Annotated in this window: 56 protein-coding genes; 30 read left to right on the top strand and 26 right to left on the bottom strand. The window is 53.6% G+C overall.

The window, feature by feature from the left end:
• Positions 1-801: 801 nt before the first annotated feature.
• The 5 genes from Q8W22_RS10645 to Q8W22_RS10630 all read left to right on the top strand — a co-directional run bounded on the left by Q8W22_RS10645 (position 802) and on the right by Q8W22_RS10630 (position 6,394).
• Complete coding sequence (locus tag Q8W22_RS10645; protein WP_303434249.1) at positions 802-2,253, top strand: DUF1566 domain-containing protein; 1,452 nt, start codon at positions 802-804, stop codon at positions 2,251-2,253.
• A 174-nt stretch (positions 2,254-2,427) separates the two neighbouring features.
• Positions 2,428-3,036 (top strand): bifunctional 2-polyprenyl-6-hydroxyphenol methylase/3-demethylubiquinol 3-O-methyltransferase UbiG, encoded by a 609-nt coding sequence (locus tag Q8W22_RS10640; protein WP_305452349.1) that lies wholly within the window; start codon positions 2,428-2,430, stop codon positions 3,034-3,036.
• A 295-nt stretch (positions 3,037-3,331) separates the two neighbouring features.
• Positions 3,332-3,514, top strand: a complete 183-nt coding sequence (locus Q8W22_RS16680; protein WP_370693687.1) for an HNH/ENDO VII family nuclease — start codon at positions 3,332-3,334, stop codon at positions 3,512-3,514.
• Positions 3,515-4,426: 912 nt separating this feature from the next.
• Positions 4,427-5,719 (top strand): ammonium transporter, encoded by a 1,293-nt coding sequence (locus Q8W22_RS10635; protein ID WP_303434251.1) that lies wholly within the window; start codon positions 4,427-4,429, stop codon positions 5,717-5,719.
• Positions 5,720-5,734: 15 nt separating this feature from the next.
• On the top strand, positions 5,735-6,394 hold the full coding sequence (locus tag Q8W22_RS10630; RefSeq protein WP_305452348.1) for a hypothetical protein: 660 nt from the start codon (positions 5,735-5,737) through the stop codon (positions 6,392-6,394).
• A gap of 971 nt (positions 6,395-7,365) precedes the next feature.
• On the opposite strand, the gene Q8W22_RS10625 is transcribed toward Q8W22_RS10630, so the two are convergent.
• The 16 genes from Q8W22_RS10625 to Q8W22_RS10550 form a co-directional block, all read right to left on the bottom strand.
• Complete coding sequence (locus Q8W22_RS10625; RefSeq protein ID WP_305452347.1) at positions 7,366-8,292, bottom strand: p-hydroxyphenylacetate 3-hydroxylase reductase component; 927 nt, start codon at positions 8,290-8,292, stop codon at positions 7,366-7,368.
• A 116-nt stretch (positions 8,293-8,408) separates the two neighbouring features.
• Positions 8,409-9,575 carry a p-hydroxyphenylacetate 3-hydroxylase oxygenase component gene (locus Q8W22_RS10620; protein WP_303432553.1) on the bottom strand — a complete coding sequence of 389 codons (1,167 nt, stop codon included), beginning with the start codon at positions 9,573-9,575 and terminating at the stop codon, positions 8,409-8,411.
• 349 nt (positions 9,576-9,924) lie between these two features.
• Entirely contained in the window at positions 9,925-10,851 is a 927-nt protein-coding gene (gene hpaD, locus Q8W22_RS10615) for a 3,4-dihydroxyphenylacetate 2,3-dioxygenase (protein WP_305452345.1), read from the bottom strand.
• Positions 10,852-10,915: 64 nt separating this feature from the next.
• Positions 10,916-12,127, bottom strand: coding sequence for a multidrug effflux MFS transporter (locus tag Q8W22_RS10610; RefSeq protein ID WP_305452344.1), 1,212 nt, complete (start codon positions 12,125-12,127; stop codon positions 10,916-10,918).
• A gap of 68 nt (positions 12,128-12,195) precedes the next feature.
• Positions 12,196-13,629, bottom strand: coding sequence for an aldehyde dehydrogenase family protein (locus Q8W22_RS10605; protein ID WP_305452343.1), 1,434 nt, complete (start codon positions 13,627-13,629; stop codon positions 12,196-12,198).
• A gap of 253 nt (positions 13,630-13,882) precedes the next feature.
• Complete coding sequence (gene hpaR / locus Q8W22_RS10600; RefSeq protein ID WP_303432549.1) at positions 13,883-14,305, bottom strand: homoprotocatechuate degradation operon regulator HpaR; 423 nt, start codon at positions 14,303-14,305, stop codon at positions 13,883-13,885.
• Positions 14,306-14,479: 174 nt separating this feature from the next.
• Entirely contained in the window at positions 14,480-15,412 is a 933-nt protein-coding gene (gene hpaA, locus Q8W22_RS10595) for a 4-hydroxyphenylacetate catabolism regulatory protein HpaA (RefSeq protein ID WP_303432548.1), read from the bottom strand.
• Between the two features lie 72 nt (positions 15,413-15,484).
• Entirely contained in the window at positions 15,485-16,294 is an 810-nt protein-coding gene (gene hpaI, locus Q8W22_RS10590; protein WP_303432547.1) for a 4-hydroxy-2-oxoheptanedioate aldolase, read from the bottom strand.
• Between the two features lie 84 nt (positions 16,295-16,378).
• Complete coding sequence (gene hpaH / locus Q8W22_RS10585; protein WP_305452342.1) at positions 16,379-17,182, bottom strand: 2-oxo-hept-4-ene-1,7-dioate hydratase; 804 nt, start codon at positions 17,180-17,182, stop codon at positions 16,379-16,381.
• 3 nt (positions 17,183-17,185) lie between these two features.
• Positions 17,186-17,959, bottom strand: coding sequence for a fumarylacetoacetate hydrolase family protein (locus Q8W22_RS10580; protein ID WP_305452341.1), 774 nt, complete (start codon positions 17,957-17,959; stop codon positions 17,186-17,188).
• A gap of 11 nt (positions 17,960-17,970) precedes the next feature.
• Positions 17,971-18,735, bottom strand: a complete 765-nt coding sequence (locus Q8W22_RS10575) for a fumarylacetoacetate hydrolase family protein (RefSeq protein WP_303432543.1) — start codon at positions 18,733-18,735, stop codon at positions 17,971-17,973.
• A gap of 269 nt (positions 18,736-19,004) precedes the next feature.
• The gene (locus Q8W22_RS10570) at positions 19,005-19,937 is read right to left on the bottom strand and encodes a hypothetical protein (RefSeq protein WP_305452340.1); all 933 of its coding nucleotides are present in this window, start codon (positions 19,935-19,937) and stop codon (positions 19,005-19,007) included.
• Positions 19,888-21,741, bottom strand: coding sequence for a hypothetical protein (locus Q8W22_RS10565; protein ID WP_305452339.1), 1,854 nt, complete (start codon positions 21,739-21,741; stop codon positions 19,888-19,890). Before Q8W22_RS10565 ends, Q8W22_RS10570 begins: the two co-directional genes overlap by 50 nt.
• 16 nt (positions 21,742-21,757) lie before the next feature.
• The gene (locus Q8W22_RS10560) at positions 21,758-24,349 is read right to left on the bottom strand and encodes a HEAT repeat domain-containing protein (RefSeq protein WP_305452338.1); all 2,592 of its coding nucleotides are present in this window, start codon (positions 24,347-24,349) and stop codon (positions 21,758-21,760) included.
• A gap of 4 nt (positions 24,350-24,353) precedes the next feature.
• The gene (locus Q8W22_RS10555) at positions 24,354-25,673 is read right to left on the bottom strand and encodes a VWA-like domain-containing protein (protein WP_305452336.1); all 1,320 of its coding nucleotides are present in this window, start codon (positions 25,671-25,673) and stop codon (positions 24,354-24,356) included.
• A gap of 28 nt (positions 25,674-25,701) precedes the next feature.
• A complete protein-coding gene (locus Q8W22_RS10550) occupies positions 25,702-26,706 on the bottom strand; it encodes an AAA family ATPase (protein WP_305452334.1) in 1,005 nt (334 codons plus the stop codon).
• A 286-nt stretch (positions 26,707-26,992) separates the two neighbouring features.
• Between Q8W22_RS10550 and hpaE the strand changes: the two genes are divergently transcribed.
• From hpaE to Q8W22_RS10515, 7 genes are all read left to right on the top strand, one after another.
• Positions 26,993-28,456 carry a 5-carboxymethyl-2-hydroxymuconate semialdehyde dehydrogenase gene (gene hpaE / locus Q8W22_RS10545; protein WP_303432535.1) on the top strand — a complete coding sequence of 488 codons (1,464 nt, stop codon included), beginning with the start codon at positions 26,993-26,995 and terminating at the stop codon, positions 28,454-28,456.
• A 2-nt stretch (positions 28,457-28,458) separates the two neighbouring features.
• Complete coding sequence (locus Q8W22_RS10540; RefSeq protein WP_305452333.1) at positions 28,459-28,839, top strand: 5-carboxymethyl-2-hydroxymuconate Delta-isomerase; 381 nt, start codon at positions 28,459-28,461, stop codon at positions 28,837-28,839.
• 236 nt (positions 28,840-29,075) lie between these two features.
• Complete coding sequence (locus Q8W22_RS10535) at positions 29,076-30,143, top strand: TRAP transporter substrate-binding protein (protein ID WP_305452332.1); 1,068 nt, start codon at positions 29,076-29,078, stop codon at positions 30,141-30,143.
• Positions 30,144-30,150: 7 nt separating this feature from the next.
• Entirely contained in the window at positions 30,151-30,669 is a 519-nt protein-coding gene (locus Q8W22_RS10530) for a TRAP transporter small permease (protein ID WP_303432532.1), read from the top strand.
• Between the two features lie 68 nt (positions 30,670-30,737).
• Complete coding sequence (locus Q8W22_RS10525; RefSeq protein ID WP_305452331.1) at positions 30,738-32,066, top strand: TRAP transporter large permease; 1,329 nt, start codon at positions 30,738-30,740, stop codon at positions 32,064-32,066.
• A 26-nt stretch (positions 32,067-32,092) separates the two neighbouring features.
• A complete protein-coding gene (locus tag Q8W22_RS10520; protein ID WP_303432530.1) occupies positions 32,093-32,578 on the top strand; it encodes a universal stress protein in 486 nt (161 codons plus the stop codon).
• 3 nt (positions 32,579-32,581) lie between these two features.
• On the top strand, positions 32,582-33,511 hold the full coding sequence (locus Q8W22_RS10515; protein ID WP_305452330.1) for a helix-turn-helix domain-containing protein: 930 nt from the start codon (positions 32,582-32,584) through the stop codon (positions 33,509-33,511).
• Between the two features lie 94 nt (positions 33,512-33,605).
• Here Q8W22_RS10515 and Q8W22_RS10510 read toward each other — a convergent pair whose 3' ends face one another.
• Positions 33,606-34,175, bottom strand: coding sequence for a hypothetical protein (locus Q8W22_RS10510; protein WP_305415189.1), 570 nt, complete (start codon positions 34,173-34,175; stop codon positions 33,606-33,608).
• 142 nt (positions 34,176-34,317) lie between these two features.
• On the opposite strand from Q8W22_RS10510, the gene dtd reads away from it, so the two are divergent.
• The 10 genes from dtd to Q8W22_RS10460 all read left to right on the top strand — a co-directional run bounded on the left by dtd (position 34,318) and on the right by Q8W22_RS10460 (position 43,318).
• A complete protein-coding gene (gene dtd / locus Q8W22_RS10505) occupies positions 34,318-34,752 on the top strand; it encodes a D-aminoacyl-tRNA deacylase (protein WP_303432525.1) in 435 nt (144 codons plus the stop codon).
• Between the two features lie 23 nt (positions 34,753-34,775).
• Positions 34,776-35,144 carry a SirB2 family protein gene (locus tag Q8W22_RS10500; protein ID WP_303432523.1) on the top strand — a complete coding sequence of 123 codons (369 nt, stop codon included), beginning with the start codon at positions 34,776-34,778 and terminating at the stop codon, positions 35,142-35,144.
• Between the two features lie 154 nt (positions 35,145-35,298).
• Entirely contained in the window at positions 35,299-37,515 is a 2,217-nt protein-coding gene (locus Q8W22_RS10495) for an FdhF/YdeP family oxidoreductase (RefSeq protein ID WP_305415192.1), read from the top strand.
• Positions 37,516-37,890: 375 nt separating this feature from the next.
• Complete coding sequence (locus Q8W22_RS10490; RefSeq protein WP_303432520.1) at positions 37,891-38,598, top strand: hypothetical protein; 708 nt, start codon at positions 37,891-37,893, stop codon at positions 38,596-38,598.
• A gap of 130 nt (positions 38,599-38,728) precedes the next feature.
• Positions 38,729-39,421 (top strand): MotA/TolQ/ExbB proton channel family protein, encoded by a 693-nt coding sequence (locus Q8W22_RS10485; protein WP_305452329.1) that lies wholly within the window; start codon positions 38,729-38,731, stop codon positions 39,419-39,421.
• Positions 39,421-40,056, top strand: coding sequence for a hypothetical protein (locus tag Q8W22_RS10480; protein WP_305452328.1), 636 nt, complete (start codon positions 39,421-39,423; stop codon positions 40,054-40,056). Before Q8W22_RS10485 ends, Q8W22_RS10480 begins: the two co-directional genes overlap by 1 nt.
• Positions 40,053-40,568, top strand: coding sequence for a hypothetical protein (locus Q8W22_RS10475; RefSeq protein WP_303432517.1), 516 nt, complete (start codon positions 40,053-40,055; stop codon positions 40,566-40,568). Before Q8W22_RS10480 ends, Q8W22_RS10475 begins: the two co-directional genes overlap by 4 nt.
• Before the next feature lie 8 nt (positions 40,569-40,576).
• The gene (locus Q8W22_RS10470) at positions 40,577-41,371 is read left to right on the top strand and encodes a hypothetical protein (RefSeq protein ID WP_305452327.1); all 795 of its coding nucleotides are present in this window, start codon (positions 40,577-40,579) and stop codon (positions 41,369-41,371) included.
• Between the two features lie 130 nt (positions 41,372-41,501).
• Positions 41,502-42,173 carry a TetR/AcrR family transcriptional regulator gene (locus Q8W22_RS10465; RefSeq protein WP_305452326.1) on the top strand — a complete coding sequence of 224 codons (672 nt, stop codon included), beginning with the start codon at positions 41,502-41,504 and terminating at the stop codon, positions 42,171-42,173.
• Positions 42,174-42,337: 164 nt separating this feature from the next.
• Positions 42,338-43,318 carry an MDR family oxidoreductase gene (locus Q8W22_RS10460; RefSeq protein WP_305415201.1) on the top strand — a complete coding sequence of 327 codons (981 nt, stop codon included), beginning with the start codon at positions 42,338-42,340 and terminating at the stop codon, positions 43,316-43,318.
• Positions 43,319-43,414: 96 nt separating this feature from the next.
• Here the strand turns inward: Q8W22_RS10460 and Q8W22_RS10455 are convergent, their stop codons facing one another.
• Positions 43,415-44,056, bottom strand: a complete 642-nt coding sequence (locus Q8W22_RS10455) for a 2OG-Fe(II) oxygenase (RefSeq protein WP_305452325.1) — start codon at positions 44,054-44,056, stop codon at positions 43,415-43,417.
• 207 nt (positions 44,057-44,263) lie between these two features.
• Here Q8W22_RS10455 and Q8W22_RS10450 point away from each other — a divergent pair, with 207 nt between their 5' ends.
• Positions 44,264-44,440 (top strand): hypothetical protein, encoded by a 177-nt coding sequence (locus Q8W22_RS10450; protein ID WP_303432510.1) that lies wholly within the window; start codon positions 44,264-44,266, stop codon positions 44,438-44,440.
• A gap of 82 nt (positions 44,441-44,522) precedes the next feature.
• Positions 44,523-45,641, top strand: a complete 1,119-nt coding sequence (locus Q8W22_RS10445) for a peptidase M42 (RefSeq protein ID WP_305452324.1) — start codon at positions 44,523-44,525, stop codon at positions 45,639-45,641.
• A 105-nt stretch (positions 45,642-45,746) separates the two neighbouring features.
• Here the strand turns inward: Q8W22_RS10445 and minE are convergent, their stop codons facing one another.
• The 4 genes from minE to Q8W22_RS10425 are packed head-to-tail and all read right to left on the bottom strand — an operon-like array spanning position 45,747 to position 47,921.
• Entirely contained in the window at positions 45,747-45,998 is a 252-nt protein-coding gene (minE, locus tag Q8W22_RS10440) for a cell division topological specificity factor MinE (protein WP_303432508.1), read from the bottom strand.
• 1 nt (position 45,999) lies between these two features.
• Positions 46,000-46,806: a septum site-determining protein MinD gene (gene minD / locus Q8W22_RS10435; RefSeq protein ID WP_303432507.1), complete on the bottom strand. Its 807-nt coding sequence runs from the start codon at positions 46,804-46,806 to the stop codon at positions 46,000-46,002.
• 22 nt (positions 46,807-46,828) lie between these two features.
• The gene (gene minC / locus Q8W22_RS10430; RefSeq protein ID WP_305415205.1) at positions 46,829-47,569 is read right to left on the bottom strand and encodes a septum site-determining protein MinC; all 741 of its coding nucleotides are present in this window, start codon (positions 47,567-47,569) and stop codon (positions 46,829-46,831) included.
• 1 nt (position 47,570) lies between these two features.
• Positions 47,571-47,921 carry a HopJ type III effector protein gene (locus Q8W22_RS10425; RefSeq protein WP_305415206.1) on the bottom strand — a complete coding sequence of 117 codons (351 nt, stop codon included), beginning with the start codon at positions 47,919-47,921 and terminating at the stop codon, positions 47,571-47,573.
• A 168-nt stretch (positions 47,922-48,089) separates the two neighbouring features.
• On the opposite strand from Q8W22_RS10425, the gene dinB reads away from it, so the two are divergent.
• Positions 48,090-49,133 (top strand): DNA polymerase IV, encoded by a 1,044-nt coding sequence (gene dinB / locus Q8W22_RS10420; protein WP_305415207.1) that lies wholly within the window; start codon positions 48,090-48,092, stop codon positions 49,131-49,133.
• A gap of 41 nt (positions 49,134-49,174) precedes the next feature.
• On the opposite strand, the gene Q8W22_RS10415 is transcribed toward dinB, so the two are convergent.
• The 4 genes from Q8W22_RS10415 to Q8W22_RS10400 all read right to left on the bottom strand — a co-directional run bounded on the left by Q8W22_RS10415 (position 49,175) and on the right by Q8W22_RS10400 (position 52,460).
• Positions 49,175-49,675, bottom strand: coding sequence for a phosphatase PAP2 family protein (locus tag Q8W22_RS10415; protein WP_303432502.1), 501 nt, complete (start codon positions 49,673-49,675; stop codon positions 49,175-49,177).
• 34 nt (positions 49,676-49,709) lie between these two features.
• Positions 49,710-50,912, bottom strand: coding sequence for a glycosyltransferase family 1 protein (locus Q8W22_RS10410; RefSeq protein WP_303432501.1), 1,203 nt, complete (start codon positions 50,910-50,912; stop codon positions 49,710-49,712).
• A gap of 166 nt (positions 50,913-51,078) precedes the next feature.
• Positions 51,079-51,279 (bottom strand): hypothetical protein, encoded by a 201-nt coding sequence (locus tag Q8W22_RS10405; protein WP_303432500.1) that lies wholly within the window; start codon positions 51,277-51,279, stop codon positions 51,079-51,081.
• Complete coding sequence (locus Q8W22_RS10400) at positions 51,276-52,460, bottom strand: NAD(P)/FAD-dependent oxidoreductase (RefSeq protein ID WP_305452323.1); 1,185 nt, start codon at positions 52,458-52,460, stop codon at positions 51,276-51,278. Before Q8W22_RS10400 ends, Q8W22_RS10405 begins: the two co-directional genes overlap by 4 nt.
• Before the next feature lie 87 nt (positions 52,461-52,547).
• Between Q8W22_RS10400 and Q8W22_RS10395 the strand changes: the two genes are divergently transcribed.
• The 5 genes from Q8W22_RS10395 (at position 52,548) to Q8W22_RS10375 (ending at position 55,858) form a co-directional block, all read left to right on the top strand.
• Complete coding sequence (locus Q8W22_RS10395) at positions 52,548-52,748, top strand: DUF2788 domain-containing protein (RefSeq protein ID WP_303432497.1); 201 nt, start codon at positions 52,548-52,550, stop codon at positions 52,746-52,748.
• Between the two features lie 266 nt (positions 52,749-53,014).
• A complete protein-coding gene (locus Q8W22_RS10390) occupies positions 53,015-53,383 on the top strand; it encodes a hypothetical protein (protein WP_303432496.1) in 369 nt (122 codons plus the stop codon).
• Between the two features lie 534 nt (positions 53,384-53,917).
• A complete protein-coding gene (locus Q8W22_RS10385; protein WP_303432495.1) occupies positions 53,918-54,166 on the top strand; it encodes a DUF4404 family protein in 249 nt (82 codons plus the stop codon).
• Positions 54,167-54,250: 84 nt separating this feature from the next.
• Positions 54,251-54,685 (top strand): CBS domain-containing protein, encoded by a 435-nt coding sequence (locus tag Q8W22_RS10380; protein WP_303432494.1) that lies wholly within the window; start codon positions 54,251-54,253, stop codon positions 54,683-54,685.
• A gap of 450 nt (positions 54,686-55,135) precedes the next feature.
• Positions 55,136-55,858 carry a helix-turn-helix domain-containing protein gene (locus Q8W22_RS10375; protein ID WP_303432493.1) on the top strand — a complete coding sequence of 241 codons (723 nt, stop codon included), beginning with the start codon at positions 55,136-55,138 and terminating at the stop codon, positions 55,856-55,858.
• Positions 55,859-56,134: the final 276 nt, after the last annotated feature.

The raw sequence follows: 56,134 nt of genomic DNA, 5'->3' as shown, positions 1-56,134 counted from the left end.
GTCGAACATGTTTATGCGGACATGAAATGCGACGGCAAAAAGTACCTGGTGCGCTGCATCGGCCAGGCCAGAGCGGAACTGAGAATCGGTTTGATGAACATGGTGTACAACGCTCGTCGCTGGAGCTTTTTATCTTGTGTGGGATAGGTGCGTCTGAATGATGCGATTTGGACTGAAAGTAGTCCAAATCTTTACTGAATTGGCCGGAAATAGGCCGGATAGAGCAGCATTAAAATATTCCGAAGTCTTTGATGTGAATAATTTGCTGCAACGGTGGCTTTACACGACTAAATAGATCTCCCCAACAGGCTATCAATGCTGCGATTAATATTTTAAATACCGCGCTTAATACAGCAATTAAAGCTCTCCAGGTAGCCATATAGAAGTTATATAAATGGGTGTGGGAAATATAAGCTTTTTAGAGATATTGAAAGAGGCTTCGAAACCTCCATTAGGCATTATTATATTTAGTAATTTTGGCAATGAAAGTTGTTAGGTTGATCCTCTGGAGACAGGTATAAATCTTGAGTGTTTTCTATTTTTATCATAGGAATAGTGAATTTTTCGTATGCATTTATTTACCTGTTTCCTACTGCTTTTCACCTTGGAATGCCCTGATTTATTATCCTGATGTATTGCCCTGCTGTATTGCCGCTTATCAGGTTGAAAATAATAATGGCAAAACCCTGATTAAAATCAGCGTTAATCGACGTTACTTTACATAGTCTTTGATATTTCTGCGGATCGGTTTTATATCATACAGTCGGTTTTCTGAATTTACAGGACATGGCAGAGCTAATTATGGAAATATCGCAACATTACATCATCACCAGTGCGGTACTGCTGAGTCTGGCGGGATCATTGGCTGGCTGTGCCACCAAACACGAGGGTACCAGCGGGCGCTCGGAGGCTGCCGCCAATTCCCAGAGTCGGGCTTTTGCCATTGTCGATACCGCCCAGGGCACCTGTTACAACAACAGTGTCGAGATCGAATGCCCAGCGCCCGGGGCGGCTTTTTATGGTCAGGATGCCCAATACACCGGCAATGTGCCCAGCTATCAGGACAATGGCAACAGCACCGTCACCGATCAGGTAACAGGGCTGGTGTGGACGCAGTCATTATCTGCAGCATCCATGGTCTGGTCCGATGCCGCCGGTTATTGCGCGGCGCTGGAGCTTGGCGGTATCGACGACTGGCGTTTGCCGAATATCAAGGAACTCTGGTCTATCCGGGACTTTTCTGCCGGTTGGCCCTGGCTGGATACCGACTACTTTTATCTGGTCGGGAATGGCAAGGAAGGTGCGCAACAGCACTCCTGGTCGAGCAATTATTATCAGGTCGATACCGAGCTGGCCCAGCGTGACGTTGCCTTTGTTGTGAATGACTGGACCGGCCATATCAAGGCGCTGAATGGTCGGCGGTTTGTACGTTGTGTGAGTGGCAGTCCATACGGCATTAACGATTTTCAGGATAACGGCGATAACACCATCAGCGATCACGCCACTGGTTTGATGTGGAGTAAAAACGACAGCGGCAAAAGCCTGAACTGGCAAGAAGCATTGGCCTACGCCGAAAACGCCACCGACGCTGGTTACGATGACTGGCGCTTGCCGAATATCAAAGAGCTGCAAAGTCTGGTGGATTATTCCGGGGTTTTCCCGGCCATAGATCGCAGCGTATTTAATATCTCTACCATTACCAATGAAGCGGACAACGTCGATTATCCCTTCTTCTGGAGCAGCACCACCAACCCTTATATCGACCCCCACGATGCCCACGGTTACTGGTTTGCCTGGTATGTTGCCTTTGGTTACGCGGTGGATCATGAGGGCCATGATATGCACGGTGCCGGTGCTGTCCGCTTTGATACCAAGGCCGAAGGGGGAGCCGATGGCCCGGATGGTGAACGGTATTACAACTATGTGCGTCTGGTGCGGGGTGGCGACGTGAGCAACACGCCGGCAGGTGATCCTGCCACGGTCAAAGCCAATCGGGTGGTCTCATTTGCCGATGGCGACACTGGCGGCATCGGTCATCGCCCAGAAGGCGGCGGCCCCGGTGGCCCTGGCCAGCGACCGGATGTTGCAGCAGCGGCGGCGACGCTGAATATCAGCGAAACCGCGTTGATCAAGGCATTGGGGAAACCGAATCAGGGGCCACCGGATTTTGCGGCGGCGGCAATTGCGCTGGGGGTTACAACCGATGAATTGATCAACGCTTTGGGAGTGCCGGGTCGGCCGCCACAGCGGTGATGGCAGTCAGCTAACGACTGATAGTCAAGCCCGGCAGCACGGTTTAACAGCAGTGAGTGGCCTGCATGGGTATACTGAAGCCAAGGTTCAAACCGGCAGTATTCAATAGTTATCCAACCGCTGAATACCCGGTTTGACCGGCACAGAATGCAGACGACAACAGGAGCATCACCCATGTGGGATCAACGTTATAACGAAGAAGGTTTTGCCTACGGCACGGTAGCCAATGATTTTTTGCAAGCCCAGTACGGCCAAATACTGGCGGGCGGCAAGGTCTTGTGCCTGGCAGAAGGCGAAGGACGGAATGCTGTTTTTTTGGCCAAACAGGGTTATGTTGTTACCGCGGTCGACCAGTCGTCGGTTGGCCTCAACAAGGCACAGCAACTGGCCGCGGATAACGGCGTGGTTATCTCGACGGTCGTCGCCAATCTGGCGGATTTCGACCTCGGCACCGAGGCGTGGGATGGCATTGTCTCGATTGCAGCCCATGTGCCGTCGGCATTACGTAAACAGCTGCACGGCAATGTGCAACCGGCCCTGAAACCCGGGGGCGTGTTTATTCTGGAAGCCTATACCGAACGGCATCTGGAGATGGAAGGCGCAGGCGGGCCACCACCGTCACAAAAAGATATGTTTATGTCGCTGGAGGCGCTGGAAGCGGAACTTCAGGGGCTGGATTTTGCAGTCGCGGCAGAAGTGGAACGCCATATGGTTGAAGGCAAATACCATCGGGGCGACAGCGCCGTGGTGCAGATCGTCGCCTGCAAAACCGCCAAGGATTAAACAAGGGCTGGCCGGGTACTCCAGTAAATCAGTAACCGGCAGTTCAGAAACAGGAAACGCCGTCACCTCGGAGCAAGCCCGGCGTGACGGCGTTTTTACGCCAGTCAGGTGGTCGCAGGGCAGTAGAGCAGAGGGCAACCCGGAGGGCAAACCTGGTCCTTCCTTTGATTATCTCAGAGGGCAAGGTAAAGCGTGGGACGACATAATTGCGAGTGCAACTAGAACTGGTGGTAAAGATCTGGGGCTGAAGCGCTGAAGCAAAAGCCAAGGCAATCGAGTCTTTCAAAGAGATGATTTGATTGGTCCAGATGGTGAGTCCATTAATCTACATCATCTAATTCAAAGGCCGGGCGGTGCTATCGCTGAAGCGACTGGAGCCATGCATTTTGATTATTATTCAACCTTTCCTATAAATCCGAATCCGATACCATCAGGTCTTGGCAGAACAGAGTTTGACGATTGGAAAATAGCATATTGAATGAGCGGGGCTAATTATTTTGATGGCTATTTTCAGTTAGGGTTATTAATAATGCGGCTATTAACGAATCGATTTCTATTCTTCAGAATAATGATGTTATGGATATTTAATGTTTCTTCGATGATTGGAATAATATGATATTAAGATCCCCTCGGGTTATCGCTTTTTTTAGGGGGGGTTGGTGCAGGTAATGTCGGAAGTTCGGGAATATATGGTTCGACGAACTCCGATTTTGAAACAGTAGGCATTCCTAATATGGTGTGGTGTATATCACAAGATAGGAATATAGATTTGGCGAGTAATTTAATACGTATTGGAGATGGAGAGTTGGGTAGTCCCTATATCATGTTGTCCGATGAATTTTTTACGTTAGACCCCAACAGTGGGTGACCAGGAAAAGAACACTGCTGTTTTTATACGCAACGGGCCAAGTGTGGGTGTCCTGGCATGCTAATTGTCCAGGATTGGCATTTTAATTGGCTGCTACTATTGAGACAGATCAATTGTGGCGGTTAATTTTTGACGTCAATTTGCAGCCTGTGTGCTGTCCCGGTGCACGCTTCTGTGGTGATGCCGGGTACGGTTGGTACCGGTTGCACCAATCTGATTTCCGCTTTTCCAAAATCTGTCACTGATTTTCTTATCAATAGGCGATGGCGCACCTTATAAGCATATTAGCGGCGTATTTAATGATGACTAAAACCATTTTTATGGAATACAAGTACCACCGTCCACTTTGGCATGTAACAGATGCACTCTGTCGGTGCGCGGGCAAGATGGCATATGGATTGCCCATTAATCCGGTGATCTGTCACACAGCACTTTGTGAGCTTGGTCATGGCTGTGTCTGGGGAGATAGCCATGGCTGTCACAAGGTTGCTTTTTATCGTTATATAACAACGAGGATAAGATATGCGCAGATTGGCCGTAGTATTCACCGGTTGCCTGATCGGGTTGCCAGCCCAAGCGGAGGAATCCGTCGTTTCTACTCTGGCAGCCGATACCATTTGGGTCGTGACTGCCGCTGCATTGGTATTTTTTATGCAGGCAGGCTTCGCCTTACTCGAAGCCGGCATGTCGCGGGCAAAAAACTCCGTCAATGTGATGATGAAAAACTACATGGATGTGTGTCTGGGAACCCTGATGTTCTGGCTGGTCGGGTATGGTCTGATGTTTGGCAATAACGTCACCGGATATTTTGGCTCCAGCCATTTCATGATGTCGGATGTGGAACCCTGGGATTACACCGTTTTGCTGTTCCAGACCATGTTTGCCGCAACCGCCGTCACGATTTGTAGTGGCTCGATGGCTGAACGTACCCGCTACGATGCTTATCTGGTGGCGTCGGCTGTGATTGCGGCCTTTATTTACCCCGTGTTTGGCAGCTGGGTCTGGGGTGGCCTGTACGGTGGCGCTGGCTGGTTGGCCAATATGGGCTTTATTGATTTTGCCGGTTCGACCGTTGTGCATTCAGTCGGTGCCTGGTGCGCTCTGGCGGGCATTATTGTGTTAGGACCCCGTACCGGTCGTTTCTCCCGCGAGACTGGCGAAGTCCGCAATATTCCGGGGCATAATCTGTCGCTGGTAGCTCTGGGTGGTTTTATTCTCTGGCTCGGCTGGTTTGGCTTTAATGGCGGCAGCACTCTGGCTGCGACGGCGGATATCGGTTTGATCGCGCTGAATACCCAGCTTGCCGCCGGTGCCGGTGCGCTCGGTGCCTTGCTGTTCAGCCGCGTATTCCGGGTTCCCATTTTGCTGACGGCAACCGTCAATGGCAGTATTGCCGGGCTGGTGGGCATTACCGCTGGATGTGCCAGCATGGAACCTCAGTGGGCCATTCTGACAGGGTTGATTGCGGGTATGATCGCCGTCGCCGGATCATTGATAATGGAACGGATGAAACTGGATGACGTTGTGGGTGCGGTACCTGTGCATGGTTTTGCTGGCGTCTGGGGGACGTTGGCCGCCGGTATGTTTGTGACCGGGGATCTGTTTAACACTCATCAGGTGATGGTGCAGTTGATTGGCATTGTGGCTGCGTTCGTATGGGCTTTCCCGCTGTCACTGCTGACGTTTGGACTGATCCGGATGACGATGGGATTACGGGTTACCACCGCTGAAGAGCAGCAGGGCCTTGATGTGTCTGAACACTATGAGGTGGCCTATCCCGAGTTCCACAAAGACATGACGTACTTTCGTCAGTAAGTATGGAGCGTACGGATGAATATCGATACCAAACGGCGTGTGGTGTATACCGTACTGAGTGAAGTACTGAATGGCGACGAACTCTGGGATGTGATGTGGCGCTGGGAAGAGGGCTACGCCCAGAAATCCCAGTATGAGTTGAACGGCTTCTTTAACGACTGTCGGGATTTGCATGCCATCGCCTCCAATCGATCACAGCTTTACCGTGATCTGATTGGCTTGCTGATGAAAGGAACATCTGGTCTGAAGGCTGACCCGATCTCGCAAATGGAAGCCTATCGGCAACGTAATGGCATACTGGACAACCCGGTTACGCTCAATACGCATGAATGGATGCCCTGTTTCAGCGTGGTGGTACAAGAATTAATGCTCCAGGTGCCAGCCGCGCAAGTGCAGCAGGTACGGATGCAGACTGAAGAACAGGCGCAACACCGCGGGGTGACACCAGACCTGGTGTATGCGTTTTCCATGCTGGCCTTAGGCAAGTCGTCCACTAATTTGCTATCGCCCGATTTTGGTGAACTAAAAACACTATTGAATCTGGTTTATGTCGCCATGTGTGAGCAACTCGGGCCAGTGGCCACCGATCGCATGCTGTCACAAGCGATTGAACGTGCCAGAAAAAAGTTCAAAGGAGTGGACGCCCGTCTGCTATTGCAGCATCACACACGTTGAGCACACAGGTTATACGGCAGTTCGTGCCGTCGATTCAGGATGGGTCTACGGTGTCGCGAAACCGTTGCATATTGGGCAAAAGACAGATATTTGTGAAAGGCGTATTCGAAATGCAAGTGAAAAGCTGGTCTGTGTTTCTCGCGTAACGATTGCCGTGTTTGAGACTCCGCCACAGTATAAGCCTCAGGATAACAATATGGCTTGTTACATATTACATAGACATTCGGATTCTTTCTGCAGGAGGCCGCAACCTTGCTCTTGTTGCTCTTGTTGCTCTTGTTGCTGTCTGTTGTTGAGAAACGGTCTGAAATAGCCGCGACGGCTGTAGAGATTGATGTAGTAGTTGTCGCTGTCTTAGTGGCAAATCACGGCCCATTTGTTGAGAAAACCCGGCTGTTCAAAAAACGATTGCGATAGTGCGGCCTCATGTTGCCACTGAGAACACCATAATCATAATGATCGGTAATCAGTTGGTCTGGTTGGCAATGGCGTAGCTTGTCGAAGTTTGAGGCGTGGCGATACTGGCGCTCGGAAATATAGACTATGGCCAGCTGGGGGCTGAGGCGTCGTGGCTGAAATCTTTATATAGCAGCGTATTGACGTGTTCGCCATCGGGGTAGAAAAAGGTCATGCATTGGTCGCTGAGTAGCTGGTGTTGTAGTCAGTTGAGGAAGTAATCGAAGAACGCCAGGGTGCCCGGCGATTCCAGTAGCGTCAGTTGTTGCTCGGTGGGTGGCGTGACTATTGGCTGATCCATAGGGATGGATGCTCGTTGTTATTGTTGTGATGCAAATCTGATTGTTGTTCAGTGTAATCAATTTTGACTGGCTGGCTGTCGTTATTTTTGGGGAACAGGCAAGGGCAGGGCAAGCAAGAGTAGGAGCCGTATTTATATCGGCGACAACCCTCCTGCGTGGATATATCCCGGTAGAAGGTGGCTTGCCGCCGATATGGGTGATGATTGGTGTTGGTTACTGTACCGCGTCCAGCACTTTGCGGAAGGTGGCAACGTCTTCGGCGCTGAACTGGCCAAAGACTTCAGTCTGACGGTCGTTAGCTACTTTCCATAAGGTTGCTGCCTGTTCGATACCGGCTCTGGTCAGGCTGAGAGTGTCGTCGCTGGCGACAATCCATTCCTTGCGCTTGAGGGTATCCAGTGCGGCTTGCAGGCCCTGATCCGGCATACCAAGACGTTGTTCCAGGTCGTTGGCGGCCAGGCTGCCGAAGTCGTTCAGGGTCATGATCATGCGCGCTTCGATCGTGCGCAGGCCGGTGGCCAGTTGCAGCGGTTGGTAGCTGGCCTGATAACGTTTTACCCCTTGAATCATCTGGTAGTAGAGGTTGTCGTGCAGGCGCTGGGCGTTTTTCTCTTCGCCTTGGCTGGAGGCGTCGGAATCTTTCGGTTTGACTCCGGCGTGGGGAATCACGGCGGAGTAGGCTCCGCCGTGGTACAGCAGGGGAGCGCGGCCAATATCGTCGAAGGCGACGACTTTACCTATCAGAATCCAGTGGTCGCCACCGTCGATACGCTGGTAGTTTTCACACTGAAAGCGGGCGGCGCAGTCGGGTAACAGGGGGGCGTTTCCCAAGCCTTGCTGATAATTCACCTCAGCGAACTTGTCGTCGGATGGACGGGCGAAGTGGTTCGACAGGTTGATCTGGTCGGCAGCCAGTACGTTGACGGCAAAGTGGCTGGCTTGCCCGAAAATCTCGACGCTGGAGGAGTTTTTCATGATGCTCCATAGCACCAGTGCGGGGTCGAGGGAGACGGAGTTGAAGCTGTTGGCGGTGACGCCGGTTTGCACGCCGTCTGGGGTGCAGGCGGTAATGACGGTAACACCTGTGGCGAAGTTACCGAGGGCGCGGCGGAAGGCTTTGGGATCGAAGGCTGTGGTCATGATGAGTATCCTGGCTGGTTGGCCTGGTGTCACAGGCTCTGGTTTTTATATGGGGGCGGATGTCGGACGCGAGTCTGGAGTCATACCTCAGATGCGCCCGACGTCAGACAAAACAATCACAGCAGCGCTGGGTCTGGCTCCATGCCTAGCAGTTCACGGCCGATAATCTGGGCGCATACGTCGTAATCGGTGTAGGCGTGGGCGGCGGTCATGTTGGACTCGCGCCACAAGCGCTGGCCTTCCCGTTCGTTGTACCAGTTGGAACCGCCCATTACTGCCCACAGGCGGTTAACGGCTTCGATACACATCTTGATGGCGTAGGCCTGGTTGGTACGCCAGTGTGCCAGGGTGTAGCGGTCTGGGTATTGGTGACGCTCGCTGTATTCCTTGTGTTCGTTCCAGGTTTTTTCCAGATAGGCGCGAGCGGCGCAGACTTGCTGGTAGGACTCGGCCATTCGCAGCACCGGGGCGATCGATCCGGCGACCTTGGCACCGGTATAGGCGCGGACGCGGTTTTTGGTGATGTCCTGATATACCTCGATCATGCGTTCGGCCACGCCCAGGCTCATGGCAGCAAAACCACAGGCAAAGTACGGTCGGTACGGGGTGTGGTAGATGTTGCTGTCGGGGTACAGCTCGCGGCCAACATGGCGGCCTTCCATCATGTCTTTGGCGGCCTGAATGCGGCGCTCGGGAACAAAGACACCTTCGATCCGGGCTGTTTTGGTACCGGAGCCACACATACCGGCGGCGTGCCAGTCGTCGATGATGGTGAATTCGGCTCTGGGAATAATGGCGAAGCTGTAGATTTTTTCGTCGTTGACCATGCGGTTGAGGCCAACCAATATCCAGTCGGCGTGGTCCACCCCGGAGCTCCATTTCATATCACCGGTAAAGATGATGCCGCCGTCGGTTTCTTCGTAACGGCCAAAAGGTGCAATCGAAGACGATGCCACGACATCGGGGTTGTCGCCCCAGATCTCGTTCTGGGTTTCTTTGCTGAACATCGCAATCTGGTGGTTGTGGGTACACAACAGGCTGTAGCCCCAGGCGGTGGAGCAGCAAGCCCCAGCCAGTGCGGCGATGCAGTCGGTGAATTCCGGCAGGCTCATTTCCAGACCACCGTAGGCTTTCGGCAGAAATGCCCGGTTCAGGCCGATGCCATGCAGCATGTCGATGTTTTCTTGGGGAATCATGCGCATTGCTTCTGCCTTGGCTGCATTGGCGCGGATGGCAGGGAGGATGGCTTGCAGCTTGTCCAACATGGGGTTGTTTGTCGTCATGATATTCAGCCTTGTGTCTGTTGTTTTTATATCAGCAAGGTGTTGTCTGATCGGATCAACACGGTGGCAGCGGTTGGTTGCTGCGCTTTGATGAATGAATTATTGCGACAAGTGCGGTGAGGGAACATGACGTTTTCTCGCTAAAAATGGTACTTTTCTGTTTTGACCGATCATGGCGATTTATTGAATGTCGGGAAGGGGTGGTTTCTGATGGCGATGATGTCCATGGCGAAGCAGTCACCGTTTTGCTGCTATAAATCAGAGTGATGGCCAGAGCTGGTCTGGTGAGAAGTTGGTGAGAAGAGTCTGATCCGGAAGTGGCAGGCCACTTCCGGTGCCGTAGTCTTGCTTATAAACGGCTTTCACCATACGCCAGCTTGGCAGCTTCAGAGGCCTGCGGAGCCGGAACGGCGTCACCGGTTTGTGGTGTTACCGGGAAGATAGCATTGATTTGCCCTGTGGCAGAGCTACCAAAATAAGGCGTCACAACCTCAACCTTGCCGTCGTAATCCGACCAGCCCAGTGCTCCCAGCAGCATGGCGGTATCGTGCATAAAGCCTTCCCCATGACCCTTGGCAGCGTATTCCGGCAGCATGTCACAGAAGGTTTTCCAGTCGCCGTTTTCCCACATCTTGATCACTTCTTTATCCAGCGTTTCCAGTAATGGGCTCCAGACTTTATCGGCAAAATCCGGGGCTTGTCCGTTCTGGGCAAAGCGGTGTGACAATGAGCCGGACGCCAATATGGCGACAGCGCCGTCGTAATATTTTTCGATCGCTTCCCGGAAGGCCCAGCCGAGGCGAGCGCTATCGTTCAGGTAGTGAACGGTGCACAAGGCAGAGACACAAATCACTTTGTAATGGTTGTCGGTGTTCATATAACGCATGGGAACCAGAGTGCCGTATTCCGGTGCCAGTGTGGTGGCATCGTGTGCCAGGGCGTCGATGCCATGTTCTTTGCAGACCTTGGCCAGCAAGTTACCCAACTCCGGGTTGCCGTTCAGGTTATAGGGCATGTTGCTGATAAAGTGCGGCAGTTCGTTGCTGGTGTAGGTGCCTTCCCAGTGCGGGGCACAGTTGATGTGATAACCGGAGTTGACCAGCCAGTGGGTGTCGAAGACGACGATGGTATCGACCCCCAGTTCCCGGCAACGACGGTCGATTTCGAGATGACCGTCAATGGCGGCCTGGCGGAACCCTTTGCGTGGGCCTTCCAGTTCCGACAGGTACATGGAAGGGACGTGGGTGATTTTTGCTGCGAGTGCGAGTGTGCCCATGGTTGTTATCCTTGTTGTGTGACAGCCACGCCATCAGTATGGCATTGGTAAAGTCGTGTTGTTATTAACGGGTTCTGGCGACAGTCCGTTGTCGCCGTAGAAACCAGGAATAGCCATGGCAAGCCATTGCCATAATGGGAGCCGTGACCATGCAGCCCATGAATACGACCAGCCCCTGATGCATAAGCCAAGGGGTGATCTGGGCCATCACGGCACCGGTGAGCAGTTGTATAAATCCCATTAGCCCCGACGCGGTACCCGCGGCGGTATTGGGAAAAGCCAGAGTGCAGCCAATGGCCCCGGATTGGGCATTGGGCTGACTGAGGCCCCGGCCAAGTGTGACTAGAGACATCGGTACAAACAGCGTCCAGAGGCTGAGTGACTGTTGCAGGGCGAACCACCACAACCATAATGCGCCCAGCAATGACAAACTGTTGCCCAGCATGACCATGTGATCGATGCTGAGTGTTTGTGCCAGCCGGGTGGATAGAAAACTGCCGGCCATAAAGGCCAGCGAAACGACCAGAAACCAGCTGCCAAACTGCGCCGAGTTGCCCCCCAGCTGGTCCACAACGATATAGGGCGAACTGCCCATAAACATATAAAACACCGTCGCGATAAAGGTCGTAGAGAGCACGTAACCAAGGTACTCCGACGAGCCGAGGACTTGTCGATACTGGGAGAATACTCGTCTTGGGGATAGACCGTTACGGGTTGTCTGGCCGGTTTCTGGCAGCCATTTCAGAGCCGCCAGGGCGACGCCGATGCCAATCACCAGCGGCAATATAAAGGTGCTGCTCCAGCCAAACCAGAGATTGAGAAAACCGCCCAGGGCCGGGGCGATGGATTGGGCAATAGCGATCGCCATGACCATATAGCCCATTTTCCCGGCTGCGCCCTGACGGCCGTGTATATCCACAATGATGGTGCGCGCCAGCGACATGGCCGCACTGCCACCCAGAGCCTGTAACACCCGTCCGGCAATCAGCAGGGTGATATCATTGGCGCTTGCGGCCAATACACTGCCAGCTACGTGCAAGGCCAGCCCCCATAACAGCACTGGTTTGCGGCCGTAATGATCCGCCAGCGGCCCGGAGAGCAGCTGGCCAATGGCCAGAGTGAGCAGGTAGGCGGTAAACGTCAGCTGAATGATGTGAATGTCGACGCCCAGATCCCGTGCAGCATCCGGCATGGCAGGCACAAACAGATTCAGTGCCAGCGGGCTTGCCAGCGCTACAGTAGAAAGCAGCGGCATGGGGACGTGGGGGTTGTTCACAGCGGTTCCTCGTATGGTTTGGTGGCCTGGCCATTAACACCGCAAGCGGGAGGCATGGGCCACTGACGCTACGTGTTCGGGTTGCGCAGGACCATCAAGCGGATTTCGGTCATGTCCTCGATGGCGTAACGCACGCCTTCGCGGCCAATGCCGGAATCCTTTACCCCGCCGTAAGGCATATGGTCGACGCGCCAGCTGGGGACATCACCAATGACTACGCCACCGACTTCCAGCTCGTCCCATGCTTTTTGGGCTTTGTAGATGTCTTTGGTGAATATGCCAGCCTGCAGGCCAAAATCAGAGTTGTTCACTTCTTTCAGTGCGTCGTCGAAGTCGGTGAATCGGCTCAGAATAGCGACCGGGCCAAAGGCTTCCTGGGTGTTGACGTTCATGTCGGCCGTGACATCGCACAGCAGCGTGGCTTGCAGCATGGCACCGTCGCGCTCGCCGCCGCACAAGACGGTGGCACCACCGGCCTGGGCTTCGGCTATCCAGGTGTGCAGCCGGATGGCTTCTTTTATGGAAATCATCGGGCCAATAAAGGTGTTTTCATCGGCCGGATCGCCATGTACCAGTGCGCCAACCGCTTCGGTCAGGCGTGCTTTGGCGTCGTCGTACAGACTGTCGTGCACCATGATGCGCTGCACTGAAATACAGCTCTGGCCAGACTGGTAATAGGCCCCGAAAACAATCCGGGTGACGGCGTCGTCGAGGTCGGTGCCTTCGTCAACGATACAGGCCGCATTGCCCCCCAGCTCCAGAACCACCGGTTTCTTGCCGGCCTTGGCTTTCAGTGCCCAGCCAACTTCCGGCGAACCGGTGAAACTTAGCAGTTTGAGGCGGTCGTCGGTGGTGAACAGATCGGCACCATCACGGTGACAGGGCAGAATCGAGAACGCCCCTTTGGGCAGGTCGGTCTCGGCCAGGATTTCACCAATAATCAGTGCGCCAACCGGGGTCAGCGAAGCGGGCTTAAGGACAAACGGACAACCCGTTGCCAGTGCCGGAGCCACTTTGTGGGCGGCCAGATTAAGGGGGAAATTGAACGGCGAAATAAACGAACAAGGGCCGATCGATACCCGTTTCCATTGGCCACTGTAGCCTTTGGCGCGGGGGGTAATGTCCATCGGGATCACTTCGCCGTAAATACGGGTGGTTTCTTCGGCGGCGATTTTGAAGGTGTCTATCAGGCGGGTGACTTCACCGCGAGCATCCTTGATCGGCTTGCCTGCTTCCAGACACAGCGCCTGGGCGATTTCTTCAAACCGTTCTTCAAACCGACGGACGCAGTGATAAATGATCGCCTGGCGTTGGTAAGCTGGCATCTTGCGCATGGCTTCGGTGGCGTCGACCGCTGCCGCAATGGCTTTATCAATGGTGTCAACGTCGGCCATGGCGACGCGGGTAGCGACTTCGCCGGTGTATTTGTTGGTTACGTCCAGATCCTGGTTTGGAGCCATTGGCTCGTTGGCCAGGTAATAGGGGTAGGATGCCTGCAACATGGTTGAGCCTTCTGTTCTGTATTGAGTGGATGAGCTTGCCGGGCATTCTGGCCCGGTGCTGGAACTTCTGGTCTTGTTTTTATTTTAATGAATATATTAAGTAAAATATAATTAACATATTATCTATTGTCAATGCGAGAACCAAACGCTCTTGCAGAAAAGGGAGAGGCAGAAGCGCCGGGAACAGGCCGTGAAAATGAGATGCAGGTGGCAGACTGCTGGCCAGCGTAGCAATGCCGCGAGCCAGGGGACGTTATCGTTCCAGTTTGATGATTTCGTCCAGCAATTCTTTTAGTTGTTGCATCTTTTCGGGTGATAGCTGGTTGGTCATGGTTTCGTAGCAGCCTTCCAGACGTGGGCTGACGTTGGCAAACATGATTTTGGCTTTTTCGCTCAGGCTTATCAGGACACGGCGCTGGTCTTCGGTCGACTTGCGGCGCTTGAGGTAGTCCTGGGCTTCCAGCCGGTTGATGATGCCGGTCAGGCTGGGGCTGAGAATGCAGCACAGTTCGGCCAGTTGTTTGGATTCCAGCTCATGATGTTCATTAAGGGCACGAATCACGCGCCACTGTTGTTCGGTCAGGCCGATTTCCTGTAACACCGGGCGGAAAAAAGCCATGGTGGATTCTCGGGCCTTGAGGAGTTTCAGGGGAATGGAGTCATCAAACTTGCGCATTGGGGGCGGTTCCGTGCTGTGGTTTTGAGAGCTGCCGTGGCCGCTGCCTTCATCTTTGTCGATGTCGGTTGCCAGCAGGAGCAATACAGGGTGTTCAGAAAAAACCATCTCATTAATATATTAAGTAGATGGGTAAAATAATAGCGCATATGAATCAAAAAGACAGCGTAAGGCTCAGGTGAAGGCCGGGCGCTGGCTGGGCTGGTTGGCCGGTTGTCTAAAGTCTCGCGGGGTCAGTCCGGTTTGTTTACGGAAAAACCGCGAGAAATACGATGGATCAAGAAAGCCGAGATCAAAGCCGATGTCATTGATCGATTTGTTCGAGTACAGCAACAGGCGTTTGCATTCTTGCAGTATGCGGTCGTGAATCAATCGCTTGGGTGGGCAGTTGGCTACTCGATGGCAGATCTGGTGCAGGTAGCTTTCGCTGACTCCCAGCGCTGCGCAGTAATGACCCAATGGCCAGCGCTGGCGGTATTCGTGCTCAACCAGCAGGGAAAAGCGGCGGAACTGGCGCAGTTCTTCGCTGTTGACTGTGTGTGAGGCCGAGGCTTCCGGTGCCAGCCGCAACAGTTGCAGCAATAGCAGCCGCACCAGCGATTCCAGCGCAAAGGTGCGATCCGGGGAAGGGGTGTCCCATTCATCCTGCAGCATCTGGAAAATATGGGTAATGCGGTGCCAAGCGTGTGTGTCCTTGTCGCTGAGTAGCCGCTGTTCAATGCCGATGGGCTGAATCCGCTCGGCTTCTATCTGGCTGTTCTGGCTGTCGCGCAGCAGCTGCCAGATCAGCGACTGATTGACGGTGAGGACATACCCGTTGGCGTCTCGCTCGGTCATGAATGAGTGAGGCACCGCAGCAGGGGTCAGGAAGCAGCAGGCCCCCTGGCAGTGATACACCTGTTCATCAATGTGAAAATGGGTGTCACCGGCTTTGATCAGATGAATTTGCAGAAACTGGGCGTGAAGGTGCACCGGCATGTCGCGGCCAAAAAAGTCGGCCATGCGACCCAATACATCGAAGTGGATGTTGGCATCCCGATAGTGTTGGTCGTAATCCTGGCCAATCACGATGTTTGGGATCCATTCGTTAAGATGGTTAATAGGCATAAGTGATTCTTTTTATTGTTGTTTTATTGTTATTGAACCATGTCGGGCGATGCGTGCCGAGGTTGGCCCGTGTTAATACACGGAGCCTTTTTCTTGCGTCGGCGCTGCAATGGTCGCCTTGAACTCAGCCGCCAGCCCGGTGGTGGATTTCACCAACAGTCCGGTATCGGTACCCACACCGACAAACAGGGTACCCAGTTCAATATAGCGCTTGGCCAGTGTCTTGTCGGCAATCAGGATGCCGGGGGCTTTGCCAGCGGCGACGATTTTGGCAATGGATGCTTCAATCACGGCCTGTACGTCGGGATGCGCCGGGTTACCAATATGGCCCATGGCGGCACTCAGGTCGGACGGACCAATAAACACGCCGTCGACACCATCAACCGCCAGAATATCATCCAGTGCAGCAACCCCGGCGGGGGTTTCAATCTGGATTAAAACACACATCTGCTGGTTGGCGGTGTGGAGATAGTCGGCCGTGCGGTTAAATTCTGATGCCCGTGCCAGGGCACTGCCAACCCCGCGAATACCTGCCGGAGGGTAACGGGTTGCCGCGACAACGTCGGCGGCCTGTTGGCCGGATTCCACCATTGGGGCCAGAATGGTCTGGGCACCGAGGTCGAGAATCTGTTTGATCCGAACGCTATCCGGCCAGGCCGGGCGGACAATGGGGGTTACCGGATACGGTGCCATCGCCTGTAATTGGCCGAGTATGGTCTGCAGGTCGTTCGGGGCGTGTTCGGCATCGATCAGCAGCCAGTCGAAACCGGCCCCGGCAATCAGCTGGGCGGTGTAGCTGTTGGCCAGCCCGAGCCACAAACCGATCTGTGCCTGTTGGCCGGTCTGGATCGCTTGCTTGAATGTATTGATGGGGGCAGACATACCGTCTCCTTGATTGGGAATCGAAGCCTGCAACCAGCCTTCGATTCTTGTGTTCCTGGCTCCCGCGCTCCTGCGCAGTCGCTATTATTTGAAGTAGCAGCTGATTTGCCCAAGCTCGCCATAATCGACTTGAAAGGTGTCCCCCTTGCGGGCGGCGACCGGACGGGTAAAGGACCCTGCCAGAATAATCTGCCCCGGCTCCAGCGTAATGCCGTACGGGTGCAGGCGGTTGGCCAGCCAGGCGACACCATTGGCCGGGTGGTTGAGTACTCCGGCTGCCACGCCGGTTTCTTCAATCACGCCGTTGCGGTACATGATGGCACTGACGCGGCGCAGATCGATATCCATCGGTTTGATCGGGCGGCCACCGAGAATGATCCCGGCATTGGCGGCGTTATCCGCAATGGTATCAAACACCTTGCGCGGGCGACCGGATTGAGGGTCGATGGACTGGCTACGGGCGTCGATCAGTTCCAGCGCCGGTATCACATAATCGGTGGCGTTGTAGACATCAAAAATGGTGCAGTTTGGCCCGTTCAACGGCGCTTTCAGGATAAACGCCAGCTCTACTTCGATGCGCGGCACAATAAAACGATCGGTAGGGATTTCCGCCGCATCCTGGAACAGCATGTCGTCCAGCAGGGTGCCGTAATCCGGCTCATCTATCTGGGAAGACATTTGCATGGCACGGGAGGTCAGGCCAATTTTATGGCCGATCACCTTGCGGCCTTCGGCCAGTTTCAGGCTCAGCCACTCACTCTGGATCCGGTAGGCATCCGGGATGGTAATGTCCGGGTGTTGCAGCGAGATCTGGCGGATTTGCTGGCGTTCTTTTTCCGCCTGATGCAGCTGTGCGGCACAGTCTTTGATGGTGTCTTCAGACAGCATGACTCAAGCCTCCGTGGTCAGGGATTTCAGGTACTGGCTTTCGTTGATGATGTAATTCACCAGACGACCCACCCCTTCGACTTCGGTCACGATTTCGTCACCCGGTTGTACGTCGGCCAAACCCTCCGGAGTGCCGGTGAAAATCATGTCTCCGGGTTCCAGTGTCATGATGGCGCTCAGGTACTCGACCAGAAACGGAATATTGAACACCATATCTTTGGTGGACCCTTCCTGCTTCAGCTCACCGTTAATGTAAGTGCGCAGGGCGAGGTTATGCGGGTCGGCAACGTCTGCTGCGTCGATGATGTAAGGGCCCAGGGGGGTGCAGGTATCGCGGCTTTTGACGCGCAGGTTGGGGCGGTAATAGTTTTCCAGATAGTCGCGGATGGCGTAGTCGTTACCCACAGTGTAGCCGCCGATGTAGTCCATGGCCTCGGCACGGGAAACGTTTTTGGCCGTTTTGCCAATCACCGCCACCAGTTCGCACTCATAGTGCATGTAGTCAACCTGGTCGGGGCGATAGGTGTTTTGGCGATGGCCCAGCAGGGTGTTGGGAGCTTTCAGGAAGACCAGGGGTTCTTCCGGTGCCTTGAATGCCAGTTCGGCAGCGTGGTCGGCGTAGTTCAGGCCCAGGACAAACATCTTGCCGGTGCAAGGTGGCTGCCAGTTGGCTTCGGTTTCTGCGATCACAGTGCCATCGGCCAATACGGCATTGTGGCTGTCATTGACGGTGACGTCGGTGAGCTGGTCGTCGACCAGAATACGTGCGCGTTTCATGTCTGTTCTCCTCAGCCTTGTGCCGCATCAATGGTTGCTTCGTTAACAACAGGGTTTTCCAGTACACCGACAGATTCGATGTTGATGGATACGGTATCGCCAGCCTTCAGATAGAGGGCATCGGTACGCTCTGGAGTACCGGCAATGATCAAGTCTCCGGCTTCCAGGGTCATAAAGCTGCTCAGATAACTCACCAGCTCGGCTACGCCAGCGCGCAGCTGGTCAGTGTTGGTGGCGTGAACCTTTTCACCATTAATAGAAGTGACGATGGACAGTGCTGCCACGTTGGCAACGTCAGCCGCATCCACAACCCAGGGGCCGATGGGACAGAAGCCATCGCGGCACTTGGCTTTCACCGCCGGGCGATAGAACGAAGTTTCGACCAGAGAGACTTCGTTGACCACGGTGTAGCCGCCGACGAATTCCAGCGCCTCGGCTTCGCTTACACGGGTGGTTTGTTTGCCAATCACGATGCCGATGGATGGGCCAGCGTAAACCGGCGTGCCATCCGCTGGGGCAGGAATCGCCGCGCCGTAACCAATGTGGGTATTGTCGGTTTTGATGTGCAGAACCGGACGCGTTGGCGGATTCACATGCGGCTTTTCGCTGAAAGACGGTTCCAGTTTGGCGTACAGGCTTTTGTCGTTCAGGGCGATACCAAAAACAGTGCCGGTCGTGGCAGGTAAAACAGTTTCGTTGGTGAGGTCCTGAGTGTCAGCGGTGGCCAAAGTCACCTCGGTGGCGACGCCATCCTTCAGGATGCGGCAATGCCTCATGGCGAGATCTCCAGATCGGGTTTTTATTAGTTGTGCTGCAGGCACCGCTACTAAAACAGAGCGGTGAGAAACACCAGAACGCGTCCATAACCGGACGAATTCTTTTTCGTTTACATATTAATTAGTTTTGCGTTTAGGGAGGAAAAAGTCAATAAGTTAATATGTTAATTATTGTGGTGGGCTACAGATTGGCTGAAACGCTAACGACACAAGCGGTGGGTAAAAATCGGATCATAAAGGGACTGACTCCTTATGATCCGATCAGAAAATCAGCAGTTAACGACTAACTCTTCAGCTTGCGCCAGTATGCTGTGCATGACGTTTTTGCGACTGGGAATACTTACAACGAAGGCTTTGAAGGGTTCCAGATCCGGGTAGGCCGCAATGGCTTTGGCAAGTTTTTCCTTGCGATCTTTTGCCCATTCGGGAGCTTCTTGGGGATGAATATATGATTGGTAATTGGCTATCAGGAAGGCCAATACTTCTTCTGCTCGGTGCAATTCTTCCCTCAGGTAACCTTCATATTGCAATTTGTCATACATCTCGTTTGCGGCTTTGGGGTAGCGGCTTAAAGTCATGTCGATTTGTTCAAAGGTCAGACTTTGCAGGCGATAGCAGGCCTTGAATTTTTCTCCGTCGAAGGGTTCTGCGTCCAGGTAATGCCGCATCAATGAAGAATGACTGTGCGGCGACAGGAATCTATCACCAGTATCGGTGAGAAATTCGGCCCGAATCGATTCGTGCTGCCAGTATTGGTCAACCAGTTGGCCGTCTTCGCAGTGTGCCAGTGCAAGGGCTCTGAGTTTTGCCGGGCATTGCTCATCTTGTAAAAGCCCCGTTAACTCGCTTTGAAACTGCTGGTGCAGTTCGCCACTGTCGTTCTTGATATCTTCATTTAGGGTATAGATCGCATATCTTTGGACATATTCATCGCTATCGGTTGCGAGTTGGAGCAGGTTCTGTAATGGCAGGATCTGTTCTCTTCTAGCTACCTCCCTGCGCACAGCTGGCAGTTTGTCGTTGCAGAGCATCTGCAGAATTTCCAGGTCATTGCTGTTCTTTGCCAAATCGATGCGGGCAGCCTTGTTACCAAGGGATTTCAGGCTGGTTTTGTCGGGGGTGAAGGATTTGATCAGTCCGCGGCGGGCAGCTTCAATGGAGGCGGACTGGCGAATGGAGCTGTCCTTGTCGTTGGTCAGCAACAGAATTAATTCGTCGGAGGCTGGTTGTTGGGGATGTTTGACCAGGGCTTTGCGCAGAGTAACAGAACCAACGGCGGCAATGATTTGATAAACAAATTCGCTGTGAAGATGCATTCCACTGTTCAGCAATGCCCTGTGCAGGTAACGATCCGCAGTTATCGCAATTTGGTTGACGTGGTTGGGGGTTGAGGTACTGGTATCCGATCGCTTCTCTTATCAGTTTGGAGTACGTTTCTGATGCCATCATGTCGTCAAAAATGATTTCCAATCTTTCTTTGAAAGCATACGGGAGCTTGTGTCTGGATGGTGATACGGCTTGGCCGGATTCCAGCAGATGCAGCGCGTAAACCGGGTTCTGTTGCAGGTCATCGGGAACGTAATACACCAATTTGCGATAAAAGGTTTTTGGACACTTGGGATTGCGGGCCATCAAGCGGTCAATCAGGGCGTAGCCCAGTGTACGTTTACGAAACGTTTCCTGCAGCGATTTGACCGTAGTGGAATGGTCTCTCAGTACGGGGAGATCCTGTTTCCAGTCATCCAGTTCGGCAATGCGATCCAGTATGTCGTTGTTGTCGATGAATTGGTTGCCTATCTGGGCGTTGACCCAGTTGTTCGGACCAATCATGCCCAGTGCCTGTTCGGGCGTCAGGTTAGGGTTAGTGGCCAGCGCAATAAGGACGTGTTCGTCCCAGGTGGTCATCAGCTGATTGATTCGCTCGGCGTTGCGGGTGTGTCTGGCGATACCGAGCTGAGCCCATTCGGGTAACTGGCGGGTTTCTGCAATGGCGATGATTTCCGCATTGGTGTTGTTGTGCAGTGTGGCAGTACAAACACTGAGCGCATCACCATTGCGGACGACATTGATCAGGTCGTCGCTGCTCAGGGCATCTGATAACAGGCTGTTGATGAAGCTGGTTTCCTGAATGCCTGTGTCTTTCGTTGATGTGTTCTTCGACGATGTGTTCTTTTTGCCTGGGGATTTCCTGGCTGGCTTTTGTTTTGGGTGATATTCCAGTGGCAGCTGGCGCAACGCCGCTTCCCGAACCGGTTTGCTTTTGTCCTGGCTCAGCTGAATCAATAATTCCAATGGACACTGCTTGTCGGACGCTGCCCTCACGCGAGCCTGACGTGCTCCTGAATTGGCGAGAAGGGTTAACTGCTGTTCAGACAATTGCGGAATAAAGTCCGCCATTGCATCGATGTCTATTTTCTTGCCGGTTGCACAGGCCCGGTTCAAAGCAAACTCGGCAAACAGAGGGTGCACCGGCGCAATCAGAAAACGGCGCTCTTCCACGGTTGAGCCCGGATACCAGGTGCGTAATGTCCAACGCAGACTTAATAGGCCTGAATACATGCTTTCCGAGAGCAGTGTGATGGCGGCTATTTGGCGGGTGTCTTCTTCAATTTGAAGGCGCAGGTCTTTCAGTTCGGCTCCGCACAGGGCCTTTACTTGCTCGGTCATTCGTCCTTTGCTTTCGAGCTGCTGGAACCATTGAGGGATCATAAACCCCAATTGTTGTATGAAGTGCTCATCGCTATTGGGATGTAACACAATCAGCTCTAACTGAGCATCGCTGCAGTGGCTGCGAAGCAGCAGACTCCATTTCAGAAACCAGCACTGGCAATCTGGCAAGTTCAGGCATTCGTCGATCAGTGAATCGCTGGCTTCACTAATGGCTCGTGCGACTTTCAGCATGAATGTGGGGGACGGGCTGCCTTTTCTCACTTCCATTGGACTGCTTGCCCAGAAGTACTGGCTGGAAATGTATTGTTGGGCTTCGTGTTTCAGGTCTATTTCCATGTCATTAACTCCTTGTTTATATCGTTTCGGTTTGTTCTGCCTGATTGATCAGTTGCTGCAATAACTGTTGGTCTTTTGCGTTTTGAAGTTGTGCCCGAAAATCCTTGAACGGCTGCAGAGATGGTTCCGACTTCAGAGCATCAGCAAAGTCCATGTGGCTGTTTCGGTTGGCATGATCGATGGCTTTCTGCAGTGGGCAGTGAGCAAGCATATTGGGGTGCTGCTTGATCAGGTAAATCAGGGAGCTGACGGAGGTACCATGACTTTCACCGATATGTTTTTTGAGCATGCTGGCCGGATCCTGTGTTTGAGTCGCTAGCCGCTCGATGATCTCAGCCGGTACTTCTTCTATCTGCAGTAGCCAAAACGATTTGTCCGCGCTCTGGATGTCCAGATAGGTGTTGAATAGCAGCAAATGGCTACCACTTTTGGGGCCGGCAAATCTTCGAATTTCTCTTTGCTCTAACATGTCTTCAAGCAATGGGGCTTTGTCGCAATACACTAACACCCTGGATTTCAAGCTTGGAGAAAAGTCGTTGTTTTCAAGAATTTGGGAAATAGCTGCTTGTAGCTGATCCCTGGATGGTGGCGTTGCCGATCCCATCATTCGATCCAGTATCCAAACAGCACTGCTGACGACTTGGTTGTCGCTATCGGTCAGTAGCTTTTCCAGACAAGTCAAAGGTAATACCTGCTGATGTTCGGCCAGCGCCCGACGAACATCCCGAACCTTGTCTTCACACAGCATGTGCAGAATGTCAGGGTCGCTGCTGCTTTTGGCCAGGTCGATGCGTGCGGCCTTATTGCCCAGGGTACGGAGGCTGGTTTTATCGGGTTTTTGGGCAGAGGCCAGTCCTCTCTTCGTTGCTTGGTTACCTGCGGCCTGCCGTACCGAGCTGTCCTTGTCGCTGGTTAATTGCCGCAATAGCTGTGGATACTCCCGCTTCAATTTCAGTGACGCTAGTTGTTTACGTTGTAGTGGCGTACCGGTTGTTGCTATCAGGCGATAGACAAATTCGCTGCAGTGGGGCGTGCCTTCCCTCAGGATGCGATTGTGAATATGGCGGTCGTCAGTGATGGCCAGTCGGTTAGCCTCATTGGGGTTTAGCGCTGTTGAACCGGCAACCCGGCGGAGCAGGGCGTCGTCATTTGCGTAACGATTCAAGGCATCAGTGATTGCCATTTCATAACTATCGGAGGCATTGTCCAAGTCGGCATAAATTGAGTCTGGCTGAAGCGGTTGGGGAGCTACCGCTTTGCCACTTTCAAGCATCGACAGGGCGTAGGCTGGATTTTGCTTTAGATCCTTGGGGCAGTACGCCGCCAGACGTTTGTAGTAAACCTTGGGGCAGTTCGGATGTCGCGCCATCAATCGGCCTACGACTTCGAAGCGAAAGCCTTTTTTATTAAAGAGTGTTTGTAGCTGTTTGGCTTTAGTGTCGGGATTACGCAAGGTTGCCAGAATATCTGGCCACTTTTCTGGTTCGGTAATTGAGTCCAGAACCTCTGGGTCGTCGATAAACCGGTTGGCGATGATGGCATTGCACCAGTCGTCACCGAGCAGCTGTAAAGCCTGTTGCCTGGTCAGTGCGGAGTTGGCTGCCAGCGCTATCTTGATGAACTTGCTGGCGCCCTTCAGTAGTGAAATGATGCGCTTCTCTGAGTCTGTGTATCTGGCGATGCCGAGTTGAGCCCATTCAGGTAAATCACGACTTTCGGCGGCACGAATAACATCGATGGTGCTGTTGCTATGCAAGGTGGCAGCACAGACGGACAGGGGGGAGCCAGCTTGGGCAATTTCCCGTAACTGCTCTACCGGTACGGCTTTCTGCATTAATCGAAGGTCAAAATCCGGTGTGATTGCTTTCTGGCTGTTTGTCTTTTGTGCTGCGGACTGTTTTGCTGCCAATTGAGCGCGAACCGATGCGGCTTCCCGAACCTTTTTGCTGCTGTCTTTGGCAAGTTTTTTGAATAGTTCATCGGAAGTGCTTGAGGATTGCGCCGCAGCCAGTCGTAATTGCCAGTGCTTCGAGCTGGCCATTCGCTCAAGGTGGTGTGGTTGAAACTCGGTCGCCAACCGCAGGAAAATCTTCAGGTCTTCGGCGCTACATTTTTCATCAAGGCTGGCCAGCATGTAGTTCAGCAGAATTTCCGGGGGGTAAGTCTTTATCGGGTTTGATGAGTCTTTGAAAAGCTTTCTCAATCCTAGTAATCCATTGCTATCAAGTAACGCGTATTCGATGTCTGTAAACTGTCTCGGACGGACTACGTTTAAGCGCTTGAAGGTCTCATCGAGTATGATCAGATAGCTTGGGGCATTGGTATGGCTTAGAAGCTGGGAGCATTGATCGGTGGTGAGGCCCTTGCGCAAAATGAATACCCAGGCAATGAACCATTCCTGGCATTGCGGCGATTGAAGGCACTGCTCAATTACACAAAAATCAACGCTGTTAATGGCCTTGATCGTTGCCAGCGCCTCTTTCAGTTGCTGTTGATTTTCTTCTTGCCGCCAGAATCCATAGGCTGGGTATTTATCTCCCCAACCTTCATCGTATCGAAGCTCTTCGTCTGGGGCTTGTAGTGATTGCTTGATCAAATCAATCGTCATTTTCTTAATCCTTCAAATCGACTTTGCCCCCAAATGGAAACAGGGGGCTTTTGGGATTTCTTTGGGCTAACCAGGACAGATACTCTTGCTGGTTGGCTGAGCGAGGTGGTACCACCCATAACACGTCAATACCGGGTGGCTCGGCGGGAAATTCTCCAAAGCCGTCGGTGAAGTAAATGGCCACTGAAGGGCGCTCCAGCAGGCTGTGCTCGGTTGCCAGAAAATTGAAGTAGGGCACAAAGCTGGTGCCACCGTCACCGACCGGTTGCGGCAGGGGCTGATTGCGTTGCAACAGATGTGGGCCGTTGAGTTCGATATCAATGTAGAACAGCCGGGCAATGATATCCGGGTGGCTATTCAGAATGGCTTCTACCTCGTTCAGAAAGCTCGATAGCTGATCGCGTTCAATGGAGGTGCTGGTGTCAATAATGATGTCGACGCGCAACTGCTCGGATTGCAGGTATTCCAGATACAAGCCTTGATGCAGCAATCTGGGGTCAAACTCGACGTAATCGTTTCGTGAGGGAATCATGTAGTGGCGCAGCATGGCGCGCCAGTCGAGGCTGTCCTCGCGCAGAATTTCAAGCTCAATGGCTAACGACGAAGTGGTATCTCCGGGTAGCAATCCGGCAGGTAAGTGGCTGGCATTTTGTTCCGCCTGGCCGATGGCAATGTGGCCATTTGCCAGCTGTTGTACAGTTGCCAGCGCGCCTCGCCAGTAGTTTTGGCTATTTGTGCTTTGCTGCTGCAAGTCGACGGAAGGCTGGCGCAACAGGTCGTGATGGGGTGTTCCATTCATGTTTTTCGAGCTTGGCTTGCCGGTATCAGAGTCTCCTTCAGTGCCCGCATTTGAGGAAGTGCATTGCTGGGGGGCTGAAGGCTGTTGGCTGGCTGCTGATTCGTCCATATTAACCGGCGGCAGTAATTGATAAACCTCTTCAACCGAATACCCGGCAAAGCCTGTCTTTGAGCATGTTCGGGGGGCTGCCGGAAAGCGGGTAGTCTCACGGATAATCTGGTTTACGACAATATCGGCGGCTTCATTCCAGCGGGATTGCTCTCGTTCTCCCATTCGTTGCTGGTGGTTCAACGCCAGATGAAGTAACTGGTGCAGAAGGTAGCTGGTTTGTTCTGGTTGGGGCAGAGAGCTTAAAAATCCGGGTTCCACTTGTAACGTCTGACCTGCCGTTTCGGCAATGTGAACCTGATTGTCTGGCTGGAAGCGGGCAAACATGGCCAGACTGGCCAGGAAAGGATGCTGCCTGCGTAACGTCAGTACAAAGCGGGTCCAGAGGTCATCCAGATTGTCTTGAAAAGGGAACATGTGGCTGGTCCTTGTTGTTCTGGCGAACTCAATCAAGTTCCATCATTAACCCTGCAAATTGCGTCAGATACTGTCGCGCTTTTTCGTTGCCAATAATTTTTTGGGTGAAAGCAGAGTATTGCTTACGCTGTTTCAGAACAGGCACCAATTCAGAGACAAACATCTGAATCCATTCTGAGCTTGCTTGCTCAATCAGCCACTCAAAACAATGCACGGCTTGTTGGTTTTTTTCCGCTCGGCTGATCAGGTGACAGATCAATGCATAGCGTAAAGAGGGTTCTTGCGGAAACTCTGCTGTGGATGTGCCTTTGAGGATGGCTTCCATGCCCGGCAAATCGTGTTGCAAACGGCAGAAGGCATGAAACTCCAGTGCACAGGCATCGCCGACAGCGGACTCAATCGATAAACCGATCTGGTGGAGACGGGCAGCCATTTCCCAGCTGCGTGGTGATGGCCAGGCCGGATTGGTCGGGTGCATCTTGTGCAGCAGGTCACTGCGGAAACTTACAAAGCCGATCACGTCTGGATGCAATCCGGTTGCCAGAGCATAGGCGCGGAAGTCATTGATCGATTCGTTCAGCGTTAGGTGGATAAATCGGTTGGCAAGCGGCGCAGGCATATCGTAAACCGCAGCGCGGTCGGTGCTGTGGTTCCCCGCTGCCCAGACCAGCCAGCCATCAGGCAGGCAATAGTCCCCAACTTGCCTGTCCAGCACTAGCTGTTGGGCCACACCCTGCAGTGCGGGGGGAGCCATATTGATTTCATCCATAAACAGGATGCCTTCGCCTTCCTGAGGCAGAAATGCAGGGGGATACCAGTGGGTCATGTTCTGATCCGGTACTGGAATCCCACGTAGATCACTGGGCATCAACTGGCTTAAGCGCACGTCGATAAACTGCAGTTTGTTTTGTTCACAGAGGCTGCGCACGATGGAGGATTTACCAATTCCCGGTTTACCCCACACCATTACGGCCTGGTGCAGGCGGTTCTGGATAAGGAGTTGCAGGTAGTTTTGCAGTTCAGTGACATTCATACGACGAAACATTTCCTTGTTGAATATTCTGGATAGTGCCAAAAACAGACACTTGTTGACAGGCTTTGATGCCTTGTCAGTGAGCCTTCCGTTGCCATTTATCTCCCCAAAACTCCGCCAAAGTCGGTGGCTCTAACGTGCTGTTTGACATTTGTCAGTTGACATTATTTAACATGTTAAATAGATTGATTAATATATTAACTGGTTTGCGGCTCATCTGAGAGCGCCAACTGTGAGAACACAGAGTCGCCAGCGGCTCGTTGAAAACAAGAAAAGGCAGACACTGATGATCAAGAATCTGATTGACGGCAAATGGGTTGAGAGCAAGGAAACCTTTGAAACGGTGAATCCTGCTACGGGTGAAGTTCTGGCTGAGGTGGCTCATGCCTCGCCAGAACAAGTGGCAGCGGCGTGTCAGGCGGCGAAAAATGCCTTTCCGGCCTGGGCCAACATGCCGGTCGCCAAGCGTTCCAAAATCATCGAGAAGCTGGGGGATCTGATTGCCGATAACGTCGATGAGCTGTCGGCGATGGAAACTGCAGATACCGGTTTGCCGCTGTATCAGACGCGTAACGCCTTGATTCCACGGGCGTCCAGCAATTTCTATTTTTTTGCTGAAAAAGCCAAACAAATGAACGGTCATACCTACCCGATGGATGACCAGATGCTGAATTACACCCTGTATCAGCCAACCGGTGTCTGTGCGCTGATTTCGCCCTGGAACGTGCCGTTTATGACCGGTACCTGGAAGACTGCTCCAGCCCTGGCACTGGGTAACACGGCAGTAATGAAACAGTCCGAGTTGTCGCCACTGACTACGGATTTTCTGGCTCGGCTGTCGCTGGAAGCCGGTATTCCAGCGGGTGTGTTTAACGTGGTGCACGGTTTTGGCGGCACCACAGGCAATGCGTTGATTACGAACCCTGATGTCAATGCCATTTCGTTTACTGGCGGTACTTCGACCGGTAAACACATTATTGCCAATGCGGGCCTGAAGAAGTTTTCGATGGAACTGGGCGGTAAATCGCCGGTGATGATTTTTGATGATTGTGATTACGAGCGGGCGTTAGACGCGGCGGTGTTTGGCATTTTCTCGATCAACGGTGAACGCTGCACCGCTGGTTCTCGCATTTTTGTGCAAGAGGGTATTTACGATCGCTTCTGCGAAGAGTTCGCTGCCCGTGCCAACAAGATTACTGTCGGTGATCCGATGAATATGGATACCAAGGTAGGCTCTCTGATCAGTCAGGGCCATTGGGACAAGGTCACCGGCTATATCAAGATTGGTATTGAAGAAGGCGCCACGCTGATTGCCGGTGGTCCGGAGAAACCGGTCAATGAGTTGCCGGATCATCTGAAAGGCGGCCACTTTGTGCGCCCAACCGTATTCCGTGACGTCACCAATAATATGCGTATTGCCCGTGAAGAAATTTTCGGCCCGGTCGCGGTGTTGATTCCGTTCAAGGATGAAGCCGATGTGGTAGCGATGGCGAACGATAATGACTACGGTCTGGCGTCCTACTTGTGGACTCAGGACGTGGGCAAGGTGCATCGCATTGCCCGTTCGGTAGAAGCCGGGATGATGTTTGTGAACAGTCAGAACGTCCGTGACCTGCGTACTCCGTTTGGTGGTGTGAAGGGGTCCGGTACTGGCCGCGAGGGGGGGGATTACAGCTTTGAGGTGTTCTGCGAACCGAAGAATGTCTGTGTCAGCATGGGGTCGCACCATATTCCGAAGTGGGGTGTGTAGCCATGCCGCATTTTGTTGTCGACTACTCCGATAACTTGCATGAGTCGCTGGATTTTCAGCCGCTGTTCAAGGCCTTGCATGACTATGTGGTATCGACCGGTGCATTCCCGATCGGGGGCGTGCGCAGCCGTGCGATTCGTTGTTATGACTACCGGGTAGCCGATGGCCGTGAGGGTTTTGGCTACCTGAACCTGAGCCTGAAGATTGGTCATGGCCGGGATATGGCGCTTAAACAGGCTGTTGCGGAACGGGTGTTCGAGATTCTGTGTGACTGGATGCAACCGGTCACGGCTGAGCGCTATGTGCAGATTTCATTTGAAATGACCGAGCTGGATCCGGTGCTCAAGTTTAATAAAAATAATATCCATCCACTGTTTGCCTGAAGGGTTTTACTGAGCAAATTGCCGGTGCTCTGGGCCTGCTCACTTGGTCAGGCTCTGCAAGGGATGGTTTTGCGGTGTTATTGGCTGCGGTGTGCGGCAGCTGATGCTTTATCTATCGTCTGAAGCGGGAGATAGATAACAATTGATGACAATAAAAAATACCCCGGCAGCAAGACAGAAAAGCCTGCACTCACGGCTTTGCCTGTTCGGGAAATAAAAATATTACGAGGCCGAAAATGATAACAATTACACATCGTCTGAAATCTGCCATGTCGGTACTGGTTCTGGCTGCGGGTACTGCCATGGCAGCGCCGGCATTTTCCGAAACCATTTTGCGGGTCGGTACCTGGTTGCCACCAACCAATGCCCAGAATGCGGTGGTGTGGCCAACCTGGGCAAAGTGGGTGGAAGAAGCGACGGAAGGTCGCGTCAAGGTCAAGGTGGAGAACAGTTCGGGCCATCCCAAAACCTTGTTCCAACTGGTTGAAGATGGTGTTTACGATGCCAGCTTCAGCTACCACGGTTATGTTCCTGGTCGTTTCAAGCTGCCTCAGATTGTTGAGCAACCCGGTCTGGGTGTCGGTGCCGAGGCGGCATCGGTGGCTTTGTGGCAGGTGTACGAAAAATATCTGAAAGATGAGGGTGAATTTGAAGGTCTGGAGGTGATCGGTATGTTCACCCACGGCCCTGGCCATATTCATACCAAGAAGCCGATTAATTCCTTTTCTGATCTGGAAGGCATGAAGATCCGGGTGGGGGGTGGCGTCCAGAGCGTGCTGGCAGAACGTATGCACGTGACGGCGGTGGGTGCTCCTGCTCCGAAGGTCTACGAAATGCTGCAGCAGGGTGTGATCGACGGGGCATTTCTGCCGATGATGGAGCAGAAAGTGCTGCGCCTGAACGAAGTAACCACCAGTGTGACTGTCTTGCCTGAAGGTCTGTACATGGGCAGTTTCTCGATTTTTGTTAATCCTGAGTTTATGGAAAGCCTGGAGCCTCGTGACCGCAAAGCGATTTTGGCGGTGTCAGGTGAAAAACTGTCGGCCATGGCCGGTCGTGCCTGGGACGCGGGTGATGCAGAAGGTTACCAGGCAGCCAAGGCGGCCGGAGTGAAGATCGTCCATGTCTCGGCCAAGGATTTGATGTCGCGCCAGTTTGAAACCCTGACCCAGGGTATGGATGAAGAATGGCTTGAGTCGGTGTCAGATCGTAGTGGTGATGCCCGTCAGGCGCTGAAGGAGTTGCGTCGTATTGCTCGCGGCTATGTGCCGGTCGACGCCACCGTTGTTCCTGCGGCAGAGTGAGGTGATTATGAGTGCTTTTAGCCATTGGCTTGCCGAGCACTACGAAGAAAAAGGGCCTGTCGTCTGGCTGGCCTTTTTTCTCGAAGCCTGTGCGGCTGCGGTGCTGATGTTATTGATGCTGCTGACCTGCTCCGACGTGATTGGCCGCTACTTTTTTAATAACGCCGTCGATGGTGCGGTGGAATTGACGGAGTTGGGCCTGGCGATTCTGGTGTTTGCCGAAATGCCGGTGATCACCTGGCGTGGTGGTCACGTGGTGGTGGATATTCTGGATAACGTGTTGGGTTCGGCGTTGGTGAAGGTGCTGGGTATGGTGTCGGCACTGGCGATGTCGGGCGCAATGTACTTTTTGGCAGAACGGATGTTCTATCTGGCCAACCGGTCATTACGGCGCGAAGTCGTCACCGAGTATCTGGAAATCCCCACGGGTTATATCGTTCACTACATTGCCGCCATGAGTTACGTCACGGCAGCTTTGCTGGTCAGCTATGGCATTTACCGAATCCTTACTGAACCCCGACACTAGGCCTTGTACCGAACGACGGTATGACGTTGTCAAGCGGGGTCGATCCATCTTCATCGCGGATATTCATTATGATCGAAGCATTAATCGGATTTGCCATTTTATTGGCATTGATTGTTTTGGTTCGCATCCCTATTGCGTTTGCAATGGGCATTGTGGGCTTCTTCGGCTTTGCTGTTTTGCAGGGCCTGACGATAGATAACTTTATGGATTTTCGTTGGACCGGTGCTTTGTCACTGGCATCCAACCGGGTCATCGATACTGCCCAGGAGTATGGCCTGTCGGTGATTCCTCTGTTTATTCTGATGGGCAACCTGGTGACCAAATCCGGGTTGTCACAAGAGTTGTATCAGGCATCCAATGCCTTTCTGGGGCACCGTAAAGGTGGCTTGTCGATGGCTACGGTGGTGGCGTGTGGTGGTTTTTCGGCCATTTGCGGGTCATCGCTGGCGACCTCGGCCACCATGGCCAAAGTGGCGATGCCGCCGATGCGTAAATTTGGGTATGCCGATTCGCTGGCGACCGCCTCGATTGCTGCCGGTGGCACTCTGGGCATTCTGATTCCTCCCAGTGTGATTCTGGTGATCTACGGGTTATTGACCGAATCCAGTATTCGCGAGTTGTTCGCTGCGGGTTTTATTCCCGGCATTCTGGGTATTTTCATGTATCTGGGGGCGGTACGGTACGTTGTCTGGCGCAATCCGGAAGCTGGCCCTCGGGGTGAAAAAATGAGCTGGTCAGAGCGACTGGATGCCATGAAGGGCGTTTGGGGTGTATTGGTTCTGTTCACCGTGGTGATGGGGGGGATTTATCTGGGGGTTTTTACACCCACAGAAGCCGCCGGTATTGGTGCCGGTGGTGCCTTTATTATCGCGCTGATGCGGCGTTCGTTAAGTATGGGAGGCCTGTTTGATGCCCTGACAGATACTGGTCGTACCAGTGCCATGTTGTTTGCTGTATTGATCGGGGCGTTGATTTTTTCTGACTTTATCAACCGGGCAGGATTACCGGATGACTTGCTGAATTTTGTGACCTCGTTGGAGATTGGTCCGATGGGAGTCATCCTGGTGATTCTGGGGATTTATATCGTGCTCGGCATGGTGTTTGAGAGTTTGTCGATGATGTTGCTGACGGTGCCGATTTTTTACCCGCTGGTGCAAAGCCTGGGGTTCGATCTGGTGTGGTTTGGCATCGTGGTCGTGGTGGTGACTGAAATCAGCCTGATTACACCGCCGGTGGGGATGAACGTATTTGTGCTCAGTGCGGTATTACGGGATGTCAAACCGGCCACGATATTTAAAGGCGTCACGCCCTTCTGGTGTGCCGATATTGTGCGTTTGGCGTTGATTGTCTTTATACCGGCGATCTCCATGATCCTGCCTGAATTGCTGTATCGATAACAACAGACAACCATGAGGGACTTGATATGTTGCCTGAAGTAACCCGTATTTTGTATGCCTCGGATATCCAGGCAGGGGCCCGGCCGGCATTTCGTACCGCGGTGAGCCTGTGTGGCCAGTACGCGTCGGAAATCACCTTCCTGCATGTCGTGGAGCCGGTGCGCAGCAATGCCGAAAAACTGGTGCGCTCAATGATGGCCGCCGACCATTCACTGCAAGATTTGCACGACAACAGTTTGCAACACATCCAGCAACAGGTGCAGGAGCGGGTTGACCGTTTCTGCCGCGAAGAACTGGATGCGGCGGCGATGCTGGATGGCGGCAAACTGACGACCTGTGTCAAGGAAGGCACTCCCTGGAAGCAGATTCTTGAGGTTGCGGAGGCCATTAATGCCAGTGTGATTGTGATGGGAGTACGCCATCAGCACAGCCTGGTAGGCAGTACTTCCAGCAAAGTGGTGCATCACAGCAAACGGCCGGTGTTGGTGGTGCCCATCGGGTTGGCCGGATAAACCGTGAATACCTCGGTAACGGGTGTTCAGACCCATGAAGGGTCAGGAGGCTTGGCGCAATCGTCTCTTTGGGGATGTAGCGGGTCGACTGAAGCGATCGTCATGGCACCAGAAAACCATTGGGGCGCTTGTTACTCCGGCTGGAAAATCCAGCGACTGGAAGCGGTGAATGGCGTCAGACAGCAACAGACACTGGCGGCCGCAACGCTGGAACTGTTGCTGTGTGAGCGGGGCTTTCCAGAGGTCTCTGTGGGCACCAGGGTGTATCGGATGGTGCCGGGGCAGTCGCTGTTGCTGATGCCGGGTCAGTCACGCTTGATCAGCAGTGACACCAGAACACGGCTGGTGATTGCCAGTGTCCAGCAAGGCAATATCTGTCACCGGGCGTTGGAGTTGGGGTTGGTCTTGCCTGCCGGAAACTGGCAGCAGCAAGCACCGTTGAATCCCAGCACCAACAGTCAGCTGCTGTTAGGGCTGGCGACCAAAATGCTCGATAGCGTGGAGCCACTGGAAGGTATTTGCCGCCATTGTTTTGAGTTGATGGAGCACTGCATTCTGGATCTGTGGGAGTTCCCCGGGCGACCCATGTTCCAGCGCCAGCCATTGCTGGATATCCGTTTGCAGCATTGCCGTGATTACATGCTGGCGCGGCTGGATCAGGAGTTTTTGCTGGAGCCTCTGGCCAGCCAGTTGGCACTGACGGTACGCAGCCTGTACCGCTTGTTCCGGATACAGCTGAATCAGACCCCGACGGAATACTTCCGGCATCTACGGCTGGAAGCGGTTTATATGCGACTGAGCCAGCCCGGGTTGTCGAAAAACATCACCCAGGTGGCGATGGCGTACGGCTTCGTTAATATGGGGCGTTTTGCCCGGCAGTACCGTGATTACCTTGGGGAATTACCCTCTGAAACCGTGCGTCAGAGCCGATAAATCATCCCGTTCTGAATGTATTCCGCTGCTGCTGGATCCGTCGCCCGGTGTGACGATATTTGGGGGCTGTAGGTAATGGGCCGGTGCTCGGGCGTTAATGCCGTTGCTGTAACTGCGGATTCTGGATCGAGTGTCGCTGGATATACACCGTCACGGCCTGACTGCGCAAAATTTCCTGACCACTGGCGTTATTGATAACGGCTTCCAGTGTGTGCTGGCCGCGCACCAGCTGGTTGATCGGCAAGCTGTTGTCGCGACCGGATGTCACCGGTTTGCCATCGACCAGCACCACAAAGGTATCTGAGGCCCGTAATGCTGGCAGGGCGTCGATCACGATGTTCAGGCTGGCGGCCAGTCCGGTGGGGATATTGTCCTGATTGCCGGGGCTGAGAATTTTCAGGTGAGTGTAAAACTGTCCGGCTTGGGCAGTGGTTTGGGTCTGGCTGGTGGAGGTGACCGACGGCGCAACAAAGGCGGGGACGGTGGGCAACTCTTCCACTTCGTGGGGTTCTGAGCCTTCACTGACGCGGTCACTGAACACCAGGTTGCCTTCCGCATCCCGGGATACATGCACCTGGGTGGCGGCAAAGGCATGGCTGGTGGTCAGACAGAACAGGCATAACAGCCGGGTCATCACAGAACGTCGAAGGAATATCGGGCGCATGAGGGAGTCTGTACTCTGTCATTGTGTAGGTTTGGTGACAGCTTACCCGAGTTTTTGCAGCAAGGGTGAATGATGTGCAGCGCTGGAATTCATCGTTATGCTGCAGGCGTTGAAATTGTGAACTGGTTAAACAGGAAGACAGATGATCGGATTGATTCAGCGGGTTGCTCACGCCAGTGTGGCGGTGGATGGTGAAGTGGTTGGCGAGATCGGTGCTGGGTTGTTATTGCTGCTGGGAGTGCAGCCAGACGATACCACGGCGACAGCAGACAAGTTGTTGCACAAGGTGCTGAATTATCGGGTGTTCAGTGATGATCAGGGGCGCATGAATCGCAGCCTGTTGGCTGCAGGGGGGCAATTGCTGGTGGTGTCGCAGTTTACTCTGGCAGCGGATACCGGACGCGGCTTGCGCCCGGGCTTTTCGACCGCCGCGCCTCCGGCATTGGCGGAATCCCTGTACGATTATTTTGTCGCAGAGGCGGGGCAGTGTGTTCATACTGCCAGCGGCCGGTTTGGTGCTGATATGCAAGTGGCGTTGACCAACGATGGCCCGGTCACTTTTTGGCTGAATGTTTAACCCTGTCATTTTTTGAGGACCTTATGGATTACTCTGCAATAAAACACGCTCACGCCGGTCTGGCTTATTTGTCGGCCTTGTTGTTTCTGGTTCGTTTCGGTCTGGCGTATGCCCAGTCCGGGGTGATGAAAAACAAACTGGTTAAAATCCTGCCGCATGTGATCGATACCATCTTGCTGGTGTTTGCTATCTGGCTGTGTGTGCTGATTGGCCAATACCCGATTGTGGATGGCTGGTTGACGGGCAAGGTGATCGGGCTGGTGGTGCTGATTGGTGCCGGTGTGGTGGCGATTCGCCAGCGCAATATTCCGGCGGCTGTGCTGACCCTGGCAATGTATGGCTATCTGATCGGGGTGGCAAAGAGTCATAACCTGTTGTCGTGGCTGGCCTGATATTGCTGGCTTGATATTGCCTGATTGCAAAAGACTTTTACGGCTGGGGATATGGCTTGGATTCTGACGGCGCAGGCGCTTTACTGACTCATTGATCCCACATTGTACCGTCACTGTCATCTGATCGGACACGGGCGGTTGCACGGAGCTGTCCATGAGTAAATCCGATTCTGTCTTATCTACCGCCCGTACGGCGAGCGCCCCTTCCATTGTGGGTGGCGGCCCCAAAAAAGTTTTGTATACCTTGCAGACCGTGGGTCGTATTGGCTTGCTCAATTCTGCCAAGGCACTCAAAAGCCACAATGCCTGCAAGGCGTGTGGTCTGGGGATGGGAGGGCAGCATGGCGGCATGACCAACGAAATGGATGAATTTCCGTCGGTCTGCAACAAGAGTATTCAGGCCCAGTCAACAGATATCCAGCCGCCAATACCAGAGGCTGTTTTTCAGCATACGCTGGAGGATTTCCAGCAACTGAGCCGTTATGAGCTGGAACATCTTGGCCGTTTGAATACGCCGCTGTTCAAACCCGCCGACAGTGACCAGTATCAGGTGCTGAGCTGGGAGTCGGCATTTGAGCGTATTGCCGAGCGTATGCAGGCAACCCCTGCGGAGCGCAGTTTTTTCTATTCCTCCGGGCGTTCGTCCAACGAGGCCGGTTTTGTGTTGCAGTTGCTGGCACGATTATCGGGTACCAATAATGTTTCCAACTGTTCGTATTACTGCCATCAGGCGACCGGTGTTGGTCTGCAATCCACGGTGGGTTCGTACACTGCCACCGTGGAGCTGGAGGATCTGGTGGAGTGTGATCTGGTGGTGCTGGTGGGAGCCAATCCGGCATCCAATCACCCGCGTTTGATGCATAAGCTGATGGCCCTGCGTGAACGTGGCGGTCATGTGGTGGTGATGAATCCGGCCAAGGAATCCGGGCTGGTGAAGTTTGCTGTACCCAAGAGCCCCCGTTCCATGCTGAAAGGCGGCAGTGAAATTGCCTCCGAGTATTTGCAGCCCAAAGTGGGGTCGGATATCTGGTTGTTGTACGGCATTGCCAAATCCCTGCTGCAACAGGGGCTGATGGACGATGCCTTTATTCAGGCGCATACCGAAGGCAGTGACGCCTTTCTGACGCTGGTCGCGGCTTTGGGCTGGGCTGAAATTGAAGAGACAACTGGTGTTCCCCAGGCTGATATCGACCGGATTGCGGCTTTGTACGGGCGTTCGGAAAAAGCAATTTTTGCCTGGGGCATGGGGGTAACGCACCACACCCATGGTGCCGATACGGTGGAAGCCATCGCCAATCTGGCCTTGTGCCGGGGTATGGTTGGCAAGCCGGGGGCCGGACTGTTGCCGCTCAGGGGTCACAGTAATGTCCAGGGGATCGGCACCATCGGGGTAAAACCGGTGTTGCCCGAACAGGTGTTTCAGGCACTGGAGGAAGAGTTGAACGTGCGGCTGCCAACCGAGCCGGGTCTGGATACGCTGGCCAGCCTGGAGCAAGCCCATGCCGGAGAGATGGATCTGGCGGTTATGCTGGGGGGCAATCTGCTGGATGCGACGCCAGATACACGCTGGGCCAGAGAGGCACTCGACCGGGTCAAGACCAAGGTATTCCTGACCACTACGCTAAACCGGGGGCATGTCTCCGGGATGGAAAACAGCGAAGCCTTTGTATTGCCTGTCGCGGCCCGGGATGAAGAATTTGAACCCACCACACAAGAGTCGATGTTTAACTTTGTGCGCTTGAGTGATGGCGGCATTATCCGGTTGGATAACGTTAAGTCCGAAAGCAGCATTTTGCTGGAAATGCTCAAGCGCGGTGTGCGTCAACCGGGCCTGAATCTGACCTCGATCGAGTCTCATCAAGGGGTGCGGGAATGTATTGCGCGGGTGATTCCGGGTATGGCTGGTCTGGCGGATATCAGTGACAGTCAGCGGGAGTTCCATATTCCCAACCGGCTGATCAAAACGCCGGAGTTTGCGACCAGCAGCGGCAAGGCTCACTTCCAGACCCATTCATTGCCGGATCTGGCAAGGGCGGCTGAGTTTCCGTTTGCTCTGATGAGTGTGCGCAGCGAGGGGCAATTTAACTCCATTATCTATGAAGAAGCGGACAGCTATCGTGGTACGCCTAACCGCTGGTCGGTATTGATGTCGCCACAGGATATGCTGGAAAAGGGCATCAAACCGCAGCAGAAGGTGACGTTACGTTCCCCTAATGGCTGTATGGAAGCGGTTGAGGTTTACCCGTATGGACTGAGCCGGGGGGCGGTAATGGCCTATTACCCGGAAGCCAATGTGCTGACAGGGATTGAGCGTGACCCCAGAAGTCATACCCCGGCCTTCAAGTCGGTGGCGGTGGCGATAGAGGTGTGACCCGACGACGGTTGATGCAGCAGGGCTGACATCTGCTGCTGATCCAAACCGGGTGCCGATCGGTTGACAGGGTTAAATGGATAACTGTATTCCATTAATGGAATAATCATATCCAGTCGATTGGGCGCAACCCACCTTTGGGTTGTTGCTGCTGATTATGGGTTGTCAATCGTGTAATTGAGGCGTTTTTCTCACAAAAAAGGCACTTTGGTTGCTTCTGGTTCCTTGTCTTTTTCTTTTAAGTTAAAAACCATTATTGTCATAAATAATTAACAAACTGTTGTTATAAGCAGGACTAATTCCATGGCTTTCCGGGCTGGTTTAATAACGTTTATACGTTACTGGCTGCCGGAACCGGCCGATGGAATTAAGCTTATGATGATCACTTATGTAAAACTGCCCTGGCTGGATGTCTCTCAGGCATTTGTCTGTTTCCGGTCATCACGTCGATTGCCCGAAAATGGCATAAGAACCGCAGATCAAGTGATTATCGATCATACCCCGTCCACCGTGGCCATGACGGATAATGGCTTGTCGGTGCTCAAGCTGATCAAGGCCCGTAGCTGGCATGAGTACGTCAAGACCCTTTGGGCGCACAGCCGCCTGTTCAAAGAGGTGCAGGGGAATCGTTTATTGACCCGGCTTGGGGTGCACGTCGCCGCCATTCATGAAGTCGGGATCGGGCTGTTACCTGGCAGCCGCTACCGCTATCTCGGTTATTACATTATGGAAGATCTGGCGTCTGTCGGGGCGCAGGAAGTCTTTGAGATGTTCTTGTCCGGCGGACTGACCCCGGAAGAGCGTATCCATTGGCTGGATCTGATTCTGGATGATCTGCGCACCATGCGGGATGCTGGCGTGGTGTTCTCGGATTGTCATCTGAACAACGTTTTTGCTCATCCGCTGAAACAGCATGTGATCTGGATCGATACCGGCGTCACGCGTTATTTTTGCCCCCGAAGCCGAAAATTTGCCCGCAAGTTCAACTATTCCATCCGTCGTTTGGCCGATTACCATGACCAGCACTTGATGCTGACGCTGGAAGAGAAACGCCGCATCCTCGCTCTGCTGTTGCCAGAATAGTACGACCATCGACTACTGCCATTCGGGCCATCCGGCCCTTCACCCGGTTCTATAGTAGCGCTGACCTGCGGCGCTGCTTCACGCAAGATAAGAAGTCACCGAATACAACACATCCATCGCAGGTGGCGGTATGTCTTCTTCCAGCCCTAATCCGGCCTCTTACCAAATGCTGTTGCACTGGCTCCTGTTGTTGGGGCTGATGATATTTGTCACCTGGCTGTTACTGGATCTTGGAGTGCTGAATACCTTGCTGGCCGCAGATGTCACCCGTATCAGCAGCGTAATTTTACTGGTGTTTGTGGTTGGCTGTGGTCATTGCGGCTATCGCAGCTGGATTCTGACTGCAGAAGCCCTGGCATTGACGCGTATGCAGCGCGCCTGGCAAGCAGCTCCTTCGCTGGCGTTGGCATCCGAGCCATCCCTGGGCGGTCAGTATTTACAAGGGCTTGGCCCGCTTCAGCAAGACAATGCCCTCGCCGCAGAAATCCTGGCGGAGCGTGTCCGTGGCAGTCATCAGGTCGGCTGGTTTATGACCGGTGTCCTGGTCAAGCTGGGGCTGCTGGGAACCGTGGTCGGCTTTATGCTGATGTTGGGGTCGGTGTCGGGGTTGGAGAATCTGGATACGTCTGACCTGAAAGTCCTGATGCAGCAAATGACCACCGGTATGGGCGTGGCGATGAATACCACACTGGTCGGGCTGGTTTGCAGCATTTTATTGGGGCTGCAATACCTGCTGCTGGATCGCTCTGCCGACCGCCTGGTGGCCGATGCCGTGACGCTGGGCCAGACCGTGTTATCCAACGACCGTATGAGTGCGGGCTGATGGCGTTGTTCCGTCATAACACACATACGGACATCGACCCCTTTACCGACTTACTGTTTAACGCGCTGCTGACCTTTACCTTTCTGTTTCTGGTTGCATTGATCTTGCTGAACCCACCGGCCAGGACCGGCATTGTTGATCCCAAGGCGGAGTTCCTGATTACGGTCAGCTGGCCGGATGGCAATCCCAACGATGTCGATATCTGGGTCTCTGGCCCGGATGGGAAGCAGGTGAGCTACAAACAACCCCAGGCTGGATTGATGCACCTGGACCGGGATGATCGCGGCATGATTAACGATGTTCAGGTGGTGAATGGCGTAGAGGTTCGTAATCCGCTCAATCAGGAAGTGCTGACCATCCGGGGGCGTCCGGCGGGAGAGTACATCGTCAACCTGCATTATTTCAAAACCCAGCAGGGAGTGGACCCGCTGCACTCGTCAGACAGTATCGAAGTGCCTGCGACCGTGTATCTGGCCGAAGTGAATCCAAAAATGAACGTGCTGTTTTACCACACCGAAGTGCTGAGCAAGGAAGGTGATGAAGTGACCGCCTTTCGTTTCACGATTACGCCGGAAGGCAAAGTCACCAATATCAACCAGCTGCAAAAAAGCCTGGTTCGGGGAGAGGATAAATGACGGAAACCCTGTTGCTTTTGGTTTTGGCCTATACCGCGATGGTGGCCTTGCTGGTGCTGGCGTTGATCAGCAGTCACTGGTCGGTGATAGCCAAACTGATGTTGCTGGTGCTGGCCTCTGGCTTGTACTGGGGCAGTTATCTGGGCTGGAAAGACAGCCAGGGCTGGCCCGCGAGTGTTGAGGTGCCAGACAAGTTTTTACTGCATTTTGCCGTTATTGAAGAACCGGACGACAGCGATGGTACTGAGGGAGCGATTTACCTCTGGTTGACTGATTTGTACAAGGATCAGCTGGCGCCCGAACCACGGGCTTATCAGCTGCCGTATGACCAGGAGCTGCACGCCCGGGTTGAAAGTGCCATGCGTCGGGCCAAGGCGGGGAATCTGCAGTTGGGGATAAAAGCGGGTGGTGACGACTTGCCCGAGGTCAAACGCTTCCGCCAGCAGCTGGGAGAGCATCCTCTGGATCTTGAGTTTGTGGCTGTACCTGACCCGTCACTACCGGAAAAATAGGAGTCACAATGCGTAGCCTGCGGTTGTTTCGGTATCTGTGTTTTTATGGATCGGCTCCTGATGTTGGGCCCGGGCGATTGCCGGTCTTGTTGCCCGGGTTGATAACTGCGCTGCTGGCGGGGTGCGGCCAGGCTCCGGCCAGTGATGACTATTTCCCGTTGCAGCCCGGCTGGCACTGGCACTATCAAGTGACCGAAGCGCGCCAGCAGCAACGCAGTGTCCATCGCTTTGAGGTGACAACCCGGCGTATCGATACCCCGGTTGAGCTGGCAGAGGTGATGGCTACTCCACAGATGGTGGTTCGTCATACCAGTGACGGTACGGATTATTATCTGTTGCGGGATCTCAGCGGAACCTATCGTGTGGGCAAGCGTACCCTGATTGAAAAAAAACCTCGTCTTGATGCCGAGCCGGTGCTGGTGATGCCACCTCCGGATGAACTGGAGCAGGGCATCAGCTGGAATCAGACCACCCGACCGTATGTACTGCACAGTACCCAAAGCCATGTGGCCTGGAATCAAGGCAATAATGAATTTGTTATGACTTACGAAGTGGCCGAAACCGGCCTGGTACTGAGCACTCCGGCAGGGGAGTTCCAGCATTGTATCCGGATTGAGGGGCGTGGCCGGATTGGGTTGTACGCTGACCCGCGGCTGGGTTATCAGGAGGTTGAGGTGGTGCAGTCTGAATGGTATGCCCCCGGTGTTGGCCTGATACGTCTGCAGCGTGAAGAACCAATGGACCTTGAGATGTTTCAGGGTGGCAGCCTGACGTTTGAGCTGATTGAGTTACAGAGGCCCTGACGTTCCGGGGTTTTGGGTTTGGGAAGCTGGAGTTTGGGAAGCTGGAGTTTGGGAAGCTGGAGCTTGAGGTCTGGATGTTTATTTCAGCTGAGGTCTTGCCATTAATAAGACGATCGGTCTAATATTGGGCATGAACATTATCAAGACACCCGATTCCTCATCCGCTCCAGCTTCTCGCCGTCGTGGTCGACCACCCAAAGATGGCCGCAGCGTCAGCGAGACCCGCGCCTTATTGGTGCGCAGTGGCGTAGACGTACTGACCGAGCAGGGCTTTACGGCCACCGGTATCGATCAGGTATTAAAACGGGTCGGAGTGCCAAAAGGTTCTTTCTACCATTTTTTTGCCAGTAAAGAAGCCTATGTGGCGGCGGTGGTTGAGAGTTACGGGCAGTATTTTGACCGGGTGCTGGCACGCAGTTTTAACAACGATGCCCTGACGCCATTACAGCAACTGGAAGACTTTACCGATGGTGCCATGAGCTGGATGGAGCGGCATCAGTATCGTAATGGCTGTCTGGTTGGCAACTTGGGGCAGGAAGTAGGTCAGCTGCCCGACAGTCTGCGCCAACCGCTGCAGAATATTCTGGCGGGTTGGGAGCAGCAGTTACAGCAATGTCTGCAACGGGCGCAGCAAGCCCAGCTGATTGCGGCCGACGCGGATTGTGTGATGCTGGCTCATGTTTTCTGGGTTGGTTGGGAAGGTGCGGTAATGCGTGCCCGGCTGGAAGGCAGCACCCGGCCGCTGCGTTTTTTTCGAGACTGGTTTCTGTGGTCGATTCGCAGGCCAGCGGTGGATGCCTGAGGCAAACCACCACGATAACGATCGTCGCTTGCCGGTTGGCGAGGGCGATATCAACCATCCTTGCGCAGGAAGTTGCTGGGCAAGCGCTGGTATTTTTTATCACTATTAAAAGACGATCAGTCTAAATTAACCAAACACACCGGCAGCGCCGGACGGAGACTCTGATGTTCAAGGCAATCCAGATCAATAAGGATGACCAAGGCTATCGTGCCGAGCTGACACAGCTGGACGACAGTGCATTACCCGAAGGGGATGTAACGGTCAAAGTGCATTATTCCACGCTTAACTACAAAGATGGCCTGGCGCTTACGGGCAAGGCTCCGGTCGTGCGCCGTTTTCCTTTGACTCCCGGTATCGACCTGGTCGGCACGGTGGAATCCTGCAGCAGCGAGGCTTTTGCTGTCGGTGATACGGTGCTGTTAAACGGCTTTGGGGTCGGGGAAGTGCACAGTGGTGGTCTGGCGCAGCGAGCACGACTGAACAGCGACTGGCTGATTCCTCTGCCAGAAGGCTTGTCGGGTCAGCAGGCAATGTCGATTGGTACTGCGGGTTATACCGCCATGTTGTGTGTGCAGGCTTTGCAACGTAACGGCGTGACACCGGATCAAGGGGATATTCTGGTTACCGGTGCCAATGGCGGTGTAGGCAGTTTTGCCATTGGTTTGTTGTCGCGTCTGGGGTATCGGGTGATTGCTTCGACCGGCCGTCCAGAGGAAGCGGATTATCTGAAACAGTTGGGCGCTGCCGATATTATTGAGCGGCAGTTGCTCTCAGAGCCGGGCAAACCGTTGCAGAAAGAACAATGGGCCGGGGCGGTGGATTCGGTAGGCAGTCATACCCTGGCGAATGTACTGGCCGGCACTCGTTATGGCGGTACCGTGGCGGCGTGTGGCCTGGCTCAGGGTGCGGATCTGCCTGCGACGGTGATGCCCTTTATTTTGCGGGGGATCACTCTGGCTGGTGTCGACAGTGTGATGCGGCCAAAAGCCGATCGTTTGGCGGCCTGGAAGCAACTGGCGGAGCTGGTGGATGCTGAGATGCTGGCGGGTATTACACGGGAAATTGGCCTGGAACAGGTGATCGAGACAGCCTCCGATTTGCTGGCGGGTAAAGTGCGAGGCCGGATTGTGGTTGCACTGGACTGATGGTGACTGGCCCGGGTATCTCCCCGGTGCCATTTTCTGTGCTGTCTTGAGTGTTGTATCGAGTGTTGCCCCGGCGTTGGCTGGCCATTGCGCTGCTTAGCGCGGCGGGTCGACCCGGTGACTGACACTGCTGTTTAAACGAAACCAACCGGCAATACTGTAACGGTGCCGGTTGGCTGCCAGTACTTCGTGCGGAAATTCTTCGCTTAAAAAGGTCACCAGAGTGCCAAACTGCGGCAACAGCCGAGAGCGCACGGCGTCATTTTCCTCATCGCCATAAATCAGTAATTCCCCGCCTTCGTCTGCCTGCCAGTCCGGATTGAGATACAACACGGTACTGAGCACCCGGTTGGACTGGCCAATAAAGGCGTCCTTGTGCTTCTGATAAAAATCCCCGGGGCGGTAATGGGAAAAATGGCATTCATAACTGAACAGCCCTAACAGCAAGGTACGGTTGAGGTGTTGCTGCAGCTGCGCCATAAAGTCGAGCCAGGCTTTTTCTGCCGGGTTTTCCTGGGTCAGCCAACGAATCCGGTCACGGCGAATCTGGCGATTCAGCTGGTGGGCCTGTTCGCGCCCGGTGCCGGCCAATTGCAGCTTTTGTTCGTCCAGGTTCATTACCCGGGTGCGCAGTTGCTGTGACAGTTCGGCCAGCGGTGTGAGTGGCAGTTGCAAGTCAAAGGGTTGGCAGACCGCCAGGCCATTGCTCAACAGTTGCTCTTCAATATATTGGAACAAAGAGGTATTCAAAATGGAGGAGGGGACTCAGTGGTTGCTGCGGAGGAGGAATAGGTCGGGGCACCGATAATGGCCTTGTGCCCAGGCAAACACCAGCAAATTATTCTTCTCGAGAAGATGGCAAAAATTCGCTTTTCATTGTTCGCATCTCTGGATAAACCACGCAATTGATACGGTGTCTCGCGTTATTAACCCAAGGAGGTCCCCATGCGCCCGTCTACTCATGAATCTGATATTGATCGCGATAACGATGAGGATATGCCTCCGCGGCGCTTGCGTCATCGTAGTGAAGATTACGAACGTAAAAAGCGTCGGGCTGAGGCGATTCTGGAGCACAAGATGCTGGAAGAACTGCTCGGTTTTGATATCGATTTTGCGGATTAGTCCGGGATGCCGTTCGATTCTGAACGGCATTGTTGATGATGCTTTCTGATTGATTGATTGATTGTTTTTGCCAGGATATCCCATGATCTCACCTGCTTCCCTGACTGGCCTGTCGTCTGTCGCAGCGTCCTCAGCGTCAGTATCTCTGCCAGCGCCCCTGCTGGATATTATCAAAAGCCTGATTCGCAGCCCGTCGGTCGTGGGGGCTGAGCACTCGTTTTTCCGGGTGTTACAACGGGAGCTGGAGGACCGCGGCGCTCGTGTGACCTGGTATGAGGGCTTGTTGGTCGCCCAGGGCAATAAGCCGGACTCGCTGATGTTCTCGGCTCATATTGATCGTCACGGCCTGATATGCACTGGCCCGAATGAGTTCCAGTACGCGGCTTTTGTCTGTGGCGGGCGTTCGGACCTGTTGGGCAATTCGGTATCGGAAGAACTGATGTTGCAGATTGTTGACCGCTTTGTGAACGAAGGCGTGTTCGCTTATGACCCATGGTCGGGAGCGTATCGGGGGCAGGGCACTATTCGTAATGCCTATATTTGCCCTTATCGTAATAACCTGATTTTTGAGCTGGATGGTATGTCGCATCTGGTGGCCGGGACGCCGGTTGCGTTCCAGGATAGATTACGGATAGCACAGGGCCGTTTGTATGGTCAGCTGGATAATGTGCTGACGGCGGCGATGCTGGTGTATTTGTTTGAGCTGGGATTCTGTGGCACGGCATTTTTTACTGCCCAGGAAGAAGCTGGCCGCAGCTGGCGGTATTTGCTCGAATGGTTTCGGCGCTTTGGTGGTACAACCAATCAGCTGGTGGTGGTGGATACCAGCCCTTACCCGGATATTGCTGCCGCCAGCCAGCAGCAACTGGTGTTGCGCCACAAGGATGCCAACGCCGGGTTTAATCATGAACTGACCCAGGCGCTGGTCTCGGGTTGTGAGCAGCTGGGGCTGAGCTACCGCTTCAAGGATGACTATATTGAACAGCAAAATCGCCAGCTGGCTGCGGCCGGGTTAGCAGCCAAATCGTTGGGCAGTACGGAGATGGGACGTATTGTGGCGGCGTCTGGAGGCTTGGTGGATGGCACCACTCTGCAGATTCCAACGACGGGGTATCACACCATGAATGAAAGCGCTGAGCTGGGTAGTGGCCTGGCGTTTGTGCGGTTGTTGTGCAAGCTGGCGGGTTTGTCGTTGCCTTGAGTGGCAAGGTGAATGGTGGAACGAGTGGCGTAATGAGTGGTGGCAGACCGGCTTTCCATGACAACAAAGGAAAACCGGGCAGGCCCGTTTCAGCGTAAGCCCAGGCTAGCGGTCCGGCAGAGTGACATTAAGTTCAAGAATGGATGTCTGGCCATGGTTTTCCAGGTGCACGTTGACGTCTTTGTCGCCGATCTCGACGTATTTCCGAATCACCGCCAGTATTTCCCGTTCCAGCTGGGGCAGGTAGTCGGGGCCATTGTTACGTAAGCGGTCGTGGGCAACCAGCACCCGCAACCGTTCTTTGGCAACGGATGCGGAGCTGGTGTCGTCTTTTCGGAATCGTTTTAACAAACTCATATCAACCTCCAAAAACCCGTTTCAGGAAGCCTTTTTTCTGCTTTTCAAGAAAACGGTGTGGGCGATCTTCGCCGAGGTAGCGGGCAACGGAGTCGGCATAGGCCTGACCGGCATCGCTGTCGCTGTCGTGCACAACCGGCACGCCCTGGTTGGAAGCTTTGAGCACGGCTTCAGACTCTGGGATCACTCCCAGTAACGGGATGGCGAGGATGTCTTCGACATCGGTGACGGAGAGCATTTCTCCACGCTCAACCCGCTCCGGGTTGTAACGGGTCAGCAGCAAGTGTTCCTTGACTGAGCCGCCTTGTGCGGCGACACGGGACTTGCTTTGCAGAATACCAATAATGCGATCCGAATCCCGTACCGAAGAGACTTCCGGGTTGGTGACAATAATGGCTTCTTCCGCAAAATAGAGCGCCATCTGGGCTCCGTGCTCGATTCCGGCAGGTGAGTCACAGATAATAAATTCAAAGGTTTCTGCCAGCTCATTGAGCACTCGTTCGACGCCTTCCAGGCTCAGTGCATCCTTGTCTCTGGTTTGTGAGGCGGGCAGTACGTAAAGATTGTCGAGTCGCTTGTCTTTGATCAGGGTTTGGGACAAGGTGGATTCACCCTGGATCAGGTTAACAAAGTCGTACACAACCCGGCGCTCACAGCCCATGACCAGATCGAGATTACGCAGGCCCACATCAAAATCGATCACAACGGTTTTGTGGTTCTGCATGGCCAATGCTGCTGCAAACGCAGCGCTGGTGGTTGTCTTTCCTACTCCGCCTTTTCCGGAGGTCACCACGATTATTTTTGCCACGGTATTCATCCTGCCAATTTGGTTATTTATCCGAGCCGGTGAGGGTTAAGTGGTCATCAACCAGCCGGACCAGCACGCTGCTGTTTTTTAAGGGGTGATCGTCTTCAAATAATTGGTACTGGCCAGCAATAGCGACCAGCTGGGCATCAAATTGTAAACAGCTGATCATTGCGTCCGGATTACCCTTGACGCCTGCCAGTGCCTTGCCGCGCAACCTGCCCATAATCTGTATATCACCGGTTGCCAGTACTTCTGCACCGGGGCTGATGGTACCCATTACGATCAGGTCGCCATCAAAATAAAGCTGCTGACCGGAGCGGACATTGCTGTTGTGCACTTTAATCGCTCGGGCGGGGATCGTCTGTGCTTCCAGTCCCAGGCCGCGGGTTTTCTGCTCACTGACGGCCTGTTCCGCCTCTGCTGGCACTGCCGCTGGTTTTTGCCGCACGGTTTTGACCGATGAGTGGCCAAAATCTGCCAGGCACAAGGCTTTGCAGGCCGCTTGCCAGGCTTCCGAGCTGTAGCGTACACCTACAGGAACAAGTCCATGCTGGCGCAGTAATGTGGTAAGACTGGCCAGACTGGTGTGTTCCGGGTCCAGCTCCTGTAAGGAGATCAGACAAGGAAGCCCCTGGAACAAGGCCGGAGCTTCTGATCGCCGGCGTTGCAAGTCGGCACTGATGACGTCTGGCTCGGTGCTGTGAAATGTCAGCGTGGTCAGTGGCGTCATCCCGGTTTTCATATCCAGAACAGGCGCAGTCATACTATTTTGTTCTCAACGGGAAGTGTTCAAAGCGAACGGCTTCCATACCATGATGTTGTAACTGGCGGATGTTCTGGTGGCTGTCGCCGTCCGGGCTGGCCAGAACATCACGATAATGCTCACCAAAACAGCGTAATGTCTGTTCGGTGGTCAGTTTCAGCAGGCTGGCCAATGCCAGTACCCGGCATGATCCCTGGTTTTGGTCGCTGCTGTTGTCCAGCGCTCCGTTGGTAAAGGCGGAGGCGGAAAAAACATAGTGCTTGTCAATATAGTCCAGAGTTTCAGAGAACGGATGGTCATTATTCTCTATCCGGGTTAAAAATATTTCTGTTGCCTGGTTATCGTTGTTCACTTTAGGTTCCTTTTTTTAACCCTGTCAGGCTAACACCGGTTGACGCTGTTCGCCACGCTGCTGACTGGCTCGTCCCCTGATTTATGGCCTGGTTAGCGCTACGATTGAAGTATTCCCCTGATGACCTGTATTTGATACTGTATGTATGTACAGTTTAGGGGTTGTGCTATGGAAATGTCTCCACGTCAGATACTGCATATCGATTGTGATTGTTTTTTTGCCGCTATCGAAATGCGCGATCAGCCCCATCTGCGCGACCGGCCGTTGGCGGTAGGGGGTGACCCTGCCAGACGCGGTGTGATCTCAACCTGTAATTATAATGCAAGGCGCTATGGGGTTCGATCGGCCATGGCGTCTGCCCATGCGTTTCGTTTGTGTCCGGAACTGGTGTTGTTACCGACGGATATGCCGCGTTATCGGCAGGCATCGCAGCAGATTATGGCCATTATGCGACCGTATGCGCGAGTGTTTGAGCAGGTCTCTATCGATGAGGCTTATCTTGAATTGACGGCGGCTGACGATGCGCGTGGAGTTGCTGAGGCGATTCGTTACGAAGTGGCGTGTCAGGTGGGTGTGACGGTGTCGGCAGGTATTGCGCCTAACAAATATCTGGCCAAAATTGCCAGTGATTATAATAAGCCAGACGGTATCTGGCAGATTGCCAACACTGAGGTGGCGGCGTTTGTCGAGTCATTACCGGTGCGGAAAATTCCCGGTGTGGGGCCGAAACTGAGCGAGCGACTGGCGGCGGATGGTTTGTCTGTCTGTGCCGATTTGCAGGGGCTGTCGATGGCGCATCTGATTCATCGTTATGGTCGTATGGGGGCGGTGCTGTACGAACGTTGTCGCGGTATTGATCACCGGCCTTTGCGGGAAGTGCGAGAACGCAAGACGGTCAGTGTGGAGCAGACGTTCCATTACGATTTGACCAGTGAGGCAGAATGTTTACAGCAGTTGCCGGATTTGTGGCAGCGCTGGCAGCAACGAGTGGCAAATGCCGGTTGGCAGGCCGACGAGCTGGCACCGTTTGTGAAGGTCAAGTTTGCTGATTTTACCCAGACCACCATGGCTGATAACGATATGGCAGCCGATCTGAAAGGGTTTGCTGCGCTGATTGCCAGCGCCATGCGTCGACAGGACAAGCGGGTGCGCCTGTTGGGTATTGGTGCCCGGCATTGTGGGGGTGATCCGGCCCAGGGGCGTTTGTTCTAGGGCTGGCTGTTGCCGGTTCAGGCAGCCTGTCTGATCGGTTTTCAGTAAATAATAAAAGCAAACATTCCGGCAGGCCAAATGGCGAGCGAGCCATAACTGATCGACATGCCGAGAGAAGCACCCACCAATACGTCGGTCGGGTAGTGCATCCCCAGAATCACCCGGGACAGTGCCACCAACAAGGCAAACGGCGCGACCATCCAGAACAGTACCGGGAAGAAAAAGCAGAGTAATACCGCGAAGTTTACGGCATTCATGGTGTGACCTGAGGGAAAGCTGTACAGGTCCAGCGGGGCGGTATGGGCCTGAATGGCATCAAACGAAATAAACGGCCGCTGGCGTACCAGGCGGTTTTTCAGCTGACTGTAGACGCCAACACACAACAAGCCGGTGATGGCTATATGGCCCAGAACGGCCAGTCCTTCGATACCGAACAGCAGAGGCAATAACAGTCCGAGTGAATACCAGAATACACCGTCACCGGCGCGACTGATGCCTTTGAAAAACAGCCGTACGCTGCGGTTGTATCCCATTCTGTTCATAAGCTGACACAGGCTCAGCTCTAGATGATCGGCTTTACTGAACAGTAGCGCTGTCTTTGGCTGTAACTGTTTTGCGATTGCCATTAGGGGTTACCTTGGTATTGGCGCTGTTAAGGCGCTGGATAAACTCGTCCACTATGCTGTTCCATGAAATTGTTTCTGCACGTGAGCGAGCTTGCTGACGAATTTTTTGCAGTAAATTCGGACTGTCGGAAAGAATCTCGACTTGCTGGATATAGGTTTCATCTTCACCAAATGGCGCGAGCATGCCGGTCAGGCTGGAGGTGATATGTTCATGTCCGGCGGCATAATCAAAGCTGACCACGGCCAGACCGCTGGCCATGGCTTCGGTAACAACGTTGCCAAACGTATCGGTTTTGCTCGGGAACAGAAAGATATCGCCACTGGCATAGTGTGTTGCCAGGTCATCGCCGCGACGCATGCCACAGCAGATAATTTCCGGGTACTGGGCGCGGATGCTCTGTAATTCAGGGCCATCGCCAACCAGTACCATACGTACCTGCTCATCGCTGTTGAGCAGGCGACGATAGGCCGCCAGTGCCAGGTCCATGTTTTTTTCACCGGCGATGCGGCCGACGTAAAGTAGCACCAGATCCTGTTCACCCACTCCCCAGGAGCGTCGCAGGGCAGCGCTGCGATGGCAAGGATTAAACTTCTGGCTGTCGACGCCACGAGATAATACCCGCACGTTGTGGAAGCCATGGGCGTCCAGTTCATCCCGTTGGCTGCGGGTAGGAACCAGCGTGGTCGCGGTCAGATTATGAAAGTAACGCAGATAACGATAGGCCAGTTTTTCCAGTCCAGCCAGGCGGTAGTGCTCGATGTACTGATGAAAATTGGTGTGGAAGCCGCTAATGACAGCCACTCCGGTTTTATGGGCTGCTCGCACGGCGGCCCAGCCCATCGGGCCTTCGGTGGCCACATAAATCACATTGGGGGCAAAATCCTTCAGGGCGGAAGAAATACGGCCAATCAGGGGAACGCCAAACTTGAGCTCTTTATAGCCGGGTAATGGCATACCGGGCAGCAAGGTTGTGTGCAGGTCATGAGTGTTGACCGGTTGTTCATGACGGTATTGCCGAGGACGGATGATCTGCACCTGGATACCACGTGCACGCATGCCTTCAACCAGTTGCGACAGAGTATGTGCAACGCCATTGATCTCCGGAGCAAATGTTTCAGTCACAATGGTGACGCGTTGGATAGGTGCAGTCATGGTGCCATTAGTTCGCTACATATGACTCTTTACTTTGGGGGGACTGTGTGACAGTTCTTTTTCAGCTCCGTGACATTCGGGTGAAGGCGGTGCTTGCAGAAGGGGGTGGCGGGAAGAATCGGTTCTGGGCTGAACCATCAAGCCTTGTTTGTCGCAAAAAAATCTATCACAAAAAACGGTAACCGGCCTGGACCAGTACCAGGCGCATGACGTCCAGTTCTGCCTGGGTGAATTGGCGTTGGTTGCCACAGTGTTGGCAGGTGATCAGCGCCAGTGATCTGAGTTCGACCAGTGCGATGGGAGTGTCGGTATTACATTCATCACAGGTGACAGGAATTTCCGTCTCTGCAGGCAATATGGTACTCATCTTGTTTCCAGTAATTGTTCGACATGCTCGGCGATGGCTAATGCCGAGGTCAGCCCCGGACTCTCTATCCCCAACAGATGCCAGGCGGGTGATGTGGCGGGGCCACTTCGCTGAAAAACAAAGTCGGCCGCGGTGTTGCCTGGGGCACTCAGCTTGGGGCGAATACCCGCGTATGCGGCCTGTAGCTGGTTTTCATCCAGTGCGGGCCAGTAGCGGCGTATGGCGGCGGCAAAGGGGCGACGTAAATGCTCACTGACATGGTAGCGCTCAGGACTGGAGGCTGCTTGCGGATCAAGATATTCGACATCCGGGCCAAAGCGCAGTTGTCCGGCCAGATCCAGGGTGGCATGAACACCGAGGCCGGCGAGGCCAGGCTCAGGCAAAGGATAAACCAGATGCCGGAATGGGCTTTTGCCCTGGTAGCTGAAGTAATGTCCACGGGCCGGAAACAGTACCGGCGGCGTGTTATTGCGTTCGGCAGTCTGGCTTCCGTTATGGAGACGGGCATCACTATTTGTATCTGCGGTATTGGTACCAGCATCTATCGTGGCCATCAGCGCAACCGCCTCTAATCCGGCGGCGTTAATCAGTGTCTGGCAATGAATGGTGGTCGGGCCATCGGAGGTGTTGATAGTAACGGCCCAGGCATCACCATGGTTGTGTGCGGATGTCATTTGGCTGCGGCAGACCAACAGCGCACCGGCTTGCTCAGCCTGGTGCTGCAAGGCTTGCATAAACCGGTGACTGTCGATGATCCCGGTTTCCGGTGACCAGAGCGCAGCCGCAGCGGCAACGTCCGGTTCCATTTGATGTAGCTGGTGGCGGTCCAAACGTTGTAATGGAATGGCAAGGCGCTGGGCTGTGTGTTCCAGCCGCTGCAGTTCCGGGTGGTCATTGGTTGGACTGACAATCAGCTTGCCGATTTTCTGATGGGGAATGTCGAACTGCTGACAGAATTGATAGGTCAGGGCGCGTCCGCGCAGACACAGGGTTTCTTTCAGGGAGCCTGGCGGGTAATACAGGCCGGCATGAATCACTTCGCTGTTGCGGCTACTGGTTTCACTGCCAATCAGGTCGGCTTGCTCCAGTATCAAGACGGAGTAACGCCGGGACAATTGTCTGGCCAGTGCCAGACCGATCACACCTGCGCCAATAATGCATATATCGAAGTCTGGAGTCATTGGATCGGCAGTACCTGTACTGAGAGTCTGGCGGTTGCTAAAATGTGCCCCCCGATTTTTACCATAGCTGCGGAGAAGGTAACACTGATGAATATCAGTCACGTTGAGAATGCAGGGATGGCAATCGGCATTGCCATTTTGATTGGCTTCATGATGTTTATCATCTATGACCTGGCAAAACGCTCAAATGCGGGCAAATTTGGGATGGGTGTGCTGTTCTTTGCACTGGGGCTGGGCATGCTTGGATTTATTATCAAGACGGTGCTGGTCGAAGTGCTTAACTTCTAGGCCTGATTGCCTCTGAATATCATTTTTCCATTGTTGGCATTGCATATGCAGTAGTTCTGACTGAACTTATTGTAGCGAATCGCTGACCCGGTCAGCTGGCTGTGTTAAACGGAGGAGAAATGGAAGCTGCACAAAGGCTGGGCAAGCCAGAGGACATTATGTTTGCCCGGATTCCAGAGGAATTCATCACATCTCGAGGATGGAGTGTGAAGCTGGTTCAGGTACCTGCCCGACATAATAGCGGGGACGTATCTGACGAGGAAACGATGGCCAAAATACATCTGCTGGCAGAAAACCTGCTGCCAACGGCCGTACATATGGCAAATTTTTATCATCTGCCCAAAGGTCAGTGGCTGAACCTGGTGTATACCGATACACGTTCCAGCATGGATGAAAATTCCAATTTGTTACTTGGATTTTTATCCCGTATTGCCGGGCAACAGGAAGTGTGGGTGCCGCTTGCGGGTAGTCACAGCATGTTACTTAATGTGCTGGGACGGATTTTGCCGCAATTGCAACGGCTGGATTTGTCACGTAACCCACTGTTGTATATTGGTGATTATGCCAATTTCCCTGCTTTCAAGCGTCTCGCCCAGTCCTGTGGAATGCCCATTTTCTGCCAGGCTACTTATTGATCGGATGATCACCTTGTTGCTATACACGCCGCCTGCAGCCCGATGGTTGCTGGCGCTGTATCCTCCCAAACCTTCCCGCTATCCCGTGCTATCGCTATATAGTCAGCCATTTGGATGTTCTTCCAGCTCTCTAACAGACCTCTAATCCGGCCGGGTTTGTACAATCGTGCGCAAGATCAGCTGTTGATCAGGTATCCTGATGCACAATGCCTGTAAGGGGCATTTATTTAATCCGGTGCTCACTCTGGGCTACCGGATGGTTTCGAATCACGAAGCCGACTTGCAGGCCTGACGGGTCAAGTCAAAAGTCGGCGACACCGAGTCGAGATCATCCGGCAGTCCCCGAAGGGCGCGGGTTGCCGCCGTCCAGTGCGGTGTTGACGAATTTGAAAAGGACTCGTCATTTCGCTGCATTTGTCGCCTTGCCCTGAACAACGGCAACACTCGCGCAGAGCCGTGCAGGATTAAATGGATGTCCCCTGTAGTGTCAGGCAATGTGTTTTGTCTCGCAGACTGTAGAAAAGAGAGGTGTGTATGGAAAATCAACTAAAGGAACAGCTTCAGCAATTGCATGAAGAGTTGCAGGCCAACCCGAAGCTGGATGAAGAAACCGCAGGATTGATGAGAAAAGTGGCGGAAGATATTGAAGTGATGGAGCTGACTGACAGCGGTGATGTCGTGGAAGGCTTGCAAGAGTACGCCATTCGCTTCGATCAGGATCATCCGGCACTGTCTGAGATTTTGCGACAAATCGTGGATACCCTGGGTCGCATCGGCGTTTGATTGAAGGGTGGGTGACTGTTGTTGTCAGCGCCCAGTCTTGTTGTTCAGATCGTTACCGCAATAATAATATCGGAGATTCGTTGTATGAGACACATGCCAACGCTCGCTGAAGTAATGACAGCATTCCCTCTGCATATTGGTGAAAACACACGGTTAACAGAAGCCGCAGACTTGATGGCACAACATCAGTGTCATCATCTGCCGGTGATGGATGGTGATGAGGTGATCGGGTTGTTAGGGGCTGACGATATCAAGTTGGCGCAGCAGCCTGGACACAATCTGGATGATAGCCAGGAGCTGGTGGTCGGTGATATGTGTCAACGACGCGTGGCCCGGGTTGATCTGCACACGCGTCTGGATGTCGTGCTGGCTTATATGGCAGACAATGGCAGCAGCGCTGTGATTGTCATGCGTAATGAGAGACTGGCTGGTCTGCTAACGACTCATGATGTGTGCCGCTTTACCGCCAACTGGCTGCACAAGGAATATATGCCAAGTGACGATCCTGACATTGCTTGAATAATCATCAAGGTATATCAAGGTAAAAGCTGACAGGGCATGGAACAGGATGCCCGGCTGCTGGTCTTCGATCCGTTTGACCGGCGGCCAGTCCTTATCATCAACGTTTCTCTGAATCCTGCCTTTGCACTCTTTTGCACCGACTGTGTCGTCTTTGTGATAATTCTTTGTGCATTTTTGTGAGCATTGCTGGCTTTACTTGGGCAGTTATTGATAAAAGGCAATATTTTTTTCTTCCTTGACTGTTCCAGAGTGATGACAGAACGCTGGATAAACCAGTCACAACCCTGCAGTACGGTACGTATAGTCAGCCAATAGTGCTTTTTTGACCTGTTCTGATGATTTTTTGGGCGCTGGCCATGATCCGGGCACCTGCCTGCAAAATTTATTGGTTGGTTTGGCAGAGCTGGTACGGAGTTTGCGAAAGACTATGTAAAGGAGGATCTGCCCATGTACAAAATCGCTGATATCCAAGACTATCGCCAGCCCAAACCTGCCACTGCCGCCCATTGGCTGACAGGCCTGACTGAAATCATTGAAGGTCGTTACCAGGACGAAGAAAGCATCCAGCGCCTGCTGATGTTGATTTCTGAACACACGGAACTGCGTAATGTATCCATTGCATTACCTGACTCCCCAAGCCGCTTTAAAGCCCAATATTGTTCCACTGGTGTTACCAATGGTGTGTACAGCTTTGCTGTCCAACATGCCTTGTGCCGTCAGTTTGAATCACGTGAATGGTTGGTCATCAAGGATGGCAGTGAGCGTCCGGAACGATTTGACCCCCAAGCCAGTGGCCTGACGTTGCAGGATCGTTGCTTGTTGGTCCCTCTGGTGCTGCGTCAGTCAGTACTGGCTGTGTTGGTGATGGACCTTCGTGGTGCAAGACTGGACAATGTCAGCCTTGAACTGGTGCACTGCCTTGGTGCTCAGATTGCTCAGATTCTGGCAACACAAGTGGTGCCTAATTTCAAGACTCTGTATGCACGTCCTTACCAGCGTGTGCAAGAAGATGAACTGAGTGATATTCACGCAGCCATCGATAAGTGCAACGGCAACAAGACCATGGCTGCAAAAGTGCTGGGATTGACGCCACGGCAATTACGTTATCGCTTGTCCAAACTGAGTGAAGAAACGACGTCCTCGATGAGTGCTTCAGAAGTCACTCATTAAGCATTGGTTATATCCATTCTGTATGCGGGTCTCCGGCCCGTCGTTGATACTGGGGTGACTGGTATCTGCGACGGGCAGTCTGCTCGTATTGGCTGACCAGCCTGTCTCTTTTCCCCGCATGACCCATAACCCGCCTGTCATTCGTTTGTTATCCGGCTTGTTATCCTGTTCGCTGTTTTTGGTTGCTCGATAAACTATTGGGGACATCCATTTAATCCTGCACGGCTCTGCGCGAGTGTTGCCGTTGTTCAGGGCAAGGCGACGAATGCAGCGAAA

The organism is Oceanobacter sp. 1_MG-2023 (assembly GCF_030689025.1).
Lineage (GTDB): Bacteria > Pseudomonadota > Gammaproteobacteria > Pseudomonadales > Oceanobacteraceae > Oceanobacter.
This window is presented reverse-complemented; position numbering and strand designations above follow the sequence as displayed.

What these genes read in the sequence shown, in the direction of transcription:
- Q8W22_RS10645 (WP_303434249.1), top strand. Translation starts at nt 802, where the DNA reads ATGGAAATATCGCAACATTACATCATCACCAGTGCGGTACTGCTGAGT.
- Q8W22_RS10640 (WP_305452349.1), top strand. Translation starts at nt 2,428, where the DNA reads ATGTGGGATCAACGTTATAACGAAGAAGGTTTTGCCTACGGCACGGTA.
- Q8W22_RS10635 (WP_303434251.1), top strand. Translation starts at nt 4,427, where the DNA reads ATGCGCAGATTGGCCGTAGTATTCACCGGTTGCCTGATCGGGTTGCCA.
- Q8W22_RS10630 (WP_305452348.1), top strand. Translation starts at nt 5,735, where the DNA reads ATGAATATCGATACCAAACGGCGTGTGGTGTATACCGTACTGAGTGAA.
- Q8W22_RS10625 (WP_305452347.1), bottom strand. Translation starts at nt 8,292, where the DNA reads ATGACCACAGCCTTCGATCCCAAAGCCTTCCGCCGCGCCCTCGGTAAC.
- Q8W22_RS10620 (WP_303432553.1), bottom strand. Translation starts at nt 9,575, where the DNA reads ATGACGACAAACAACCCCATGTTGGACAAGCTGCAAGCCATCCTCCCT.
- hpaD (WP_305452345.1), bottom strand. Translation starts at nt 10,851, where the DNA reads ATGGGCACACTCGCACTCGCAGCAAAAATCACCCACGTCCCTTCCATG.
- Q8W22_RS10605 (WP_305452343.1), bottom strand. Translation starts at nt 13,629, where the DNA reads ATGTTGCAGGCATCCTACCCCTATTACCTGGCCAACGAGCCAATGGCT.
- hpaR (WP_303432549.1), bottom strand. Translation starts at nt 14,305, where the DNA reads ATGCGCAAGTTTGATGACTCCATTCCCCTGAAACTCCTCAAGGCCCGA.
- hpaA (WP_303432548.1), bottom strand. Translation starts at nt 15,412, where the DNA reads ATGCCTATTAACCATCTTAACGAATGGATCCCAAACATCGTGATTGGC.
- hpaI (WP_303432547.1), bottom strand. Translation starts at nt 16,294, where the DNA reads ATGTCTGCCCCCATCAATACATTCAAGCAAGCGATCCAGACCGGCCAA.
- hpaH (WP_305452342.1), bottom strand. Translation starts at nt 17,182, where the DNA reads ATGCTGTCTGAAGACACCATCAAAGACTGTGCCGCACAGCTGCATCAG.
- Q8W22_RS10580 (WP_305452341.1), bottom strand. Translation starts at nt 17,959, where the DNA reads ATGAAACGCGCACGTATTCTGGTCGACGACCAGCTCACCGACGTCACC.
- Q8W22_RS10575 (WP_303432543.1), bottom strand. Translation starts at nt 18,735, where the DNA reads ATGAGGCATTGCCGCATCCTGAAGGATGGCGTCGCCACCGAGGTGACT.
- Q8W22_RS10565 (WP_305452339.1), bottom strand. Translation starts at nt 21,741, where the DNA reads ATGGAAATAGACCTGAAACACGAAGCCCAACAATACATTTCCAGCCAG.
- Q8W22_RS10560 (WP_305452338.1), bottom strand. Translation starts at nt 24,349, where the DNA reads ATGACGATTGATTTGATCAAGCAATCACTACAAGCCCCAGACGAAGAG.
- Q8W22_RS10555 (WP_305452336.1), bottom strand. Translation starts at nt 25,673, where the DNA reads ATGTTCCCTTTTCAAGACAATCTGGATGACCTCTGGACCCGCTTTGTA.
- Q8W22_RS10550 (WP_305452334.1), bottom strand. Translation starts at nt 26,706, where the DNA reads ATGAATGTCACTGAACTGCAAAACTACCTGCAACTCCTTATCCAGAAC.
- hpaE (WP_303432535.1), top strand. Translation starts at nt 26,993, where the DNA reads ATGATCAAGAATCTGATTGACGGCAAATGGGTTGAGAGCAAGGAAACC.
- Q8W22_RS10540 (WP_305452333.1), top strand. Translation starts at nt 28,459, where the DNA reads ATGCCGCATTTTGTTGTCGACTACTCCGATAACTTGCATGAGTCGCTG.
- Q8W22_RS10535 (WP_305452332.1), top strand. Translation starts at nt 29,076, where the DNA reads ATGATAACAATTACACATCGTCTGAAATCTGCCATGTCGGTACTGGTT.
- Q8W22_RS10530 (WP_303432532.1), top strand. Translation starts at nt 30,151, where the DNA reads ATGAGTGCTTTTAGCCATTGGCTTGCCGAGCACTACGAAGAAAAAGGG.
- Q8W22_RS10525 (WP_305452331.1), top strand. Translation starts at nt 30,738, where the DNA reads ATGATCGAAGCATTAATCGGATTTGCCATTTTATTGGCATTGATTGTT.
- Q8W22_RS10520 (WP_303432530.1), top strand. Translation starts at nt 32,093, where the DNA reads ATGTTGCCTGAAGTAACCCGTATTTTGTATGCCTCGGATATCCAGGCA.
- Q8W22_RS10510 (WP_305415189.1), bottom strand. Translation starts at nt 34,175, where the DNA reads ATGCGCCCGATATTCCTTCGACGTTCTGTGATGACCCGGCTGTTATGC.
- dtd (WP_303432525.1), top strand. Translation starts at nt 34,318, where the DNA reads ATGATCGGATTGATTCAGCGGGTTGCTCACGCCAGTGTGGCGGTGGAT.
- Q8W22_RS10500 (WP_303432523.1), top strand. Translation starts at nt 34,776, where the DNA reads ATGGATTACTCTGCAATAAAACACGCTCACGCCGGTCTGGCTTATTTG.
- Q8W22_RS10495 (WP_305415192.1), top strand. Translation starts at nt 35,299, where the DNA reads ATGAGTAAATCCGATTCTGTCTTATCTACCGCCCGTACGGCGAGCGCC.
- Q8W22_RS10490 (WP_303432520.1), top strand. Translation starts at nt 37,891, where the DNA reads ATGATGATCACTTATGTAAAACTGCCCTGGCTGGATGTCTCTCAGGCA.
- Q8W22_RS10485 (WP_305452329.1), top strand. Translation starts at nt 38,729, where the DNA reads ATGTCTTCTTCCAGCCCTAATCCGGCCTCTTACCAAATGCTGTTGCAC.
- Q8W22_RS10480 (WP_305452328.1), top strand. Translation starts at nt 39,421, where the DNA reads ATGGCGTTGTTCCGTCATAACACACATACGGACATCGACCCCTTTACC.
- Q8W22_RS10475 (WP_303432517.1), top strand. Translation starts at nt 40,053, where the DNA reads ATGACGGAAACCCTGTTGCTTTTGGTTTTGGCCTATACCGCGATGGTG.
- Q8W22_RS10470 (WP_305452327.1), top strand. Translation starts at nt 40,577, where the DNA reads ATGCGTAGCCTGCGGTTGTTTCGGTATCTGTGTTTTTATGGATCGGCT.
- Q8W22_RS10465 (WP_305452326.1), top strand. Translation starts at nt 41,502, where the DNA reads ATGAACATTATCAAGACACCCGATTCCTCATCCGCTCCAGCTTCTCGC.
- Q8W22_RS10460 (WP_305415201.1), top strand. Translation starts at nt 42,338, where the DNA reads ATGTTCAAGGCAATCCAGATCAATAAGGATGACCAAGGCTATCGTGCC.
- Q8W22_RS10450 (WP_303432510.1), top strand. Translation starts at nt 44,264, where the DNA reads ATGCGCCCGTCTACTCATGAATCTGATATTGATCGCGATAACGATGAG.
- Q8W22_RS10445 (WP_305452324.1), top strand. Translation starts at nt 44,523, where the DNA reads ATGATCTCACCTGCTTCCCTGACTGGCCTGTCGTCTGTCGCAGCGTCC.
- minE (WP_303432508.1), bottom strand. Translation starts at nt 45,998, where the DNA reads ATGAGTTTGTTAAAACGATTCCGAAAAGACGACACCAGCTCCGCATCC.
- minC (WP_305415205.1), bottom strand. Translation starts at nt 47,569, where the DNA reads ATGACTGCGCCTGTTCTGGATATGAAAACCGGGATGACGCCACTGACC.
- dinB (WP_305415207.1), top strand. Translation starts at nt 48,090, where the DNA reads ATGGAAATGTCTCCACGTCAGATACTGCATATCGATTGTGATTGTTTT.
- Q8W22_RS10415 (WP_303432502.1), bottom strand. Translation starts at nt 49,675, where the DNA reads ATGAACAGAATGGGATACAACCGCAGCGTACGGCTGTTTTTCAAAGGC.
- Q8W22_RS10410 (WP_303432501.1), bottom strand. Translation starts at nt 50,912, where the DNA reads ATGACTGCACCTATCCAACGCGTCACCATTGTGACTGAAACATTTGCT.
- Q8W22_RS10405 (WP_303432500.1), bottom strand. Translation starts at nt 51,279, where the DNA reads ATGAGTACCATATTGCCTGCAGAGACGGAAATTCCTGTCACCTGTGAT.
- Q8W22_RS10400 (WP_305452323.1), bottom strand. Translation starts at nt 52,460, where the DNA reads ATGACTCCAGACTTCGATATATGCATTATTGGCGCAGGTGTGATCGGT.
- Q8W22_RS10395 (WP_303432497.1), top strand. Translation starts at nt 52,548, where the DNA reads ATGAATATCAGTCACGTTGAGAATGCAGGGATGGCAATCGGCATTGCC.
- Q8W22_RS10390 (WP_303432496.1), top strand. Translation starts at nt 53,015, where the DNA reads ATGGCCAAAATACATCTGCTGGCAGAAAACCTGCTGCCAACGGCCGTA.
- Q8W22_RS10385 (WP_303432495.1), top strand. Translation starts at nt 53,918, where the DNA reads ATGGAAAATCAACTAAAGGAACAGCTTCAGCAATTGCATGAAGAGTTG.
- Q8W22_RS10380 (WP_303432494.1), top strand. Translation starts at nt 54,251, where the DNA reads ATGAGACACATGCCAACGCTCGCTGAAGTAATGACAGCATTCCCTCTG.
- Q8W22_RS10375 (WP_303432493.1), top strand. Translation starts at nt 55,136, where the DNA reads ATGTACAAAATCGCTGATATCCAAGACTATCGCCAGCCCAAACCTGCC.